Origin of the sequence: Neisseria sp. P0017.S009, assembly GCF_051957375.1 — a bacterium.
In the GTDB taxonomy this organism is placed as follows: domain Bacteria; phylum Pseudomonadota; class Gammaproteobacteria; order Burkholderiales; family Neisseriaceae; genus Neisseria; species Neisseria perflava.
Map to the genome: position 1 here is coordinate 56,897 of NZ_JBQCWL010000005.1, position 55,924 is coordinate 112,820.

Annotated in this window: 56 protein-coding genes, 3 tRNA genes and 1 riboswitch (2 of these 60 cut by a window edge); of the genes, 26 read left to right on the forward strand and 33 right to left on the reverse strand. The window is 47.9% G+C overall.

Annotated features, from left to right (window positions below; all coding sequences use genetic code 11):
* From ACTHTG_RS07220 to ACTHTG_RS07235, 4 genes are all read left to right on the forward strand, one after another.
* Positions 1–1,117, forward strand: the 3' portion of a protein-coding gene (locus ACTHTG_RS07220) for a deoxyguanosinetriphosphate triphosphohydrolase (RefSeq protein ID WP_049336415.1). The gene continues 242 nt to the left of window position 1, outside the view; the window shows 1,117 of its 1,359 coding nt (coding positions 243–1,359); its start codon lies off the left edge, out of view; its stop codon occupies positions 1,115–1,117.
* Between the two features lie 132 nt (positions 1,118–1,249).
* Positions 1,250–1,326 (forward strand) — tRNA-Arg (locus ACTHTG_RS07225).
* Positions 1,327–1,338: 12 nt separating this feature from the next.
* Positions 1,339–1,413: transfer RNA gene (locus ACTHTG_RS07230), tRNA-Glu, on the forward strand.
* A 394-nt stretch (positions 1,414–1,807) separates the two neighbouring features.
* Positions 1,808–2,365 carry a hypothetical protein gene (locus ACTHTG_RS07235; protein WP_039862107.1) on the forward strand — a complete coding sequence of 186 codons (558 nt, stop codon included), beginning with the start codon at positions 1,808–1,810 and terminating at the stop codon, positions 2,363–2,365.
* An 83-nt stretch (positions 2,366–2,448) separates the two neighbouring features.
* Here ACTHTG_RS07235 and ACTHTG_RS07240 read toward each other — a convergent pair whose 3' ends face one another.
* The 3 genes from ACTHTG_RS07240 to ACTHTG_RS07250 form a co-directional block, all read right to left on the reverse strand.
* Positions 2,449–3,759 carry an NCS2 family permease gene (locus tag ACTHTG_RS07240; protein ID WP_004519556.1) on the reverse strand — a complete coding sequence of 437 codons (1,311 nt, stop codon included), beginning with the start codon at positions 3,757–3,759 and terminating at the stop codon, positions 2,449–2,451.
* Positions 3,760–3,987: 228 nt separating this feature from the next.
* Positions 3,988–5,310: a tRNA (N6-isopentenyl adenosine(37)-C2)-methylthiotransferase MiaB gene (miaB, locus tag ACTHTG_RS07245; protein WP_440360603.1), complete on the reverse strand. Its 1,323-nt coding sequence runs from the start codon at positions 5,308–5,310 to the stop codon at positions 3,988–3,990.
* Positions 5,311–5,383: 73 nt separating this feature from the next.
* Complete coding sequence (locus tag ACTHTG_RS07250; protein ID WP_049333912.1) at positions 5,384–5,779, reverse strand: hypothetical protein; 396 nt, start codon at positions 5,777–5,779, stop codon at positions 5,384–5,386.
* Between the two features lie 198 nt (positions 5,780–5,977).
* Here ACTHTG_RS07250 and hemL point away from each other — a divergent pair, with 198 nt between their 5' ends.
* Complete coding sequence (gene hemL / locus ACTHTG_RS07255; protein WP_049336068.1) at positions 5,978–7,261, forward strand: glutamate-1-semialdehyde 2,1-aminomutase; 1,284 nt, start codon at positions 5,978–5,980, stop codon at positions 7,259–7,261.
* Positions 7,262–7,345: 84 nt separating this feature from the next.
* On the opposite strand, the gene ACTHTG_RS07260 is transcribed toward hemL, so the two are convergent.
* Positions 7,346–7,810, reverse strand: a complete 465-nt coding sequence (locus ACTHTG_RS07260; RefSeq protein WP_003680896.1) for a universal stress protein — start codon at positions 7,808–7,810, stop codon at positions 7,346–7,348.
* 186 nt (positions 7,811–7,996) lie between these two features.
* On the opposite strand from ACTHTG_RS07260, the gene ACTHTG_RS07265 reads away from it, so the two are divergent.
* From ACTHTG_RS07265 to rpmG, 6 genes are all read left to right on the forward strand, one after another.
* Positions 7,997–8,773, forward strand: a complete 777-nt coding sequence (locus ACTHTG_RS07265) for a tRNA threonylcarbamoyladenosine dehydratase (protein WP_003748819.1) — start codon at positions 7,997–7,999, stop codon at positions 8,771–8,773.
* A 10-nt stretch (positions 8,774–8,783) separates the two neighbouring features.
* Complete coding sequence (locus tag ACTHTG_RS07270) at positions 8,784–9,251, forward strand: hypothetical protein (protein WP_070625150.1); 468 nt, start codon at positions 8,784–8,786, stop codon at positions 9,249–9,251.
* A gap of 92 nt (positions 9,252–9,343) precedes the next feature.
* Positions 9,344–10,240: a segregation and condensation protein A gene (locus ACTHTG_RS07275; RefSeq protein ID WP_070625148.1), complete on the forward strand. Its 897-nt coding sequence runs from the start codon at positions 9,344–9,346 to the stop codon at positions 10,238–10,240.
* Between the two features lies 1 nt (position 10,241).
* Entirely contained in the window at positions 10,242–11,570 is a 1,329-nt protein-coding gene (gene brnQ / locus ACTHTG_RS07280; protein ID WP_083307456.1) for a branched-chain amino acid transport system II carrier protein, read from the forward strand.
* A gap of 250 nt (positions 11,571–11,820) precedes the next feature.
* Positions 11,821–12,054 carry a 50S ribosomal protein L28 gene (gene rpmB, locus ACTHTG_RS07285; protein WP_002216391.1) on the forward strand — a complete coding sequence of 78 codons (234 nt, stop codon included), beginning with the start codon at positions 11,821–11,823 and terminating at the stop codon, positions 12,052–12,054.
* A gap of 30 nt (positions 12,055–12,084) precedes the next feature.
* On the forward strand, positions 12,085–12,240 hold the full coding sequence (gene rpmG / locus ACTHTG_RS07290; protein ID WP_003684373.1) for a 50S ribosomal protein L33: 156 nt from the start codon (positions 12,085–12,087) through the stop codon (positions 12,238–12,240).
* Between the two features lie 222 nt (positions 12,241–12,462).
* On the opposite strand, the gene nqrM is transcribed toward rpmG, so the two are convergent.
* The 18 genes from nqrM to ACTHTG_RS07380 form a co-directional block, all read right to left on the reverse strand.
* The gene (gene nqrM / locus ACTHTG_RS07295; RefSeq protein ID WP_003680888.1) at positions 12,463–12,684 is read right to left on the reverse strand and encodes a (Na+)-NQR maturation NqrM; all 222 of its coding nucleotides are present in this window, start codon (positions 12,682–12,684) and stop codon (positions 12,463–12,465) included.
* 17 nt (positions 12,685–12,701) lie between these two features.
* The gene (locus ACTHTG_RS07300) at positions 12,702–13,769 is read right to left on the reverse strand and encodes an FAD:protein FMN transferase (protein ID WP_004519568.1); all 1,068 of its coding nucleotides are present in this window, start codon (positions 13,767–13,769) and stop codon (positions 12,702–12,704) included.
* Positions 13,770–13,901: 132 nt separating this feature from the next.
* Positions 13,902–15,119, reverse strand: coding sequence for an NADH:ubiquinone reductase (Na(+)-transporting) subunit F (gene nqrF / locus ACTHTG_RS07305; RefSeq protein ID WP_004519569.1), 1,218 nt, complete (start codon positions 15,117–15,119; stop codon positions 13,902–13,904).
* A gap of 13 nt (positions 15,120–15,132) precedes the next feature.
* Positions 15,133–15,726 (reverse strand): NADH:ubiquinone reductase (Na(+)-transporting) subunit E, encoded by a 594-nt coding sequence (gene nqrE / locus ACTHTG_RS07310; RefSeq protein ID WP_003684365.1) that lies wholly within the window; start codon positions 15,724–15,726, stop codon positions 15,133–15,135.
* A 3-nt stretch (positions 15,727–15,729) separates the two neighbouring features.
* Positions 15,730–16,356 carry an NADH:ubiquinone reductase (Na(+)-transporting) subunit D gene (locus ACTHTG_RS07315; protein ID WP_003684313.1) on the reverse strand — a complete coding sequence of 209 codons (627 nt, stop codon included), beginning with the start codon at positions 16,354–16,356 and terminating at the stop codon, positions 15,730–15,732.
* Positions 16,356–17,132 carry a Na(+)-translocating NADH-quinone reductase subunit C gene (locus ACTHTG_RS07320; RefSeq protein ID WP_004519571.1) on the reverse strand — a complete coding sequence of 259 codons (777 nt, stop codon included), beginning with the start codon at positions 17,130–17,132 and terminating at the stop codon, positions 16,356–16,358. The genes ACTHTG_RS07315 and ACTHTG_RS07320 overlap by 1 nt, the downstream gene beginning before the upstream one ends.
* Positions 17,125–18,357, reverse strand: a complete 1,233-nt coding sequence (locus ACTHTG_RS07325) for an NADH:ubiquinone reductase (Na(+)-transporting) subunit B (protein WP_070503747.1) — start codon at positions 18,355–18,357, stop codon at positions 17,125–17,127. Before ACTHTG_RS07325 ends, ACTHTG_RS07320 begins: the two co-directional genes overlap by 8 nt.
* A gap of 2 nt (positions 18,358–18,359) precedes the next feature.
* Positions 18,360–19,703, reverse strand: a complete 1,344-nt coding sequence (locus tag ACTHTG_RS07330; RefSeq protein ID WP_440360604.1) for a Na(+)-translocating NADH-quinone reductase subunit A — start codon at positions 19,701–19,703, stop codon at positions 18,360–18,362.
* A gap of 339 nt (positions 19,704–20,042) precedes the next feature.
* Positions 20,043–21,461, reverse strand: coding sequence for a sodium:proton antiporter (locus ACTHTG_RS07335; protein ID WP_070503741.1), 1,419 nt, complete (start codon positions 21,459–21,461; stop codon positions 20,043–20,045).
* Positions 21,462–21,903: 442 nt separating this feature from the next.
* Entirely contained in the window at positions 21,904–22,263 is a 360-nt protein-coding gene (locus tag ACTHTG_RS07340; protein WP_049336046.1) for a YbaN family protein, read from the reverse strand.
* 14 nt (positions 22,264–22,277) lie between these two features.
* The gene (locus ACTHTG_RS07345) at positions 22,278–22,874 is read right to left on the reverse strand and encodes a DUF1415 domain-containing protein (RefSeq protein WP_049329016.1); all 597 of its coding nucleotides are present in this window, start codon (positions 22,872–22,874) and stop codon (positions 22,278–22,280) included.
* A gap of 117 nt (positions 22,875–22,991) precedes the next feature.
* Positions 22,992–23,474, reverse strand: coding sequence for an Lrp/AsnC family transcriptional regulator (locus ACTHTG_RS07350; protein WP_003684427.1), 483 nt, complete (start codon positions 23,472–23,474; stop codon positions 22,992–22,994).
* Positions 23,475–23,867: 393 nt separating this feature from the next.
* The gene (locus tag ACTHTG_RS07355) at positions 23,868–24,326 is read right to left on the reverse strand and encodes a pilin (protein WP_440360605.1); all 459 of its coding nucleotides are present in this window, start codon (positions 24,324–24,326) and stop codon (positions 23,868–23,870) included.
* A gap of 104 nt (positions 24,327–24,430) precedes the next feature.
* Positions 24,431–24,907: a pilin gene (locus tag ACTHTG_RS07360; RefSeq protein ID WP_440360606.1), complete on the reverse strand. Its 477-nt coding sequence runs from the start codon at positions 24,905–24,907 to the stop codon at positions 24,431–24,433.
* A gap of 793 nt (positions 24,908–25,700) precedes the next feature.
* A complete protein-coding gene (glnD, locus tag ACTHTG_RS07365; protein ID WP_440360607.1) occupies positions 25,701–28,259 on the reverse strand; it encodes a [protein-PII] uridylyltransferase in 2,559 nt (852 codons plus the stop codon).
* 19 nt (positions 28,260–28,278) lie between these two features.
* Complete coding sequence (locus ACTHTG_RS07370) at positions 28,279–28,575, reverse strand: helix-turn-helix domain-containing protein (RefSeq protein ID WP_004519584.1); 297 nt, start codon at positions 28,573–28,575, stop codon at positions 28,279–28,281.
* Between the two features lie 423 nt (positions 28,576–28,998).
* Positions 28,999–29,439 (reverse strand): TIGR01244 family sulfur transferase, encoded by a 441-nt coding sequence (locus ACTHTG_RS07375; protein ID WP_049336036.1) that lies wholly within the window; start codon positions 29,437–29,439, stop codon positions 28,999–29,001.
* A 78-nt stretch (positions 29,440–29,517) separates the two neighbouring features.
* Positions 29,518–31,269 (reverse strand): M61 family metallopeptidase, encoded by a 1,752-nt coding sequence (locus ACTHTG_RS07380; RefSeq protein ID WP_049336034.1) that lies wholly within the window; start codon positions 31,267–31,269, stop codon positions 29,518–29,520.
* A gap of 332 nt (positions 31,270–31,601) precedes the next feature.
* Here ACTHTG_RS07380 and ccoN point away from each other — a divergent pair, with 332 nt between their 5' ends.
* The 4 genes from ccoN to ccoP are packed head-to-tail and all read left to right on the forward strand — an operon-like array spanning position 31,602 to position 35,219.
* Positions 31,602–33,035 carry a cytochrome-c oxidase, cbb3-type subunit I gene (gene ccoN, locus ACTHTG_RS07385; protein ID WP_003748780.1) on the forward strand — a complete coding sequence of 478 codons (1,434 nt, stop codon included), beginning with the start codon at positions 31,602–31,604 and terminating at the stop codon, positions 33,033–33,035.
* A gap of 24 nt (positions 33,036–33,059) precedes the next feature.
* Positions 33,060–33,671, forward strand: a complete 612-nt coding sequence (gene ccoO, locus ACTHTG_RS07390) for a cytochrome-c oxidase, cbb3-type subunit II (RefSeq protein WP_003748778.1) — start codon at positions 33,060–33,062, stop codon at positions 33,669–33,671.
* Between the two features lie 4 nt (positions 33,672–33,675).
* Positions 33,676–33,873: a cbb3-type cytochrome oxidase subunit 3 gene (locus ACTHTG_RS07395; protein ID WP_004519588.1), complete on the forward strand. Its 198-nt coding sequence runs from the start codon at positions 33,676–33,678 to the stop codon at positions 33,871–33,873.
* Positions 33,873–35,219, forward strand: a complete 1,347-nt coding sequence (ccoP, locus tag ACTHTG_RS07400) for a cytochrome-c oxidase, cbb3-type subunit III (RefSeq protein WP_004519589.1) — start codon at positions 33,873–33,875, stop codon at positions 35,217–35,219. Before ACTHTG_RS07395 ends, ccoP begins: the two co-directional genes overlap by 1 nt.
* 150 nt (positions 35,220–35,369) lie before the next feature.
* Here the strand turns inward: ccoP and ubiT are convergent, their stop codons facing one another.
* From ubiT to ACTHTG_RS07445, 9 genes are all read right to left on the reverse strand, one after another.
* Entirely contained in the window at positions 35,370–35,816 is a 447-nt protein-coding gene (gene ubiT, locus ACTHTG_RS07405; RefSeq protein WP_308538650.1) for a ubiquinone anaerobic biosynthesis accessory factor UbiT, read from the reverse strand.
* The gene (locus tag ACTHTG_RS07410; RefSeq protein WP_308538649.1) at positions 35,803–36,720 is read right to left on the reverse strand and encodes a U32 family peptidase; all 918 of its coding nucleotides are present in this window, start codon (positions 36,718–36,720) and stop codon (positions 35,803–35,805) included. The genes ubiT and ACTHTG_RS07410 overlap by 14 nt, the downstream gene beginning before the upstream one ends.
* Positions 36,721–36,730: 10 nt before the next feature.
* Positions 36,731–37,738 (reverse strand): ubiquinone anaerobic biosynthesis protein UbiU, encoded by a 1,008-nt coding sequence (ubiU, locus tag ACTHTG_RS07415; RefSeq protein WP_440360608.1) that lies wholly within the window; start codon positions 37,736–37,738, stop codon positions 36,731–36,733.
* Between the two features lie 334 nt (positions 37,739–38,072).
* Positions 38,073–38,693, reverse strand: coding sequence for a DUF2238 domain-containing protein (locus ACTHTG_RS07420; RefSeq protein WP_308538647.1), 621 nt, complete (start codon positions 38,691–38,693; stop codon positions 38,073–38,075).
* A gap of 108 nt (positions 38,694–38,801) precedes the next feature.
* Positions 38,802–39,791 (reverse strand): phosphatidate cytidylyltransferase, encoded by a 990-nt coding sequence (locus ACTHTG_RS07425; RefSeq protein WP_308538646.1) that lies wholly within the window; start codon positions 39,789–39,791, stop codon positions 38,802–38,804.
* Positions 39,788–40,495: a lysophospholipid acyltransferase family protein gene (locus tag ACTHTG_RS07430; protein ID WP_254343685.1), complete on the reverse strand. Its 708-nt coding sequence runs from the start codon at positions 40,493–40,495 to the stop codon at positions 39,788–39,790. Before ACTHTG_RS07430 ends, ACTHTG_RS07425 begins: the two co-directional genes overlap by 4 nt.
* A gap of 63 nt (positions 40,496–40,558) precedes the next feature.
* Positions 40,559–40,933: a hypothetical protein gene (locus ACTHTG_RS07435; protein ID WP_039862080.1), complete on the reverse strand. Its 375-nt coding sequence runs from the start codon at positions 40,931–40,933 to the stop codon at positions 40,559–40,561.
* A gap of 2 nt (positions 40,934–40,935) precedes the next feature.
* Positions 40,936–42,222: a dual specificity protein phosphatase family protein gene (locus ACTHTG_RS07440; RefSeq protein ID WP_232502743.1), complete on the reverse strand. Its 1,287-nt coding sequence runs from the start codon at positions 42,220–42,222 to the stop codon at positions 40,936–40,938.
* Between the two features lie 65 nt (positions 42,223–42,287).
* Entirely contained in the window at positions 42,288–44,030 is a 1,743-nt protein-coding gene (locus ACTHTG_RS07445; RefSeq protein WP_039862081.1) for a bifunctional alpha/beta hydrolase/class I SAM-dependent methyltransferase, read from the reverse strand.
* 431 nt (positions 44,031–44,461) lie between these two features.
* On the opposite strand from ACTHTG_RS07445, the gene ACTHTG_RS07450 reads away from it, so the two are divergent.
* Together ACTHTG_RS07450 and ACTHTG_RS07455 are read left to right on the forward strand one after the other, a co-directional pair.
* Positions 44,462–44,746, forward strand: coding sequence for a PepSY domain-containing protein (locus tag ACTHTG_RS07450; RefSeq protein WP_070460093.1), 285 nt, complete (start codon positions 44,462–44,464; stop codon positions 44,744–44,746).
* Between the two features lie 363 nt (positions 44,747–45,109).
* The gene (locus ACTHTG_RS07455; RefSeq protein WP_374042851.1) at positions 45,110–46,756 is read left to right on the forward strand and encodes a Pycsar system effector family protein; all 1,647 of its coding nucleotides are present in this window, start codon (positions 45,110–45,112) and stop codon (positions 46,754–46,756) included.
* A gap of 139 nt (positions 46,757–46,895) precedes the next feature.
* On the opposite strand, the gene ACTHTG_RS07460 is transcribed toward ACTHTG_RS07455, so the two are convergent.
* Positions 46,896–47,495 (reverse strand): CDP-alcohol phosphatidyltransferase family protein, encoded by a 600-nt coding sequence (locus ACTHTG_RS07460; protein WP_308538645.1) that lies wholly within the window; start codon positions 47,493–47,495, stop codon positions 46,896–46,898.
* A gap of 71 nt (positions 47,496–47,566) precedes the next feature.
* Positions 47,567–47,612: riboswitch (PreQ1 riboswitch) on the forward strand.
* 3 nt (positions 47,613–47,615) lie between these two features.
* Here ACTHTG_RS07460 and queC point away from each other — a divergent pair.
* Positions 47,616–48,275 carry a 7-cyano-7-deazaguanine synthase QueC gene (gene queC / locus ACTHTG_RS07465; protein WP_070606931.1) on the forward strand — a complete coding sequence of 220 codons (660 nt, stop codon included), beginning with the start codon at positions 47,616–47,618 and terminating at the stop codon, positions 48,273–48,275.
* A 94-nt stretch (positions 48,276–48,369) separates the two neighbouring features.
* Here the strand turns inward: queC and ACTHTG_RS07470 are convergent, their stop codons facing one another.
* Positions 48,370–49,431: a L,D-transpeptidase gene (locus ACTHTG_RS07470; protein ID WP_070607377.1), complete on the reverse strand. Its 1,062-nt coding sequence runs from the start codon at positions 49,429–49,431 to the stop codon at positions 48,370–48,372.
* Between the two features lie 140 nt (positions 49,432–49,571).
* On the opposite strand from ACTHTG_RS07470, the gene rlmD reads away from it, so the two are divergent.
* The 8 genes from rlmD to ACTHTG_RS07510 all read left to right on the forward strand — a co-directional run.
* A complete protein-coding gene (gene rlmD / locus ACTHTG_RS07475; RefSeq protein WP_039862086.1) occupies positions 49,572–50,897 on the forward strand; it encodes a 23S rRNA (uracil(1939)-C(5))-methyltransferase RlmD in 1,326 nt (441 codons plus the stop codon).
* A gap of 124 nt (positions 50,898–51,021) precedes the next feature.
* Entirely contained in the window at positions 51,022–52,497 is a 1,476-nt protein-coding gene (locus ACTHTG_RS07480; protein ID WP_049336025.1) for a hypothetical protein, read from the forward strand.
* 23 nt (positions 52,498–52,520) lie between these two features.
* The gene (locus ACTHTG_RS07485) at positions 52,521–53,624 is read left to right on the forward strand and encodes a response regulator transcription factor (protein WP_004519610.1); all 1,104 of its coding nucleotides are present in this window, start codon (positions 52,521–52,523) and stop codon (positions 53,622–53,624) included.
* A gap of 10 nt (positions 53,625–53,634) precedes the next feature.
* Positions 53,635–54,171, forward strand: a complete 537-nt coding sequence (locus ACTHTG_RS07490; RefSeq protein ID WP_003748733.1) for a GTP-binding protein — start codon at positions 53,635–53,637, stop codon at positions 54,169–54,171.
* 1 nt (position 54,172) lies between these two features.
* A complete protein-coding gene (locus tag ACTHTG_RS07495; protein ID WP_003679679.1) occupies positions 54,173–54,814 on the forward strand; it encodes a hypothetical protein in 642 nt (213 codons plus the stop codon).
* Positions 54,815–54,853: 39 nt separating this feature from the next.
* Positions 54,854–55,213, forward strand: a complete 360-nt coding sequence (locus tag ACTHTG_RS07500) for a roadblock/LC7 domain-containing protein (RefSeq protein WP_003679682.1) — start codon at positions 54,854–54,856, stop codon at positions 55,211–55,213.
* A gap of 98 nt (positions 55,214–55,311) precedes the next feature.
* Positions 55,312–55,387: transfer RNA gene (locus ACTHTG_RS07505), tRNA-Asn, on the forward strand.
* 271 nt (positions 55,388–55,658) lie between these two features.
* Positions 55,659–55,924 carry the 5' portion of a hypothetical protein gene (locus ACTHTG_RS07510; protein WP_004519611.1) on the forward strand. Its footprint extends 103 nt past the window's final position, so 266 of the gene's 369 nt are visible here — the first part of the coding sequence; the start codon lies at positions 55,659–55,661; its stop codon lies off the right edge, out of view.

A 55,924-nucleotide genomic window follows, 5' to 3' on the forward strand; every position in this document is an offset into this window, starting at 1 on the left:
TGAAGTTGCCAGCGTGGGCAGGAGCTTGGGCAACCGCGTGGGCGTGATGTTGCATAACGGCGGTTTTCTGCCGCAGGGCAATACGCCCAGCGATATTGGTGCCGTGGTGCAGGTTGCCTGTTTGGCTCATGATTTGGGCAATCCGCCGTTTGGCCATACCGGCGAAGATGCTTTGCGTGATTGGTTCAGACGGCCTGAACATCAAATTTATCTGAACACATTAAACGAAGCGGAACGCAACGATATTCAAACCTATGAAGGCAATGCGCATAGCCTGCGTATCGTCGCCAGCCTTGAAATGTATCCGGAGGCAGGCGGAATGCGCCTGACTGCGGCAGCCATCGGCGCATTGCTGAAGTATCCGTGGACAACGCAACATCCAAACGGCAGAAAGAAATTCAATATTTATCAAACCGAGTTGCCGTTTATCCGTCAAGTTGCCGACGAATTGGGGCTGGTTTCCGCGGGAGTAGACAGCTGGGCGCGCCATCCTTTGTCTTATTTGATGGAGGCTGCCGACGATATTTGCTATGCCTTGCTGGATTTGGAAGATGCCGTCGAATTGGATTTGCTCACGGATACGGAAGTAGAAAGTATTTTGTCCGAGCTGACCTTCGCCGAAAGCGCATGGCACGCCAGCTCCAGCCGTCAGCGTTGCGCCATGTTGCGCGGCATTGCGATCGGCAAGGCGATTGATGATGTCGCGCAAACCTTTATGCTGCATCAGTCCGACTTGTTGGACGGAACATTCAAAGGCAAAGACCTGCTTGCTCTGTGCAGCCCGCAAGTGCAAAACACTTTGGCAAAAGCGAAAGAATTGGCACAAACACGGATTTTCCGCCATCACACCAAGCTCTTGACCGAGATTGCCACGTTCCCATGCTTAGGCTCCATCTTAGATTTGCTCGTCCCTGCCGCCTATGCCCTGATTGCAGAAAAACAGTTAGCAACGCGTCAGTCTTTGGCGTTGGAATTATTGAAAAAGCACAATCCGATTCTTCCTGAAGACAGTCTGTATCAGGCCTATATGAAGATTTTGGATTTTGTCGGCGGCATGACCGATAACTCCGCCGCTAAAATGGCGCAGGATTTGTCAGGAGTAGGGATTTTACGTTAATTTTATATTGTTTAACTTCAATTGGTTAAATAAAAATATAAAAAGTTTCTGTGAAAAGAGTAGACAGGCTTTAGTAAAGCCTATATCATTCGGTCTTCTTGATTCACAACGCACTTGCGAAGTGATGAGGATGCACCCGTAGCTCAGTTGGATAGAGTATCTGGCTACGAACCAGAGGGTCGGGCGTTCGAATCGCTCCGGGTGCGCCACAAGATTTATCCGCGCCCATCGTCTAGCGGTTAGGACATCGCCCTTTCACGGCGGTAACCGGGGTTCGATTCCCCGTGGGCGTGCCAGTTTTCAAAAAAAACGCAATCTGTTTCAGATTGCGTTTTTTTATTGCATTTACTGTTTGTGTTCTAAGGCCGTCTGAAATGCTCAGCAACTCAAGAGACAGAAGTGTGTAAAATCAATTGCCCTGAATTTTGTCATCTCTATGCGCTTTTCAATCTCATTTTACCATTGTCAAAACCCGATTTATTGACAACAGTATTCATCTTAAGAGTTCCTAAACCTGAATTTACATGATTTCATATTTATAATTTCTTGATTTTAGAAAATAAAAATATTTATTTGAACTTTTCTTAAAAAATGCCGTCTGAGATAAAGACAAGACGGAATATCTCTGTTAATGTGTAAATGTCAGCCGGCGTTTGCCGGTTTTTTATTGAAACCATTTGGGAGTCAATTATGAATATGAATGTTAAATTAATCGTTCCTGCCGTTTTGGCGGCTGTTGCCCTGACTGCATGTAGCAGCGGTTCTAAAGCTAAACCTGAAGCTAAAGCTGCGCCTACTGCGCAACAACAAACTCAAGCTCAGGCTCAACAAGCTCAAGCTCCAGTACCTAATACTTTGAAAGTAGACTCTATCGACGGTACTAAAGAAGTTCACTACAAATGCGGTAAAGACGGCAAAGAGCCTCTGAGCGTAATGTATGGCTTCAAAGGCAACGAAGTTGTTGCTGCACAAGTAAAATACAAAGGCCAAGTAACTGAAAACCTGTTCCGTATTACTGACAGCAGCAAAGATGTAAACGCATTCTGGGGCGGCAATGTTGCTTGGATTGCTGAAGCAGCCACTGCAGCCAACGTGGACAAAGTTGATGGCAACATGCTGACTATCCGCGGTACTACCGAAGTAAATGGCAAACAAGAAGTGGTTGACCAAATCGCTACCCGTTTCTGCGCATTGGACAAAGGCGCGAAAGCTGCCGCTAAACCAGCTGCTAAAAAAGTGAAAAAATAATCTTTTACCGACAGCTTTAAACGCTGGGTAAAATAAAACAGGCCGTCTGAAAAGTTTTCAGACGGCCTGTTCTTTTGAGCAGTTTAACCCAAGAACCAGAATTTCAATGCCCACAACACGGCGACAATCCATACCATAGGCGGTACGTCTTGAGTGCGGTTGCACAAGAGTTTGATGAGTGCATAGCTGATAAAGCCAAACGCAATACCGTCGGCAATCGAGTAGGTAAACGGCATGAAGACGATGGTCAGGAATGCCGGTGCGGCTTCGGTCATGTCGTCCCAATCGATTTCACGCGCGCTGCGCAACATTTGCGCGCCAACATAGAGCAGGGCGGGTGCGGTAGCGAATGCAGGAATGCTTTGAACCAGCGGGGAGAAAATCAGACAGGCAAGCATCAGTACGCCGACGGTAACGGCAGTCAGGCCGGTACGGCCGCCGGCAGAAACGCCTGCCGCGCTTTCAACGTAAGGGGTGGTAGAAGAAGTACCCAAGGCGGCGCCTGCAACGATGGCGGTAGAGTCGGCAAGCAGGGCGCGTTTCAAACGCGGCAGTTTGCCGTCTTGCAACAGGCCTGCGCGGTGGGAAACGCCGACCAATGTGCCGGTAGAGTCAAACAGGTCAACCAGGAAGAATACAAAAATCACGCTGACCATGCTGACGGTGAATAAGCCTTTGAAGTCCATCTGCATGAATGTTGGTGCAATGCTCGGAACTTCGCCGACCACGCCTTTGAACTCGCTCAAGCCCAAGATGGTGGAGACGGCGGTCAGCGTTAGAATGGTAATGATGATAGAGCCTTTAACGCGGAAGTGGCCAAGTGCAACCACCATGACAAAGCCTGCCATCGCCAGCAGGGCGGTGGGCTGGTGGATGTCGCCCAAGCCGACCAATGTGGCAGGATTAGCCACAATCACGCCTGCGCCTTTGAGTGCAATCAATGCCAAGAAGAGGCCGATACCTGCGGCAATCGACATTTTCAAGCCCATAGGCAGGGCGTTGACCAGCATTTCGCGTACTTTAAAGAAGCTGAACAGGATGAAAATAATGCCTGAAATGAAAACGGCACCCAAAGCCACACGCCAGTCCACGCCCATGCCTTTGACGACGGCAAAGGTAAAGTAGGCGTTCAAACCCATGCCCGGAGCGAGGGCAATCGGGTAGTTGCCGACAAAGCCCATCACGAAACAGCCGATGGCGGAGGCGATACAGGTGGCCACAAATACTGCGCCCATATCCATGCCGGTTTCGCCCAAAATCAGGGGATTGACGATGATGATGTAGCACATGGCGAGGAAGGTTGTCACACCGGCCATAATTTCCGTGCGGACGTTGGTCTGATTGGCGTTGAGGTTGAATAATCTTTCCAAAACGCTTTGATTTGAAGAACTCATTTCGAGATATTCCTTTGGGGAAAGCCGTTTAAGGACGGTATCAGCGGGTTTAACTGCCGGAAGCTCGGATTTGCTCCTTAACTTCTCAACAGATAAGGGAATTTTCGGGCGGTATTATACTGAAAAGCCTTTTGTTCGGGTAATAAAAATACATGAATCAGATAATGCCGGGCCAAGCCAAGATAAAGGCCGTCTGAACAGTTTCAGACGGCCTTTGTTTGTGTGTGCTTATACCGGTTTGCCTTTCAGGGAGAAGGTGTAGGCTTCGGTGATTTCCAAATCGATCATTTGGTTGATCATGTCGGGTGTGCCGGTAAAGTTGACCACGCGGTTGTTGGCGGTACGGGCTTGCAGTTGGTCAGGGTCTTTTTTGGAGATACCTTCAACCAAGCAGCGTTGAACCGTGCCGATCATGGTTTGATTGATGCGCGCGGTTTCGGCTTCGATGGCTTCGTTCAAAGCTTCGAGGCGGCGCACTTTTTCTTCGTGCGGCGTGTCGTCGTGCAGGTTGGCGGCAGGCGTACCTGGGCGCGGACTGTAAATAAAGACGAAGCTCAAGTCGAAGGCAATGTCTTTCACCAGTTTCAAGGTTTGCTCGAACTCGCGCTCGGTCTCGCCCGGGAAGCCGACGATAAAGTCGGAGCTGAGGCACAAATCAGGACGGATGGCGCGCAGTTTGCGGATGATGGATTTGTATTCCAAGGCGGTGTAGCCGCGTTTCATTGCGCTCAATACGCGGTCGGAACCGCTTTGAATCGGCAGGTGCAGGTGGGAAACCAGCTTCGGCAGGTCGCGGTAGCACTCGATAATCGCGTCGGTAAATTCGCGCGGATGGCTGGTGGTAAAGCGCAGGCGTTCGATGCCGGGGATTTCGTGGACGATGCGCAACAAAGTGGCAAAGTCGCAGATTTCGCCGTTTTCCATTTCGCCGCGATAGGCATTGACGTTTTGGCCTAAGAGGTTGATTTCTTTAACGCCTTGTTGCGCCAAACCGGCAATTTCGGTCAATACGTCGTTGAGCGGGCGGGAGAATTCTTCGCCGCGGGTATAAGGGACGACGCAGTAAGAGCAGTATTTGGAACAGCCTTCCATAATGGAAATGAATGCCGAACCGCCTTCTACGCGCGCAGGCGGCAGGTGGTCGAATTTCTCGATTTCGGGGAAGGAAATGTCGATTTGAGACAGACCGGTGGTTTCTTTATCGACGATGAGTTTGGGCAGGCGGTGCAGCGTTTGCGGGCCGAAAACCACGTCCACATACGGAGCGCGTTTGACGATGTTCTCACCTTCTTGAGAGGCAACGCAGCCGGCAACGCCGATGATGAGGTCGGGATTTTTTTCTTTGAGCGGACGTACGCGGCCTAAGTCGGAGAAGACTTTCTCTTGCGCTTTTTCACGCACGGAGCAGGTGTTGAACAAGATGATGTCGGCGTCGTCAGGTTGGGTAACCTGCTCGATGCCGCCGTGTTCTTCGGCGAGGACGGACAGCATTTTTTCGCTGTCGTACTCGTTCATTTGGCACCCGAAGGTGCGGATAAATACTTTTTTCATGGTTTGTTTTGATTGACTTGCTTGTTGTAAAAGGGTTCAGACGGCCTGTGCAATACTCTGGTCGTCTGAAAAATTATTCTTCCGCCTTTTTCTGCTTTTTGGCGTGTTCGATGAACCTGTCGGCCTCGGCGTCGGTCAAAATCCAGATTTCGCGGACGAGGCGGCTTTCTTCGTTGTATTTGAACGCAACGGCTTTGCCGGTTTGATTCAGCAGGCGGCCCATGGGGATGAAACGGTCGTTTTCATCGTGGATTTTGGTGAAGCGGGTGATTTGCAGTTTGGCTGCGTTGCCGTCCACAATGCCCAAGGTCAGCAGGCGCGTCCAAGAAAAACCGCCTTTGCTGACTTTCAGATAAGGCAGATCGACGGTTTTTAAAACGGCCACATCCATATCGTCAGGCAGGCTGCGTTGTGCATGGACGAGGGAGGACGCCAAAAGGGCGAGGCTGAGTATGAATCCGCGTAACATGATGCTTTTCTTTTATTGTTTCAATAGGTCGCGGATTATAGCACAAGCAGGAAAAATATGGATAGAGTGTTTGTTTTTAAAGAATAATTTTGATTTTGCGCCCGATTCTTATTTTGAAGCCTGGGCCGTCTGAAAAGGATTTGGTGTTAAAATGGCATCGATTTGATTTTCAGACGACCTCTTACGAAAGAATTGACCATGAACCGTAATGAAAGCTTGTTCAACCGCGCCAAAGCCATTATTCCCGGCGGCGTGAACTCTCCTGTGCGCGCATTCGGCAGCGTCGGCGGCGTACCGCGCTTTATCAAAAAGGCAGAAGGCGCGTATGTTTGGGACGAAAACGGCACGCGTTATACCGACTATGTCGGCTCTTGGGGCCCTGCGATTGTCGGCCATGCCCATCCCGAAGTCATTGAAGCCGTGCGCGAAGCAGCATTGGGCGGTTTGTCGTTTGGTGCGCCGACTGAAGGCGAAATTGTCATTGCCGAAGAAATCGCTAAAATCATGCCGTCCGTCGAGCAGCTGCGCCTTGTCAGCTCCGGCACGGAAGCAACGATGACCGCCATCCGTCTGGCACGCGGTTTTACCGGACGCGACAAAATCATCAAGTTTGAAGGCTGCTACCACGGCCATTCCGACAGCCTGTTGGTGAAAGCAGGCAGCGGTCTGCTGACGTTTGGCAACCCTTCTTCCGCCGGTGTGCCTGCCGACTTTACCAAACACACTTTGGTACTCGAATACAACAATATCGCCCAACTGGAAGAAGCCTTTGCCCAAAGCGGCAATGACATTGCCTGTGTGATTTTGGAGCCTTTTGTCGGCAATATGAATCTGGTTAGGCCGTCTGAAGCCTTTGTCAAAGCCTTGCGCGAATTGACTGAAAAACACGGTGCCGTGTTGATTTACGACGAAGTGATGACCGGTTTCCGCGTGGCGCTGGGCGGTGCGCAATCTTTGCACGGCATCAAGCCTGATTTGACCACCATGGGCAAAGTGATCGGCGGCGGTATGCCTTTGGCGGCGTTCGGTGGCCGTAAAGACATTATGGAATGTATTTCCCCGTTGGGCGGCGTGTATCAGGCAGGCACATTGTCCGGTAATCCGATTGCGGTTGCGGCCGGTTTGAAAACGCTGGAAATCATTCAGCGCGAAGGCTTCTATGAAAACCTGACTGCCCTGACCCAACGCCTCGCCAACGGTATTGCCGACGCGGCTAAAGCGCATGGCGTTGAATTTACGGCGGACAGCGTGGGCGGTATGTTTGGTTTGTATTTTGCCAGCCATACGCCGCAAAACTATGCCGACATGGCGCGTTCCAATATCGACGGTTTCAAACATTTCTTCCACGGTATGCTCGACCGCAATGTCGCATTCGGCCCGTCAGCTTACGAAGCCGGTTTTGTTTCCGCCGCGCATACGCCTGAGCTGATTGACGAAACCATTGCTGTGGCACACGAAGTGTTCAAAGAAATGGCAAAATAAAAGCTGAAGTTGTCATGTGAAAATGAAAAAAGGCCGTCTGAAAAATATTCAGACGGCCTTTCGCTATTTTAAATAAATGCTTGATTATGCTTCTTCAGCTTTGCTGCGGATAATCAGCAGAGGCAGGTGGCTTTGACGCATTACGGTCTCGGCGAAGCTGCCCATCAGCAGGTGCATCAGGCCGGTGCGGCCGTGTGTGCCGAGTACCAACAGGTCTGCGCCGTTGTTGTCGGCGTAGTCAACCAAGTCTTGCGCCATTTCGCGCGCGCCTTTGTTGGCAACCAACAGGTGTTTCACGATGTTTTCAACGCCGCTTTCACGCGCTGTTTTTTCTGCGAAATCCAAAACTTCGTTACCTTGAGCCACTGCGGCGGCTTCGTAGCTTTCGTGTTGCAGGAATTCAGGAGCCAAAGCCATGTATTCTGCAGGGTTGGCAACGTGAACCAAAGTCAGTTGGGCTTTGTTGAGGCTTGCCAGTTCGGCGGCATGTTTCAATGCATTGAGGGAGGTCTCGCTACCGTCAACGGCTACAACCAGATGTTTGTACATATTCATTCTCCTTTTGCGCCGAGTAGCGGCACTTTCGTTTAATATGAAATCAGAACTTGTCTGAATGTGAAACGATTATAAACTCTTTCGGGCAGGTACAACAGCCCATCTGCTTTCAAGTATAATGTCTGTCCGAATCGCCTGTCGCGTTTTTCATTAATTTATTGATATATCACAAGGTTGCTTATGCAGGACGCTGCTTTTCTTTCTTCGCGCCGCTTTGGCGGTATTGCCAGACTTTACGGAGACGAAGCGCTGGCGCGCTTTTCGCGTGCGCATGTGTGCGTGGTCGGCGTCGGCGGCGTCGGCTCGTGGGCGGTGGAGGCGTTGGCGAGGAGCGGCATCGGTCGTTTAACGCTGATTGATTTGGACAATGTTGCCGAATCCAATGTCAACCGCCAGTTGCACGCTTTGACCGATGATTTCGGTAAGGCAAAAGTTACCGCTTTGCGCGAACGCATTGCCCAAATCAATCCGCAATGCGAAGTGACGGAAATCGAAGATTTTGTGACGGAAGATAATCTGGACGAGCTTTTCAGACGGCCTTTTGACTTCGTCATCGACGCCATCGACCAAATCCGTGTCAAAGCGGCGATGGCGGCGTATTTCGTGCAACATAAACAACCGTTTATTATCAGCGGCGGCGCGGGCGGACAGAAGAATCCGGCGTTGATTCAAACCGCCGATTTGAGCCGCGTTACCCACGATCCGCTGCTTTCCAACTTGCGCTACACCTTGCGCAAACGCTACGGCTTCAGCCGCGATACCAAAGAAAAAATGCGCGTGCCTTGCGTTTATTCAACCGAGAATATTACGCCGCCGCAATCCGGCGAAGCGTGTTCGACCGATGCCGCGCCGCAAGGTTTGTCCTGCGCGGGCTATGGCGCGAGTATGCTGGTGACGGCTTCGTTTGGGTTGTATTGTGCGCAGGCGGCGGTGGAGCATATCGCAGGGCGGAAGTGAGGGGTAGGAAATGGGTAAGAGCCGATTTTTTAAAGCCTACTTTATTGCCAGTCTGATTTATGCGGTATGGTTCGGCGTATTGATGTATGCCGTCGATCCGATGTTTCTCGATGTGATGGAATGCAATACGTTGCCCGGCGATTATTTGTGTGTGCAAAGCGGTTATACCCGTCCATTCACCACTTTTCTTTATCCGTGTCTGTCCGTCGTGATATTCAGCTTTTTGCACGCCGGTATCATGAAATGGCGCAAACGCCGTTCGGTTAAAATGATTTGGCTTTTGGTCGGCTGCGAAAGTTTGCTGCTGTTGGCTTTGATGGTGGCGATGCTTGCGAGGGATGGTTTTGTGTTGTCCCGAGATATCGGTTCGGTACTGACGGGTTCAGTTTTCGCCAGCCTGCCGCTGTTGGGTATGGCCTTGGCGCAGACCTTTGCCGTCGCCATTGTTTCTTTGCAAATCAATCGTAAAAACCGCTGATTTTTATATTAAAAACGGCTTGTCCTTGTTTCAGACGGCCTTTTATTGATGAAACTTCTTACTAAACTTAAAAAGAAAAAGACCCTTTAACCATGTCTTCAGAACACCTTATTTCTTCTACTGCTGCAACGCCGTCTGAACATACCGTTGCGTGGGTGTTCGGTCAGCCTGTTACCGATGTGCCGCAGGATTTGTTTATTCCGCCTGATGCGTTGAAGGTGGTATTGAGCAGCTTCCAAGGGCCGTTGGATTTGCTGCTGTACCTTATTCGCAAGCAAAATATCGATGTCCTCGATATTCCTATGGTGAAGATTACCGAGCAGTATCTGCACTATATTGCCCAAATGGAAGCATATCAGTTTGATTTGGCAGCGGAATACCTGCTGATGGCGGCGATGCTGATTGAAATTAAATCGCGCCTGCTTCTGCCGCGTCCTGAAGAAGTTGAGGATGAAGAGGCGGATCCGCGTGCCGAATTGGTGCGCCGTCTGTTGGCTTACGAACAGATGAAGCTGGCGGCTCAGGGCTTGGACGCGTTGCCGCGTGCCGGACGTGATTTTGCTTGGGCGTATTTGCCGCTGGAAATTGCGGTCGAAGCGAAGTTGCCGGAAGTGTACGTTGCCGATTTGACGCAGGCTTGGTTGGGTATTTTGTCGCGTGCCAAGCATACGCGCAGTCATGAAGTGGTGCGGGAAACCATTTCCGTGCGCGCGCAGATGACGGCAATTTTGCGCCGTTTGAATGAAAGCGGTATCAGCAAGTTCAGCGATTTGTTTAAGCCGGAGCAGGGCGCGACATATGTGGTAGTCAATTTTATTGCATTGCTGGAATTGGCTAAAGAAGGCTTGGTGCGTATCGTGCAGCCTGAAAATTATGGTGAAATCGAAATCAGCCTGAAAGACGGTTTGGAAACAAACGAAGCTGAAATGCTTTCAGACGGCCTTGAAGCCGATGAAACCGATAATGAGAATTTGAAAAAAGAGAACTAAAATGGATTCGACGACAAGTCACAACAAAGCTTCTTTATGGGCAGTGGGCTTAATGTTGTTTGCCCTGTTTTTTGGGGCGGGGAATCTGATTTTTCCTGCTTTTTTAGGGCAGCAGGCCGGTGAAAACTGGCTTTCGGCCATGTTTGGCTTTTTGCTGACGGGCGCAGGTTTGCCATTATTGGGCGTGATTGCCGTCGGCTATTCCGGCTCGCGCGATGTGGAGGCATTGGCTTCCCGTGTTGCGCCTTGGCACGGCGTGACTTTTGCCACCGCGCTCTATCTGGCAATCGGCCCTCTGTTTGCCATGCCGCGTACGGCGACAGTGTCTTTTGAAACCGCGATTTCCCCTTTCATTGATGAATCTTGGAAAAACATCGCATTGGCCGTGTTCAGCCTGGTGTTTTTCGGCATGACTTATTGGCTGTCGATTTCCCCGGGGAAGCTGGTTGACCGTATCGGTAAAATCCTCACGCCTGTTTTGTTGCTGTCAATTGCGATATTGGTCGGCTATGCCGCCATTAATCCAATGGGCGTGCCGCAGGCGGCGCAAGGCGATTTTGCCACTCATCCGTTGGTTAAAGGCATTTTGGAAGGCTATGGCACCATGGACGCGCTAGCTTCGCTGGTGTTTGCCATTATCGTCATCGATGCCGTTCGCGCCATGGGCGTGGACAACCGTGCGGACTTGCTGAAGACCACGACGATTTCCGGTGTGTTGGCGGCTTCTTGTTTGGCAGTGGTTTACCTGTTTATCGGCTATATGGGTGCGACAGGTGTGGCCGGTATCGGTTTGCAGGAAAACGGCGCGTCGGTTTTGTCTAAAACCGCACAGCACTATTTCGGTACGGCCGGTATTGTGTTGCTTGGTGTCATGGTGCTGCTTGCCTGTCTGAGTACGGCGGTTGGCTTGATTACTTCATGCGCCGAATATTTCAACCGTCTTTGCCCGGGTATTTCTTATAAAGTTTTTGTGATACTGAATACAGTGGTGTCTATCCTGTTGGCCAACAAAGGCCTGTCAGCGATTTTGCAGTTTTCCATCCCTATGTTGATGCTGTTGTATCCGCTGACTATCGTCATCATTTTGCTGGCTTTGACAGATAAACTGTTTGGTGGCGGCCGTATTGTCTATTTCTGTACCATGATGGCGGCCCTTATGGTCGGCTTGCTCGATGCCTATAAGGCCGCGTTTGGATTTGATGCCGATACCGCAGCTGCCATCGAGCGCGCATTGCCGTTTTACAATATCGGTTTAGGGTGGGTTGTTCCCTCTTTAGCCTGCTTTATACTCGGCTGTATTTTGAATGCGGCGTTGAAGAAAAAAGCATGATGATAAACAGGCCGTCTGAAATGTTCAGACGGCCTGTTTATTTCGCCGACCACGCAAACGACAGATGATTTTTTTAAAGAAATCCGTTATAATTGAAAAGTTAAGGCTTTGCGGAATACCGTTTCGCAGATGCAACATATTGAGAAGATTTATTTCCACAAATCCCGTTTTTTCAGCAAACGACTTGAACTGAAGGCGGATTTCGTGGTATAAATCGCGTTTTACTATTTTAGAAGTTTGGAGACTAACCATGGCACGAGTTTGCAAAGTGACCGGTAAGCGCCCGATGTCTGGCAATAACGTATCACACGCCAACAACAAAACCAAACGTCGTTTTTTGCCTAACTTGCAATCACGTCGTTTCTGGGTAGAAAGTGAAAACCGCTGGGTTCGCCTGCGCGTTTCTAACGCTGCATTGCGCACCATCGATAAAGTAGGCATTGATGTCGTATTGGCTGATTTGCGTGCTCGCGGCGAAGCTTAATTTAAACACCATTAATTAAGGATTACTGCAATGCGCGATAAAATCAAACTGGAGTCCAGTGCTGGTACTGGTCACTTCTACACAACTACTAAAAACAAACGTACGATGCCTGGCAAACTGGAAATCAAAAAATTTGACCCAGTAGCCCGTAAACACGTTATTTACAAAGAAACTAAATTGAAATAATCCGGTTTCTTCCAAGAAAAAGCTCCTGTTTTTCAGGAGCTTTTCTTTTTTCTCGATTGGTTTGGAGTGTTTTGTTTTAAACGGGTGTGCAAGATGGTTGGATTGCTTTGGAAGAGGCAAAATAAAAGAGCGTGTATCCATTGGGATTACGCTCTTTTATTTTTCAGACGGCCTGATAGGGGATAAGCATCCTTACATCACTAATAAACATTCAACAACGACTTAATGATCGACCTTGATGCCTTGGTTGTCGGAATGTTGTTTTTTATCCAGCTCTTTTTGCAAGGTATCGCATGGCGTGTCGCAATCACACATTTTCTTCATGCCGAGAGAGGAAATGCCGCCGCAGCTGCCTTTAATGGTGCGTTTGGAGAAGATATAGCCGACTGCCATACCGAGGATGACAATGATAAAAATGCCGAAAGTAAGGAGGAGGGTTTTCATGTGTGTATTCCTGAAGATTAGTTTAATAATTTCTTGAATGCGCTGGACATTTTAGTATGGTAGCCGCCTTGCGGGGTCCGGATGATAAGGAAAACGGCGAGATTTTCTTGCTCGGCAAGTTTAAGTGCTTCAGTTTCTCCGAGAACGAACAATCCGGTGGAAAGGCCGTCTGCAAGTGTGGCGTTTTCTGCTACTACGCTGATGGAAGCAAGGTTGTGGCTGATGGGTTGTTTGGTTTTAGGGTTGATGATATGGGAAAGGCGGCGGCCTGACTTATCGACATGGAAAATGCGGTAGTCGCCGGATGTGGCCAGTGATTTATTGTCCAATGGAATGGTGATTTGTGTGGCGCCGCCTTGAACGATATTGGGCTGCTCGATGCCGATACGCCAAGGGTTGCCTTGCGCATTGTGGCCTTTGCCATGTAACTCGCCTCCGATTTCTACCAAATAATTGCCGATATTGAGTTTTTCAAGTTCGGCGGCAGTTTTATCCACGCCAAAGCCTTTGGCGATGGAGGATAGGTCTAAATAGACTTCGGGATGGGTTTTCGCCAGTGTAGGCTGCTGTCCGTTTTGGGAAAGTTTGAGTTTGTCCGTACCGACCATTTCTGAAGCATGTTGGATTTCTTGTGCAGTCGGTTCGTGTGTAATTTCTTTTTGCGGGCCGAATCCCCAAAGGTTGACCAAAGGACCGACGGTTACGTCCAGTGCGCCGTGCGTCAGTTTGTTTAAACGCAAGGCTTCGCCGGTTACATAGGCAAAGTCTTGGGAAATGGGCATGGCCTGATTGACGGTACGCAGCTGGTTGAATTGGCTGATTTCGGAATCAGTCTGGTAAGTAGACATTTGCCGATTGACTTCTTTAAGCGCGTCATCAATGCGTTTTTGTATTTCGGCAGGGGAGGGGAGTTTGTCTTGGCCGTCTGAAAGATATTTGACGGTATAGGTCGTGCCCATGGTCTCGCCTTGCAGGGTGATGGTTTGTTGTTTTTCAGGTTGGCAGGCAGAGAGCGTGAGTGCGGAAACGATGGCAACGGTACAACCGATTATCGGACGGTAAAACGAATTGGAAAGAAACAGCATAAGGGATTTGCGGATTATTTTTTGAAGCCTTTATTGTATCGTAAAAGAAAGGTTCAGGCCGTCTGAAAGTATGGTTTTCAGACGGCCTGGCAATAAAAAAGGAAGAAACCGAAGTTTCTTCCTTTTTGTCTGTTAACCACCGAAATCGTCCAAGAGGATGTTTTCGTCTTCCACGCCCAAATCTTTGAGCATTTTGATCACGGACTGGTTCATGATCGGAGGGCCGCACATGTAGAATTCGCAGTCTTCAGGTGCTTCATGGTTTTTCAGGTGGTTTTCGTAAACCACGTTGTGAATGAAGCCTGTGTAACCGTCCCAGTTGTCTTCAGGCAATGGGTCGGACAGGGCGACGTGCCATGTGAAGTTCGGGAATTCTGCTGCGAGTTGGTCGAAGTCTTCAACATAGAACATCTCGCGTTTAGAACGTGCACCATACCAGAAGGTAATCTTACGTTTGGAGTTCAAACGTTTCAGCTGGTCGAAAATGTGGGAACGCATCGGAGCCATACCCGCACCACCGCCGATAAATACCATTTCGGCATCGGTGTCTTTGGCGAAGAATTCGCCAAACGGGCCGGAGATGGTTACTTTGTCGCCGGGTTTAAGCGACCAGATGTAGGACGACATTTGTCCCGGAGGCGCATCGGGTACGCGCGGAGGCGGCGTGGCGATACGCACGTTCAGCATGATGATGCCTTTTTCTTCTGGATATGAAGCCATGGAGTAAGCGCGCAAAATCGGCTCGTCCACTTTGGAAACATATTGCCACAGATTGTATTTGTCCCAGTCTTCGTGGTATTCCTTAGGAATGTCGAAGTCTTTGTAGGCGACAGTATGAGGAGGAGCTTCAATTTGGATGTAGCCGCCGGCGCGGAAAGGAACTTCTTCACCTTCAGGAATGGCAAGCTTGAGTTCTTTAATGAACGTTGCTTTGTTGTCATTGGAGATGACGGTGCATTCCCATTTTTTCACACCGAACACTTCTTCCGGTACTTCGATGTCCATGTCGGTTTTAACGTTGACCTGACAAGACAGGCGGCAGCCTTCGCGCGCTTCGCGTTTGCTGATGTGGGACAACTCAGTTGGCAGAATGTCGCCACCGCCGCTTTTCACGACAACGCGGCACTGACCGCATGAGCCGCCGCCACCGCAGGCGGAAGGAACGAAGATGCCTTGGCTGGCAAGCGCACCCAGCAGTTTGCCGCCGGCAGGCATCGTCAGCTCTTTTTCGTTATTGACTTTGATGGTGATGTCGCCTTCGCTCACCAACTTGGATTTGGCAAACAGAATCATCAGTGCCAACACCAAGACGATGAGGGTGAACATCACGATACCTAAAATAATCTCCATGCCGATTCCTTTCTTATAACTGGATGCCGGAGAACGACATAAACGCCATTGCCATCAGGCCAGCAGCGATAAAGGTAATGCCCAAGCCTTTGAGGCCTTTAGGGACATCCGAATATTTCATTTTTTCGGTAATGCCCGCCAAAGCGACAATAGCCAAAAGCCAGCCCAGACCTGCACCGAAACCATATACAACGGACTCGCCGAAGTTGTATTCGCGTTGCGCCATAAATGATACGGCACCGAAAATCGCGCAGTTTACGGTAATCAGAGGCAGGTAGATACCCAATGCGTTGTAGAGGGCAGGGACGAATTTATCCAAGAACATTTCCAAAATCTGCACCAAAGCAGCAATCACGCCGATGAAGGTGATGAATTTCAGGAAGGTCAGGTCTACGCCTTCAACCAGCGCACCGTCTTTCAACAGCGAGTAAACAAGTTGGTTGGCTGGGACGGACAGGCCGAGTACGAAAGTTACGGCAACGCCCAAACCGAATGCAGTGGATACTTTTTTAGATACCGCCAAAAACGTACACATCCCCAAGAAGAAGGAAAGTGCCATGTTTTCCAGAAAGACGGATTTTACAAAGAGGCTTAAGTAATGTTCCATGTGTTATTTCTCCGCCTGTTCAGGTTTCCAAGTGCGCAGACCCCATACCAAGAAGCCGATGATGAAGAACGCGCTAGGGGCGAGCAGGAACAAGCCGTTGGTTTGATACCAGCCGCCATCTTGTACGGTTTGGAAAATGGTGTAGCCAAAGAGCTTGCCAGAGCCGATCAGTTCGCGGATGGTTGCGATGATGATCAACATCATGCCGTAACCTGCGCCGTTGCCGATACCGTCAACCAAGCTTTCCAGCGGCGGCTCTTTCATTGCGAATGCTTCGGCACGGCCCATTACGATACAGTTGGTAATAATTAGGCCGACGAATACGGACAGCTGTTTGGACAGCTCATAAGCAAAGGCTTGGAGCAGTTGGTCAACCAGCGTTACCAAGGAAGCAACAATCGCCATTTGCACAATAATACGGATGCTGTTAGGGATATAGTTGCGTACCAAAGAAATGAAGAAGCTGGAAAAACCGGTTACCAAAGCTACGGAAATACCCATTACGATGGCCGTCTGAAGTTTGGTGGTAACCGCCAAAGCCGAACAAATACCCAAAACCTGCAAGGCAATCGGGTTGTTGTCGATAAAGGGTGAAAACATCAAATATTTCAAGCGTTTCATGTCAGCCATTATTGTGCTCCTGCTGATTTCAATTTGTTCAGGTAGGGGATATAGCCGTTTTCGCCGAACCAGTAGGCGAACGAACCTTGCACGCCTTTAGATGTCAGCGATGCGCCGGAGAGGGCATCTACGCCGTGTTCTTTGTCCGAACTTGCGCCTTTGCCAACATGCAGGGCGAGTTTGCCTTGTTCGTCAAACAGTTTTTTGCCGACGAATTTTTGTTGCCACAACGGATTGCCGATTTCGCCGCCCAAACCCGGAGTTTCACCTTGGTCGTAGTAGGTGATGCCGTTGATGGTATTGCCGTCGGGTTGAATGGCGACAAAACCGTACATGACAGACCACAAGCCGTTACCGTGCATAGGCAGGATGATTTGGCTGACTTTGCCGTCTTCGCCTTTTACCAAGTAAACCTCAGTGTATTTGGCACGGCTTTTGATGCCGGCCAAATCGTCTTCGGGTTTGATTTGGATGCTTTGGGCAGGGTCTTTGCCTGCGATGCGCGCGCTGAAGTCTTTCGGCGCGTCTTTCACGTATTCGCCTGTTGCCAAATCGACAACGCGTTGCTCGATACGTTCGGCAAAGGTTTTGCTGATGTCGGTGTTTTTATCCATCAAACCGGCTACGCTTAAGATATAGCCTTGTTTGTCTTGGAGCTTTTGTTTCTCTTGGATAGGTTTCAAGCCGACGACCGCACCAGCAACGATGATGGAACAAATCAGGCTGACAACCAATACCACAATCAGCGTGCCACTGAAGCTGTCTTTATCGAATTTCTTAGCCATTGCTGCGCGCCTTTCTGCGTTTGATGTTCGCTTGTGCGACGAAATAGTCGAAAATTGGGGCAAACAGGTTGGCAAACAGAATCGCCAACATCATGCCTTCGGGGTAAGCAGGGTTGACCACGCGGATCAACACGCACATCACACCGATAAGCGCGCCGTACCACCATTTGCCAACATTGGTAAAGGAAGCGGAAACAGGGTCGGTCGCCATAAACAGCATACCGATGGCGAAGCCGCCGACCACCAAGTGCCAATACCAAGGCATGGAGAACATGGCGTTGGTGTCCGAACCGATGAAGTTAAACAGAGAAGACATGGCAATCATACCGATCATCACGCCGGCGATAATGCGCCAAGAGGCAATACGGGTGAACACGATAAAAGCGCCGCCGATTAAAAGCGCCAAAGTGGATACTTCGCCGATTGAGCCGGGTACGTTACCGATAAACGCATCCATCCAAGAAATGGTTTGACCGGTTACAGCGTTTTTCAGGCCGTCTGCACCGTGTGCCGCCCATTGCGCCAAAGCAGTGGCACCTGAATAGCCGTCAACCGCAGTCCAAATGGTATCGCCGGTAATGTTGGCAGGGTAGGCGAAGAACAGGAACGCACGACCTGCAAGAGCAGGGTTCATGAAGTTTTTACCTGTACCGCCGAATACTTCTTTCGCAACCACAACGCCGAAAGAAATACCCAAAGCCGCTTGCCACAAAGGCAGGGTAGGGGGAACGATCAAAGCAAACAGAATCGAAGTCACGAAGAAACCTTCGTTGATTTCGTGTTTGCGTACGGATGCGAACAAAACTTCCCAGAAGCCGCCCACAACAAATACAGTCGCGTAAATCGGCAGGAAGAAAATCGCGCCGAACAGCATTTTGCCCAACACACCCGCTTCAGACGACATATTGATGCCCAAAGCGTTGGCAAGGGCGTAGTGCCAGTTGTTGGCGATATTTTGTTGCAGCAAATCAGGCGTTAACGCACCGAATGCCTGTGCGCCGACGTTGTACATACCGTAGAACATGGCAGGGAACAAAGCCAGCCACACCAAAATCATCATGCGCTTGGAGTCGAGTGCATCGCGGACGTGCGCCGCTTTGCGCGTTACCGCGCCGGATGTATAGAAAATCGTCGCTGCAGCTTCGTAGAGGGCATACCATTTTTCATGTTTGCCGCCCGGCAGGAAGTGCGGTTCGATTTTTTCAAGAAAATGTTTCAAGCCCATAATCAGCCTTCCTTCTCAATGGTTTCCAGCACCTTGCGCAACAGCGGGCCGTATTCGTATTTGCCCGGGCAGACGAAGCTGCACAAAGCGAGGTCTTCTTCGTCCAATTCCAAGCAACCCAGTGCCTGAGCGCTGTCAGTATCGCCGACGATTAAATCGCGCAGGAGCAGGGTAGGCAGGATATCCAAGGGCATTACGCGCTCGTAAGTGCCGATCGGTACCATGGCGCGGTCGCCGCCGTTGACGGCTGTGTTGAACTTGAAGAGTTTGTTTTTCAGGAAATGGCCGAGGGTTGTGCGCGTGATGGAGTATTTGTCCGGTTGTGGCGCAACCCAGCCGAACAGCTCTTTGCTGCGGCCTTCTTCGATAACGGAAATCTGATTGTGGTAGCGGCCGAGGTAATCGTGCGCGCCTTGTGCAATCGCGCCGTTCAATACCGAGCCGGAAATCATGCGGTTGTCTGCGTCAACCAATTCGCCCGCAGTAATTTGTGATACTTTCGCACCCAAAACGGTACGCAAGAGACGCGGTTTGTTGACTTGAGAGCCACCCAAGGCAATCACGCACTCGGTGTTCAGACGGCCTGTTGCAAACAAACGGCCAATGGCAATCACATCTTGATAATTGATGGTCCAAACGGTTTTGTTCGCACCGACTGGCTCGATGAAATGAATGTGCGTGCCACTCAAACCGGCAGGGTGCGGACCGCCAAATTCATGTGTTTCGATGTTGGCAGCGTTTTCAGACGGCACATCTGCGCCGGCTGCTTTACACACATGGATTTTACGCTCGGTCAGGCGGCTTAATACCAACAGGCCGCGTTTGAAATCTTCGGCGGCTTCTTTGATAATGACCGTAGGGTCGGCAGCCAGCGGATTGGTGTCCATCGCATTGACGAAGATGGCGAACGGCTCGGCATCGACGGCAGGGATTTTGCTGAACGGACGGGTGCGCAGCGCAGTCCACAAACCGGATTGAATCAGGTTGCGGCGTACTTCTTCGCTGCTCAATTTTGCCAGCGCTTCAGGTGCATAGCGTTCGAACTCGATTTCGTCGTTGCCTTCAACGGCAATCACGACTGACTGAAGTACGCGCTTTTCGCCACGGTGAATCGCGGCGATTTTGCCTGAAGCCGGAGCGGTAAATACTACGCCCGGATTCTTTTTGTCTTCAAACAGCACTTGGCCTTTTTTGACGGCTTCGCCTTCCTTGATTTTCATCGAGGGGCGCATGCCGACATATTCTTCGCCAAGCAACGCGACTTCGGTAATGGCCGGGCCGTCATAAATGACTTGCTCCGGTCTGCCTGCGATAGGCAGGTCTAAGCCTTTTTTTATCTTAATCATAAGGATGCGTTACTTTTTGGTGGGTTGAGATTCGGATGTCGGATTGTTTTTTCAGACGGCATGTAATGCTTTGAAACAAAGGATGGGCCGTCTGAAAAAAGCAGAGGTTTGCTATAAAAACAACGAATAAACGCAAACAACAAAGCTTTAGATTTTATCAGGTATAGGCTGTTTTATGTCAGTTTTACGCTTATTTTTACGGGAAAAGTGGGAAAAAAGTAGGAATGTGTAATCGAATGTTAAGGGAAATAATTTTTAACTGTTTGATATTTAAACGCTATATTTGATGATATAGCTGAAAATAAAAAAGGCCGTCTGAGTTTCAGACGGCCTTTAAGTTTAAAAGAGCTGCCAAACGAAGAAAATCATCGTATGCAGGGCAAACAGCGGTACCAATACAATTACCGACCATGCCATATAGCCGAAGAAGGAAGGCATCGGTACGCCGCGTTGTTCGGCAATGGCTTTGACCATGAAGTTCGGCGCATTACCGATATAAGTGAGCGCGCCCATAAATACGGAACCCATGGATACTGCCAGCAATGAATGGAATAGGTGGCCTGTCATCAAGGCTTGGGCATCGCCACCGGCCATATTGAAGAACACCAAATAAGTCGGCGCGTTATCCAAGAATGCCGACAAAATGCCGCTCATCCAGAAATACATCACATTAATCGGATTGCCTGCTGCGTCGTGAACCAAAGAAACAACGGAAGCCAATGCACCTGTTTCGCCGGCTTTCAAAATCGCCAAAACAGGCGAAATGGTAATGAAAATACCCAAAAACAGTTTGCCCACTTCGGCAATCGGCTCGAAGTTGAACTCATTGCCTGCGCGTACCTGTTTGGGCGTGATAATCCAAGATACGGCGGTCAAAGCCAGCAAAATGCCATCGCGCATCAGGTTTTGCAAAGCGTAATGGCTGCCCAAGATTTCAAAGCCCGGATGATTTGGTTTCCACAAACCGGACAGCAAAACCGCACCGACTACGCCGGCCAGTAACAGGAAATTCCATTTGCCGTAAATTTTGATTTTTTCTTCTTTATCGGAAGGAGCGGGAGCAAGGTGCTCGCTTTGTTCACGGTTGAAGTGTTGGCTGTCGATGATGTAGAAAACGGCTAGCAAAATCACAGAACTGATTAATACAGGCATCAGCATGTGTTTGACCGTCCACATGAAATCTACGCCTTTCAGGAATCCTAAGAACAGCGGAGGATCACCTAAAGGAGTCAGACCGCCGCCGATATTTGCTACCAAGAAAATGAAGAAAATCACGATGTGAACGCGGTAGTGGCGTTTATGGTTGGCTTTCAAAAGCGGACGAATCATCAACATCGCCGCGCCTGTTGTCCCCATGATGGAAGACAAAGCCGTGCCGACTGCCAACAGGGTTGTATTCAATTTAGGTGAGCCGTGCAAATCGCCGCTGACAAAAATACCGCCTGAAATGGTATAGAGCGCTAAAAGCAGCAGGATAAAGGGGATATATTCTTCAACCAACGCATGGGCAACGGTATGTACGCCGGCTCCGAAACCAAAGGTGATGATAAACGGCGTTAAAAACAGCAGCGTCCAAAACGCTGTAATTTTGCCGAAGTGGTGGTGCCAAATATGGGAGAAAAACAGAGGTCCGAGTGCAATGGACAAGAGAATCAGTGCAAACGGCAGACCCCAAAGCAGGCTTGCGGATGAGCCGTCAAAATCGGATGCCGCAGCAGGAAAGGCGGCAAGAAGCAGTAAAAATGAGAGAGAGCGCATAGTATTTCCTTTTTATTCTGTTGCACCGTGAGGAACTTCGTTGAGAAAGCACGGCGGTGAAATATTCAGGCCGTCTGAAAATATCCAGACGAACTGCGCGGTTGTGTCAGGGGAAAGTATAACGCAAAGCAAGTGTTAAGGGACGGTTTAGAGTGTTGGAATCAAAAGAAATGTTGATACAAATAAAGGAATCAAAATGAGTAGAATAGTTGGAGGTAGTAAAAAAATGGTTTTGAAACAGGAGTTTGAAATATCGGAAATAATGCTATCGAAAAAATACTTTGAATTAATTTTAGCTAAAATTTACATTTAATTGAATAAATGGAGGCCGTCTGAAAAATGAGGGTCGAATAGGGTGTTTTGGTTCTTACTGATTGTTTTGATGGATAAATTGGGTATGAAAATAAAAAACAGGTAAGCGAAAATGCCCACCTGTTTTATTTTATGCCTCCGGCCGTAACCACATCCACACTGCCACGCAGCTACAGAAGATTGATGAAACGGCACCAATCCACCAGCGTTCTGGAAATTGCCAAAACATAAAAAGGCAAGAAATGGCCATCATGCCGATAGCGAAGAACTTTGCCTTGCGTGGCACAGCGCCGTTGTTTTCCCAGTTTTGTATGATCGGACCAAAGTGGCGGTGATGATACAGCCAATTGTGAAAGCGCGGAGAAGCTTTTGCCCAGCAGGCGGCGGTCAATAAAATGAAAGGCGTAGTCGGCAGTAATGGCAGGAAAATGCCGATAATGCCCAAGACGAGCGACAATGCGCCGCAAAAAATCAATAAATAGCGAACCATCTTCCCATCACCAATTATTTGTTTTCAGATGGCTTGTGATGTGGAAATGGACAACGTGGAATGTCTAACTTATCCCAGCCCTCATGCCCCATTTTTTCCAGCAGTGCGATATTGCGGTCGAAAATTGCCGAGGCATCGGGAAATGCTTCAGCCGCTTTGGCAATACTGTCTTCACGAATCAGATGCAAGGTCGGGTAGGGCGAGCGGTTGGTGTAGTTGCTGATGTCGTCGGCTTCTGTGCCTTCAAATTGAAAATCGGGATGGAACGGCGCAATTTGGACAATGCCTTCCAATTCGTTTTCTACAACCGCATCGTCGGCAATTTCCAGCATTTGGTTGAAGGTTTCAAAATCAGGGAATAGCGTTGGATGAACCAGTAAAGTGGTTTCCAATTCTGAAGCGGGCGTATTGCCCAGAAGCTGCAATTCACGATCCAAGTCCTCAAGGAAGCCGTCTAAATGACGGGCTTCGCTGACAACGATGCGAACCAGGTTTTTAACGTGCGGCGCTTTGGCAAACGGGCAAAGATTCAGCCCGATAACGGCTTTTTCCAGCCATTGTTTGGTATGTTCTGAAACAGTATTGGTATCGAGATGGGCGGTGTCAGTCATAGTAAAAGCTTATGTGAATTATTCTTAAAAAGTATACAAGTGTATGGGCGTGAAAGCAAACCATTGGAATTTAAAAGGCCGTCTGAACAACAGACGGCCTTTATCAGTTTCAAATCATTAATCCTGAACCAAATGAACCAAAGGCAGAGCGGTCGTGTTTTTAATTTCTTTCAACACAAAACTCGATTGCGCATCTTGTACGCCGTGGTGTGAAAGCAGCGTGTCCAAAACAAAATGGGAAAACGCGTTCATATCGGTAAAAAAGGCATGGAGCAGATAGTCGGTTTCGCCCGTTAAAGCAAAGCAGCTCAATACTTCCGGCCAAGCGCGGACAGATTCGGAAAAATCCTCGCGCGCATCTTTTGCCTTGCTAATCGATACACGGATAAAAGCCTGCAAACCCAAGCCCAAAGATACGGGAGAAAGCTGGGCCGCGTATTTTTGAATAATGCCCGCATCTTCAAGCTGTTTGAGACGGCGCAGACAGGGGGAAGGGGAGAGCGCCACCTTTTCAGAAAGCTCAACATTGCTCAACCGCCCGTTTTCCTGCAAAACCTGCAGAATCTTTAAATCCGTTTTATCCAAGTTTAGATGAGGCATGATAGTTCTCCCAATGTAGACAATGTATGTTTTAAAAATGAAAAATGCTTAAAAATAAAGACTTGTATGGTTAAATTATATATTGAGTTCAGATAGGCGACAAATTGTCTTATAAGGAGTGTTGCGAATTTGTATTATGTAGTTGTGAAAAGATGAAGGCCGTCTGAAACTAATCAAGATCAAAGTTTTATGTCATATTGTGATTAGGTATAAAGAGGCCGTCTGAAAATGAATTTCAGACGGCATTTATTTTCGTAATGTGATGATTCAGGCTCTTAATGACCTTGTTTTGGAGAGTTTTGTTCTTTTGATTTGTTCGTTTTCCGCGTTTGTATTTGGCTTTGTTTGGGGGGGGGTTCTTCGCAATGTATTTTTGTGTTTTGGGAAATAAGCTTACAAGCTTTGTTTGCAGGATACAGGAAGGAAGTATGTATCCATGGTGCCACCGCAAGACCAAACTGTTGTACCTTTGGTATTACCTGTTTGTGCAAAACTTGGTGTCAGGTGGATTTCGGTATTCTTCACAGGTACAGCGGCTTGATTACCGATGGCGGCAACAATGGTGCCGTTATCCTCAATACGGACAATCTTTACATAGTTACCGACTTTATTGTCGTCTGAAGCGAGTTGCTTGATATTGAGGTTAAGCGGCAAGCTGCCTTTATCCGCATAGGCTTCTTCGACGTAGCTTTTCATGCTGCCTGCCAGCATGATGCCTTCTGCTACTTGTGCTCTAGCAACATAGTTTTGGTATGCAGGAAGAGCTGCTACTGCCAATATGCCGATAATGCCGATAACAATCATCAACTCAATCAGGCTAAAGCCGGTTTGGGCTTTGCGTAGTTTTTTCATTTTTTGAGTATGTCGTTTTCTTATTTTTATTTTATAAAGCAAATCCCATAATTATATTTATGGGATTTGCTCTTTAAGCTTTTAAATTTGTTGGTAACAAATTATTAACGGCAAGAAGAAGGTAAGAATTTGCTCTCAATACCGCCATTTTTGCTATCTGATGTACAAGTCCAAGTAAAGGAGCCGTTAGCAGTTGCAGCAGCGTTACCAGTACCAGCAGTAGTAGCATGAGGAGTAAGAGATACGGTTTTGCCTTTAATTTCGTTATTTACGTCAGCAGTTTTCATTTTGGCAGTAATAACACCATTAGCTCCGACATCTACTTGTGCAACATATTTACCTTGAATGCTTGTGTTTGTTGCGATACCTGCTTGCTCATTATTTGCAGGCCATGCACCTTTGTCGGCATAGTATTCAACAACAGCAGACTTTTGACCTTCCATCAAAGAGATAGCTTCAGAAACTTGGGCGCGTGCAGTGTAGTCTTGGTATGCAGGCAGGGCGATAACTGCCAAGATGCCGATAATCGCGATGACGATCATCAATTCGATCAGGGTGAAACCTTTTTGGATTGCTTTCATTGTTTAAAACTCCAGTTTGAAAGTGTGAATAATTATGTTTAAGTAAAAAGTCCGTAATGTGCTTGGCACTATGTATTATGAGTAAACCATAAGTAAGAAGGAATATACAGCTTCCGTCGGGCTTGCTGCTTTGAGGCTTGGGCCTTGTCGGACGTGTTGTTACAAGCATTCGGTGTGCCAAGTGCGCAAAACTGATTAAAAAATTTATTTTTTATTTTTTTGTTTTTTGTTTTTATTGGGATTATTTTTTAATTTTTAAATTTTGTGAGGTTTTGTTTGAAAGTTTCAGGATTTTAGGGAATTTGGATGGTTGACGTTTTTTGTCAGTTTTGTGTTTTTTGTGACAGAGAGTGTGTGCAAGTTTGGTCATGTGACGTTTTTTGTCAGAAATTAAGCTTGGTTTAATAATATGTTAATTGATTTGGATGGACGGTATTTTTATGGATTAATCGGTGAGTTTAATATTTTATGATTTTATTTTTTTGTTTTTTATAGGTTTTATTTTGTATGCGTATTTTGTTTGAATACGGATAAGGAGAAAATTTAGAAGGAAGGATTTTTGAAGAGGGTTTGGAGTAATAGGTGAATGAAATTTTGTTATTGGGCTTATATTCATATGGGTTATGATTTTTGAATGTAGTTTTATGTCAGAGAAATGGTCTGGTTTTGAATTTTAAAGTTTTAGATTTATTGAGTGTTTTAAAAGGGTATATTCAAGATGTTTATATTTTTGGGTGCGATTAGGGCGAGCAAAAAATGCTCACCCTATGTTTTTAAGATGTTCAGACGGCCTTTATGGGGTCAAGACTTCGATCAATGCCTGTTTTAGGGTGTTTTGGGTTTGCGGGTCTTGTAGGGATGGGCTGTAGGTGATGAAGCTGTCCTCAATGCGCTGATCCAAGGTGGTGATTTTGGCGTAGCGCAGGCTGATGTTGTGTGCGAAGAAGGTCTCGGCGATGTCGGCGAGGAGGTGGGGGCGGTTGACGGCGGTGATGTCTATGGTGTGCCAGCCAGGATAATCTTCTTCGGGGGTGATGATTACGGTAGGCGGAATGGGGATGTGGCGGATGCGGCGGCTGATGTGCGGGCGGCCGCTTTGTTTTTGGATGGTGGTGTTGCCGTGGATGAAGCTGTTGAGTTCGGCTTCGAGTGCGCTTTGACGGTCGGGATATTCTTCGGGTGGGAGATTGTCGGGAAGTTGTAGGATAAAGGTGTCGAGGATGTAGTCGTGCTCGGTAATGAAGGCACGGGCGGCTTGGATGTCAAAGCGGTGGCTGCTGAAGATGCGGCAGAGGCGTGCGAAGAGGCGGTTGCCATTGGGCATGAACACCATGACTTGAAGGCTGTTGCTTTGGGGAAGGATACGGCTGCGGACGGCCGGACTTTGGGTATCGTAGGCGAGGTTTGCGGTGTGCCAGAGGATTTCCCGTGATTGATGGCGGACGTAGTATGCGCTGCCGAGAATGCGGCGGAGTTTTTGTTGGTTTTTGAGGGGAACGGCTGCGCGCGTGAGCTGGTCGGTCGAGGCTTGTTCGCGTCGGTTGGGGAGGCGTTCGGGATCGTGGTGTTTGCTGTTTAAAACGGCCGCGGTGCTGTGGTAGAGGGTTTGGAGCAGGCTGGCGCGCCATGTGTTCCAAAGTTTGGGGTTGGTGCCGCGGATGTCGGCAATGGTAAGCAGGTAGAGTGCGTCGAGGTATTCGCGTGTGGGAATACGGCGGCAGAAGGCTTGGAGGACATGGGGATCTTGGATGTCTTCTTTTTGGGCAACGGTGGACATGAGCAGGTGGTTTTCAACCAGCCATGCGAGGAGGTGGCTTTCTTCTTCGGTGTAGTAGTGGTTGGCGGCGAATTGTTGTGCGTCTTTGATGCCTTCTTTGGCGTGATCGCCGCCACGGCCTTTGGCAATGTCGTGCAGCAGGGCGGCGGTGTAGAGGACATGCGGTCGTGGGTAGGCCTGCATGATGGCGCTGGCCTCGGGCATTTCGTGGCTGTGGGTTTCGATGGCGAGACGGCGCATATTGCGGACGACGGTCAGGATGTGGTCGTCTACGGGGTAAATATGGAAGAGGTCGTGTTGGAGCAGTCCGGTGATTTTTTCCCATGCGGGGAGATAGCGGCCAAGTACGCCGTAGAGGTTGAGAAAACGGAGAGTTTGGGTAAGGCCGGTGCCGTGTTTGAAGAATTGGATAAAGCGGCGGCGGTTTTCTGGATTTTGGGTGAAACGGGTATTGATTTTTCGTGTAGCCGCCCACCATGCGCGCAGGGTTTGCGGCTCGATGGTGGTGATGTTTTGCTCCTGCATGGTTTGGATAATGGTGAAGATGTGTTCGGGATTTTGCTCGAACAGGGCAAGGTCGTTGGCGGCGATTTGGTGGCCGATGCGTTTGTAGCGGCTGTCGATGGGATGGATATGTTGGGGACGGCTGGAGGTTTGATGGTTTTTGAGAACCGGAATGAGGATGCCGTTGAGTTGTTTGATGGCTTTGGTGGCGCGGTAGAAGGTGTGCATCAGGGCTTCGCTTCTGCCGCGGATGTCGGGTTGGGTATAGCCTAAGCTTTCGGCAACTTGGGACTGGTAGTCGAAAAGCAGCCTGTCTTCGGGGCGGTCGGCGGTAAGGTGGAGGTGAATGCGGATGTTGGCGAGGCGGCGGTAGCCATGGGCCAGCATGCCGGCTTCGGTGCGAGTGAGGACACCGGCTGTAACGAGGGCGGTGGGGTTGCTGTCTATGCCTTGTGCTTTGGCTGTCCAGATAAGGGTGTGGATGTCGCGCAGGCCGCCGGGGCAAGTTTTGATGTTGGGTTCGAGTTGTGCGCCTGTGCCTTGGGATTTTGTATGGCGTTGCTCCATTTCGAGGAGTTTGGCTTCGATAAAGGCGGCTGTGTCGCGACGTGTGTTGAGTTTGTTTAGAAGTTGGGCGGTAAGTTTGGCATCGCCTTGTAGGTGGCGTGCTTCAAGAAAGGCGGTTTCGCCGGTAATGTCGTTTTGGGTACTTTGGAGGATTTCTTCTATGCTGCCGCTTTTGATGGCCGGATTGAGGCGTGCGTCCCAAAGGGTTTGGATAAATTGGGCGGTTTGTTGTTGCAGGCCGTCTGAAAATGGGGCCGAGGAAATAATCGCTAAGTCCCAGTCAGAATGGGGGTAGAGTTCACAACGTCCGAAGCCGCCGATGGCAATCAGACTGATGTCGTTGCTGTCGGGAAAGTGGATTTGCCAGAGGGTTTGCAGTAGGGTTTCAGCAGCGGCGATATGGTCGCGGAAGTAAGCGGTAGGGCGGTTGTTTTGGCGGTAGGCAGTTTCTGCTGCGGCTTTTTGCTGCTGGTAGATTTGGATGGCTTGTTGGGCGGCGGGCATGATGGTGTCTGGCTGTGAATTAGGCTTGGGTATCGGTAGGCTCGGTCATTTGGCGGAGCATTTCTTGCGGCGGAAGGAGGAGTTTGTAAGGGGCGATTTTAAGCGCGGATGCGATTTTTTCGATGTTGGAAAGGGCGATGTTCCAGCGTTTGCGTTCGACGGCGGAAACGTAGGTGCGGTCAAGTCCGCATTGGCGTGCCAGTTCTTCTTGCGACCAGCCGTGATTAACGCGGTAGAGGCGCATGTTGTAAGCGATAATGGCGCGGAGGTCTTGCGGATCGGGCAGGCTTGGAGGGGGAGTGAGTTTGTTGACCATGGTGTTTTGAGTTTGTGGTTTGAACGATAAGGGGATTTTATACTATTTTTGTGAGAGGAAAGGAAAGGCCGTCTGAAAGTTTTCAGACGGCCTGAAAGGGGGTAGGTATAAAAAAAAGGGGGTGGCTTTCGGCCACACCCAAACACACACACATCAAGAGGAAAGAAAAATCATTTAATAAGAGAGCTGGCTCTTATCGAGGAAACTGGAGGATTCGGGCTTGGCCCTGAATCATTGAAAGGCATTATAAATGAAAATAGGGTCAGGGTATTGATACAGGTCAATTCGGGCTTGATTTAGAAAATATATTTTTAGGATAGTGGAAATAAATTAAAAATAAGCTAAGGCAATCAGGCCGTCTGAATAATCGGTTTCAGACGGCCTGATTGGTTTGAAGGCTACTACTTATATATAAATAAAGTATTAAGCCAAACCTTTATCTTTGGCTTCTTGCAGGCGGGTTTCAAAGTTGCTGAGGTTGACGCCAGCCTGTTCGGCTGCGGCAACTACTTCGGCTACGGATGCGCCGTGTTGCACTTGATGATAACCCCAAAGCAGGGAGCAGCGAGTACCGGTGCGGCAGAAAGCAAGAATAGGAGCCGGAGATTGTTGCAACAGATTTTGGAAGGCTGCGACATCGGCTGCGTTGATTTGAGGCGCGACAACGGGCTGGGATGAGAATTGGTTGATGCCAGCCTCTTTAAACCAGTTTTGCACTTCGGCAAAAGCCGGTTGGTTTTCTTCTTCACCGTCCGGGCGGTTGCAGATGATGGTTTTGATGCCGAGACGTACGGCTTCTTGGACATCTGCTTCGGTCAGTTGGGGGGCGATATAGAGGGTGTCGGTCAGTTTACGGATGGGCATAGTTTTTCCTTTCTTTATATTAAATGGATATGTTGATTTCAGACGGCCTAGGAAGTGGCAGGCCGTTTGAAGTTTTATTTAATGATTGTACAACCAGTTTTCGAGTTTTTGGCGATCGGTAATGTGCAGCAGGGCAGTATTGGCTTCTGCCGCTTGAACTGTGATGCTGGTTTCACGCAATAGGCCTTGACGGAAGAAATGGATGGTGGTGCGCGTGCCGATAGGCAGTTTGCTCCACTGTGCCGCAAGGTCGTTGCAGGCATAGCCGCCTAGGGCGATGATTTTGTCTTGCGGGCAGAGTCCGGCATTTTCTGCACTGCCGCCATTAAATACATGAGTCAGGACGGCATGATCGCTGCTTTGTTTGAAACGTGCGCCCAAATCGTTGGCGGGGGCAACCGATTGGGGTTCGCTTGCAAATGCTCCGCCATGTTGGCGAGGTAGGGGAATAAAGTCGAGTTTGACACCTACGCTTTGTAGGCATTCTGCGAGCGGAAGGTCTTCGGTGCTGTATAAGGCCGTCTGAAAGAAGGTTTCTAAATCTAAACTGGTCATTTCTTGGCAACGGATTTGCCAGTGTTTTTCGGGTATGCCTTGATGGGTGTTGCACCAGTCGCGATAGTGTTGCTGCATCACGCTGTCGATGGTGTATTTGCCTTGGCTTTTTTCACGGATGATAAGGTCGAGGCAAAGTGCGGCCAGTGCGCCTTTTTGATAGTAGCTGACGATGGCGTTTGGGCTGTTTTCGTCTTGTTTGTAGAACTTGTCCCACGCGCTGAAACTGGATTGGGCAAGTGTTTGTTTCAGGCGGCCTTGTGTCTGCTGTACACGTGTGATGCTTTGTGCAAGCAGGGTAAGGTAGGCTTCGGGGCTGATGGTTTTGCTTCGGGCTAGAAAGAGGTCGTCGTAGTAGGAAGTAATGCCTTCGAATGCCCAAAGTTGCTCGGTATAGTTTTCTTGGTCGAGGTTGTAAGGTGCGAATACGGCCGGTTTGATGGATTTGACGTTCCATGCGTGGAAGTATTCATGGGAGAAGAGGCCGAGCAGTTCGGTATAGGCTTTGTCGGCTTCACCCATATCGTAAGATGGCAGACTGTGGCGGTCGGCGAGTAGGGCGGTGCTGCTGATGTGTTCCAGTCCGCCATAAAGGTTGTCGCCCAGATGTAATAGGAAAAGGTATTCGGAAAACGGGGCAGGGGAGGGGAACATCGCTAACTCGGTTTCGCAGATTTTTTGAATATCGGCGAGGAAGCGGGTGCGGTCGAAATCAGGATAGATGCCGCTTAATGCAATACGGTGGGGGATGCCTTGTGCTTCAAAGTCGAGGAATTCGATGATGCCTGTTTCAACAGGATGATCAATAAGCTCGGCATATGAGGCCGTCTGAAAAGTGGTCGCCGAAATTTGGGGTAGGGTGGTGGCTATCTGCCATGTGTGTGGCAGGGTAGGAAATTCGACTTGGTGTGGTTGTTCCTCTTGTCCGTGCACTTTTAAGAATAGGCACGCGCCATCAAAAAAGCCGCGCTCGGTACTGAGGAATGAGCCGCGAACAGACAAGTCGAATGCGTAGACGGTGTAGTAAATTTCCCACGCTCCATTGAGGGCAGGGGTTTGCCAATAGTTTTTGCTGGTTTGTGTCAGTGGCTGGGCTTTGCCGTTGCAGCACGCGTTGATGTGTGTGATGTGGCGGGCAAAGTCACGGATGAGATAGCTGCCGGGAACCCAGTTTGGCAGGCTGATTTCTGTTTCAGAATCATCAGTTTGAGTGAATGATAAGGTGATGTGCCATTCATGAGACAGAAAGTTGGGGGTAATTTTGTAATTAATCATGGCTATTGGTTAATTTGCTAAAGTTTATTAAGAGGAAGGGGTTTTAAAGGGTAGGCTTAATCTATATCAATAAAACTGTACGAAAAAGGGGGCTTGAAAAAATGCTGTGTCCGATTTATTGAACATGTTTAAATAATTTATTGATTATAAAAGAAATGAGATTATGTCTCACTAAAGTTTTTATGCAATATGGAATGTAATTTTGCTTGGCATGTTGTGGTGTCTATGTTAAATTTAGAAAAATTTGAGCCTTGGCCGTATTGCGCTTTTCGTAAATGCAGGGGCTGGGGTGAGATAAAAATTTTTTATACCCATAATTTATGGAGACTTCCATGGACACACAAACTTATAACTACAAAGTGGTGCGCCAGTTCGCCATCATGACTGTAGTTTGGGGTATTGTGGGCATGTTGGTTGGCGTTATCGTCGCTGCCCAGCTTTTTGCTCCGGCCCTAGATTTATCCAATATCGGACCTTGGTTCCACTTTGGCCGCCTGCGTCCTCTGCACACCAATGCGGTTATTTTTGCATTCGGTGGTTGTGGTTTGATCGGTACATCATACTACGTTGTTCAACGTACATGTAATACCCGTCTGTTTGGCGGTTGGCTGCCTGCATTTACCTTCTGGGGTTGGCAGGCCGTTATCGTGGCTGCTGCCATCAGCTTGCCTATGGGTTACACCCAAGGTAAAGAATACGCCGAGTTGGAATGGCCTATCGACATTTTGATTACGCTGGTGTGGGTTGCCTACGCTATCGTATTCTTCGGTACGATTGCCAAACGTAAAATCAAACATATTTACGTTGCCAACTGGTTCTACGGCGGCTTTATCTTGGCCGTTGCACTGTTGCACATCGTCAACAATATCAGCATCCCTGCCGGTTTGATGAAATCTTATCCGGTTTACGCAGGTGCGATTGATGCGATGGTTCAATGGTGGTATGGCCACAATGCGGTGGGCTTTTTCCTGACAGCCGGCTTCTTGGGTATGATGTACTATTTCGTACCTAAACAAGCGGGCCGTCCGATTTACTCTTACCGCTTGTCCGTCGTTCACTTCTGGGCTTTGATTTTCACTTATATGTGGGCTGGTTCACACCACTTGCACTACACCGCATTGCCTGACTGGACTCAATCTTTGGGTATGGTATTGTCTTTGATCCTGTTTGCGCCTTCTTGGGGCGGTATGATCAACGGTATCATGACTCTGTCCGGCGCATGGGACAAACTGCGTACCGACCCGATTTTGAAATTCTTGATCGTTTCTCTGTCTTTCTACGGTATGTCTACCTTCGAAGGCCCGATGATGTCTATCAAAACCGTTAACGCTCTGAGCCACTACACCGACTGGACTGTTGCACACGTTCACGCCGGCGCATTGGGCTGGGTGGGCTTTGTAACCATCGGTTCCGTTTACTATATGATTCCCCGCTTGTTCGGCAAAAATGAAATGTACAGCACCAAATTGGTTGAGGCGCATTTCTGGATCGCGACAATCGGCGTGGTTCTGTATATCGCTGCAATGTGGATTGCCGGCGTAATGCAAGGTCTGATGTGGGGTTCTTTGAATGACGACGGCACGCTGACTTATTCCTTCGTTGAATCCGTAAAACGTACCATGCCTTACTACATGATTCGTTTCACCGGCGGTCTTCTGTACCTGAGCGGTATGTGCATCATGGCATATAACGTTTACCGTACTGCTATCAGTGGTAAAGCAGTTGATGCTGAGATTCCTGCGGTTTCTCAAACTCAACACCACTAATGACAAGAAAGATAGGCTACCAAAATGAAATTACAACAATTAGCTGAAGAAAAAGTCGGTGTACTGATTGTATTCACCCTGCTTGTAGTCAGCGTCGGCCTTCTGATTGAGGCTGTTCCGCTGTTCTTCACCAAGGCAGTTACCGAACCTGCGCCCGGCGTGAAACCATATAACGCTCTGCAAGTGGCCGGTCGCGATATTTATGTGCGCGAAGGCTGCTACAACTGCCACTCTCAAATGATTCGTCCATTCCGTGCAGAAACTGAACGTTACGGTCATTATTCCGTTGCCGGTGAGTCTGTTTATGACCATCCGTTCCAATGGGGTTCTAAACGTACCGGTCCGGATTTGGCTCGTGTCGGCGGCCGTTATTCCGATGAATGGCACCGCATCCACCTGCTGAACCCGCGCGACGTTGTGCCGGAGTCCAATATGCCTGCATTCCCATGGCTCGCACGCAATAAAGTCGATGCCGAGGCAACTGTGGCGCATATGAAAGCCCTGCGTAAAGTGGGTACACCTTACAGCGATGAAGAAATTGCCAAAGCACCTGAAATGCTGGCTAACAAATCAGAGCTGGACGCTGTTATCGCCTATCTGCAAGGCTTGGGCTTGGCATTGAAAAACGTAAGGTAACATCATGGACGCTAACTGGGCTCGCTCGCTCTTTACTGTTTGGGTATTTATCAGCTTTATTTTAGTCCTCTATATTGTGTTCAATAGACGCAATAAGAAAAACTATGACGATGCTGCCAGCAGTATTTTCGATAATGACGAACGAAGGCCGTCTGAAAAGGACGATCAAGCTCAGTCAGTCCGTGATCACGGAGCAAAATAATGAACACAACATCCCAATTTACCAGTAGTTTCTGGAGTATATATATTGCCGTTATCGTCGTGCTCAGCTTCATCGGCCTGGCTTGGCTTCTGCTTTCGCAAAACGTTGTGAAACGCCCTAAAAAAGGCGAAGAAGTAAAAACCACAGGTCATGAGTGGGACGGCATTTCGGAGTACAACAACCCTCTGCCACGTTGGTGGTTTTGGCTTTATGTCTGCACATGGCTGTTTGGCGTCGGCTACCTGATTATGTATCCAGGTATTGGCGATTACAAAGGCCTGTGGGGCTGGAGCAGCCATGGTCAATATGAAGAAGAAGTTGCCAAAGCCAATCAGCAATACGGTAAAGTGTATGCTAAATTTTCCAATATGCCGATTGAGAAAGTGGCTAAAGACCCTGAAGCCCGTGCTATTGCACAAAACCTTTTCAATACCTACTGTATCCAATGTCACGGCTCAGATGCCAAAGGCTCCAAAGGCTTCCCGAATTTGACCGACGACGACTGGTTGTGGGGTGGCGAACCTGAAAAAATTCAGGAAACCATTGAAAAAGGCCGTACTGCCTCTATGCCGGCATGGGGGCCTGCTTTGGGTGAAGAAGGAGTGAAAAACGTAACACAGTATGTTATGTCTCTTTCTAAACCTAAAGGTCAATACGACGAAGAACGTGCAGAACGCGGTAAAGCCCTGTTTAGCGGCCCACCTGCCAACTGTTTCACTTGTCACGGCGACAAAGGTCAAGGTATCCAAGGCCTCGGCCCGAATCTGACCGACGATGTATGGTTGTGGGGCGGTACTCAAAAAGCGATTACCGAAACCATTACCAACGGCCGCAGCAGCCAAATGCCTGCTTGGGGTCACTTCCTTGACAAAGACAAGCTGCACATCATGACCGCTTATGTTTGGGGTTTGTCCAACAAAGACGGTAAAAAAGCTCCTGCTAAAAAAGCCGAGCCTGCTCCGGTAGCTCAACCTGCCGATGTTTCTGCTCCGGCGGCTGCTTCTGCTCCTGCTGCCGATAAAGCTGCTTCAGATGCTAAAGCTGCTCCGGCTGCTGAAGCCAAACCTGCTGAAAAAGCAGAAGCAGCTCCGGTTAAGGTAGACGGCAAAGCTGTTTTTGAAGCCAACTGTAAAACATGTCATGGCGGTATGATTCCGGGCGCACCTGTTGTCGGTAAAAAAGACGACTGGGCTCCTCGAATTAAGCAAGGTAAAGATACTTTGCACAAACACGCGCTTGAAGGTTTTAATTCAATGCCTGCCAAAGGCGGCAACAGCAGCTTGAGTGACGATGAGGTTAAAGCGGCTGTAGACTTTATGGCAAATGAGTCCGGTGCAAAATTCTAATTTTGAGTCGGATTGAAAAAAGCGTACCTAACAAGGTACGCTTTTTTATATTTGATAAAACCAATAAGAGAAGACATATCAAAGAGGTGAAATATATAAGGCCGTCTGAAACATTCAGACGGCCTTTGTTCTTGGTTCAACCAAAATTAATCAATCCAAAGTGGACGTGCTGCGTTTCAGGAACCATTCGCTGAAAGGCCACTCAACACTGTCGAGTAAGTTTTTGGTAATTAGCCCCAGTTCCGTATCGCCTTCGATTTGCAATTTACGGTTGAAAAATAAGGTATCGGGATCTTCCTCGCGCATCATCATGCGCATGAAGTCTATACCGTTGGCCGCCAGCCTCAGATCGGGGACGCCACTGAAGTTGTCGTCCAGGAATTTTTCCGTATTGGCACTAAACCGCACTTTGATACCGGCATCCAAAACTTCGATTTCGAATTTTCTTCCGGCAAAAAGTTCCATATCGGCAGGCAGTAAACCTTTTCTCAGCATGGTATTCAATACGGAGACCAAAACAAAGCGTGGAGGTTTGCCGGGAAGTTTGGTACCGATTTTTGCCATCCATTTGGGTAATATGATTTCAGGCAGCGCCATAATATGCCTCCTTCACGGTTTCAATACCGGGCTGACCGCGCCAATAGCCGTCAACCAGTGTTCCGGTAGTCAGTCGTTCCAACTCGGGGCGGACATCTTCCCATGTGGCTTTTCCGTCCAATACATCGCGGTGAATTTGGATAATTTCAGCCATGCTGTGCATTTGTGGCGACAGTCTGAGCATATTCACGCCGATTTTATTCAAGTCTTCATGGTGGGGCAGTAGGTTTTGGCAGCCGTAAGACATGGTTTGGATGCCGTTGATGGTGAGAAACGGCTGGCCTTCTCGCGTATTCATGGCCATACCGTGCTCGTGGTCGAGGCAGCGGAACTCGCAACTGTCTTTATTCAGATTGTAATGGCGGGCGGTAAAGCAACGTGATGAATAGGCGAGCGGCATTTTACCCCAAGCGAAGAGTTCGGTTTCAATGCCGTCTGAAGCCTTGATGATTTCGGCAACCTTATTGCGGCTCAGCTCGGACGGTGCAATCCAGCGGAATGCCCCTAATTTTCGGAATACGTCCAAAGTGGTTTCGTTGTAGATATTCAGGCTTGCACCGGCAACAAAAGGAATGCCGTGTTCGCGTGCCAATTTGACCGCACCCATGTCGTTGGCTTCAACTTTAAACTTTCCCTGCTCTGTAATTTTGCGCAGGCGTTTCAGATCGGATTCGCTTTCGAGCAGGACTTGTGAAGAAAGAATAATCTCCTTACCGCTTTCCGCCAAGTCTTCAGCCAGTCCGAACCAATCGGCAAATCGCATTTTCTGACGGCGTGAGCAGACTACTTCGCCCAAATAGACCGTGTCCAACGGCGTATCCAGCATGGAAACGTAAAATTCTAGCAGGGCTTCTTTTTGCCAGAAAAATAAAATAGGGCCCAGCGACAATTTCAATGAATTCATTTTCTTCCCCTTATTTCCATGGGCGGTTGTATGCGCCCAAAGTTGTCTGATGACCTTCCGAAACTTTGCTCAAGGCATTGTTCCAGGACGGATTGACTTTGAAATGCGACGGGTCGGCTGCGGCTGCATCCAGTGCTTGGCGCAGGGATTTGGTTACTTGCGCCGTATACATCGGACTGCGTTGGCGTCCCTCGATTTTGATGGCGGATACACCGATTTTGATGAGTTCGGGCAACATTTCCAAAACATTCAGGCTGGTCGGCTCTTCCAAAGCATAGTAAGTTTCATCATTGACTTCAAAGCGGCCTTTGCACAAGGTTGGATAACCTGCCGGTTCATTGGGTTTGTATTGGTCTATCAATACCTGGTTTAGACGTACGTCCATGCGGTCGGGCAGTTGTTCCCAGCGGACGGATTTTGCCGGAGAGCAGACACCTTGCATATTGGGCGATTCGCCTGTTGCATAGCTCGATAAGATACAACGGCCTTCCGCCATCACACACAAACTGCCGAAGCCAAAGACTTCAATTTCCACATCAGTATTGTCAATTACATGTTTGACCTGATCGATGGTCAGCACGCGCGGCAAAACGGCACGACGGATGCCGAACAGCTCTTTCATCATATTGATGGCTTCGTAATTGGTGGCCGAACCTTGTACCGACATATGCAGGCGTAAATTCGGATGTTTGTCTGCCGCATACGCCATGATGGCGGGGTCGGCAACAATAATCGCATCGGCACCCAATTCCGCCGCCGTATCCACAGCGGCGTGCCAACGCTCCACTTGGCCGGCTTGTGCGAATGTATTGATGGCCATCAGTACATTGCGCCCGCGCGCATGGGCGTAAGCTACGCCTTCCCGCGCAGATTTCATATCGAAATTCAGTCCCGGAAAGTTTCGTGCATTGGTCGCATCTTTCAAACCCATGTAAACCGTGTCCGCACCGTTGTCCACAGCGGTTTTCAGTGCAGGCAGGTTGCCGGCGGGGCAGACCAATTCTGGAATTTTCTGCATTTTGTGTTCCTCGTCTTGATGATAACCTCTATCGGGTTAATCAATATTTTGTAGAATTCCGGATATTTTATGGATTAATGACACAAGATATGCTGATTTAAATCAAATCGAAAAAATCAGATTGACGTAGGCATATTGTTTACAAAATCTTAACAGACGTTGTTTTTTATATATTTCATGTGCTTAAAAATTTTGATGACGAATTTTGTTTCAAAATCGGCTTATGTTTTTAACTATCGCATTTATTAATTTTTACAATAATTGCGATAGGAAAATGAAAAAAGGCCGTCTGAAAATCTGGTTTCAGACGGCCTTTCGCTTTAAAGGGATATATTTAAGAGAAGCCCAAGCGTTTATCGGGTCGGGTAAACACAAAAATAAACAGGGAAGTTAACGCGCCTAAAGTATCGGCAAGCATGTCTTTTTGCGCATCCCAAATATCGCCTTGTGAACCCAAGAACTCCAGTCCGGCTTCTCCACCGTCGATGACGGCATATTGCCATTCGATGATTTCATAGGCGGCAGCCACACTCATAATGAAGAACAGTGAGAAAAATAAGGCCAACGGCAGGTTGCACAGCTTGCGGCGCAGCAGCCATTCAGCCATTGGATAGGCGTAGAAGCCGATGATGTAATGGGCAATACGGTCGTAATGATTGCGGTTTTCGCCCAAAATCGGTTCAAAAAAGCGGTTGATGGATTCAAATGGCACATCGGCAAAAGTATAGTATGCACCGATGGAATGCATAATCAGCCAAAAGCTCATGAATAAGTAGGCCAAGTTGCTGAAGCGGAAAATGCGGTAGGTAGCAACCAGAAGGCAGAATACGGATGCTACGGGGATAATTTCGGCGTACCAGACCGCGCGGTCATGAGGATTAATGCCTGACCAAACAATAAGGGAGAAGATAATCGTAGCAAGAAAAATGGGAAAGATTGGAGAGGGTTTATTCATGTTGTGTGTATGTAGTAATAATGGTTGCGTATTGTATAACGAATTGGCAGGGCAGGCAGTTTTAGACATTCAAGGCCGTCTGAAAACAGCTTTCAGACGGCCTGAAGTTTAGCCGTTCCAGAAATAACGGGTGATGTGGAAAAACACGGGTGCGGCAAAACAAATCGAATCTACACGGTCAAGCATGCCGCCGTGGCCGCGTATCATATTGCCCCAGTCTTTGACACCGTAATCGCGTTTGATGGCAGACATAACCAGGCCGCCAAAGAAACCCATCAGGCAGACGATAAAGCCGATAACGGCCGCTTGGCCGTGGGAGAACGGCGTAATCGGCGCCATCAGCGCGGCAATGGCTGTGGCCGATAAAATACCGCCGACAGTGCCGGAAATGGTTTTTGACGGGGAAAGCGAAGGCATGATTTTTGCACCGCCAATCAGTTTGCCCCAAACGTATTGCAACACATCTGATACTTGCACTACGCCAATCAGGAAGATCAGCAACAGGATATTGTTGCTATTATCGAAGCCGTCCAAGTCCAGAAACATCAGCGCCGGAACATGGGACAGACAGAAGATGCAAATTATCGCCATCCATTGCGTTTTGGCGGCGCGTTCCAAAAAATGCGCGGTTTGGCCGCTGAGGCTGGCAATAATCGGCAGTATCAAAAAGCCGTAAACCGGAATAAAAATGCTGAACATACCGTACCAGCCGTCATAGACGAAATAGTATTGCACCGGCAGAAGCAGGTAAAAGCAGACCACCATGCTGTAATAGTCGCTGCGCCGGCGATAGACGAGGGTCATAAACTCGCGCAGTGCGGCAAATGAGATCAGGAAAAACAGTACAACCGTCCCGATTTTGCCGAACCAAAATGCACCCAGCAACACCAACGTCATCAGCCACCATGCGTAAATACGGGCGTTGAGGTTGGCAATGGTGGCATTATCTGCGCCGTTTTTGCGCTTGAGCCATTGTCCGATGATGCTGGCAAAACACAATACGGCAAATACGCCGACAAAAATATAGCTGGCTTGAGGAGTCAGATGAGCGGCGGCTTGTTCGACAATGATTTGTTGGGAAGTCGTAGAAAGGCTCATGCTTGTCCTCCTTTGTTTTGATGAACTTCAGGTTCATTTTGGCGAAGCTCGCTGCGGTCGTTTTCAGACGGCCTGAGTGCCAGTAGCGCCTCACGGCTGCGTGTCAAAAAGCTGTCTTTGTCTTCGTTTTCCTGCAAAGTAAGCGGCTGTCCGATATGGACTTCACACAAAAGCGGGATAGGCAGGATTTTGCCTTTGGGCAGTACGCGGCTGATGTTGTCTATCCAAATCGGCACAAATTCGGTATTGGGTTTGCTTTTCGCCAGATGATAAATGCCGGACTTGAACGGCAGCAGGATGGTGTTGTCGTCAGTATTACGCGTGCCTTCAGGGAAAATAATCAAAGAGTCGCCTGCGTTCAGCGCGTCTTTCATCTGTTCGGTAATTGCTTGCGGATTATCACTATGGCGCGGAATCAGCAAGGCATTGAAAACGTTTTGAATGATGAAGCGTTTGAGTTTGCTTGTCAGCCAGTAATCCGAACCGGCGACTGGGCGCGTGGACAAGCGCCAGCGGCGGGGCAGGGAAATCCACACCAATACAAAATCGCCATGGCTGCCGTGATTGGCGTAATAGACTTTTTGGTGCTGATTGAATGTCAGCTCGCGCGGACTTTTGGGGCGTACGCCCGTAAGAAAAGAGACCGACAGACATAAGGCTTGGTCAGTTAGCCAGGCAAGTTGTTTTTTGAGGAAGTTTTTCATTGTTTCTGCCTTTGGGAGTGAGATACCGCTCTAGATCTGGTTTGGGTAAATTAGCCAAAATAATCAAATGCTTTGGATAAGCAAAATTAAAAATTGTGCGGCGGTCAGGTATAAGCTTTTGCGCCATAAGGAAAGTGCGCCGTTTATCCGTTGGGTCAACGTACGGCTGCCTGAAATTTGGCGTAAACCGTTTTGCTGTAAGGTGTGGTCGAAGTCTTCAGGAGAGTAGCGGTTGTCGGCAAAGTCTTGGAACACGCGACGGTCGAAGTGAATGCGGATATGGCAGTACAGCAAAACTGCTGCCAAGACAAGTTGCACCGCAAACCATGCGCCGCCATATTTTGCCGACAAGGCGAGCAGCAAGGCATTGCAGGCGGCAACATAATGTGCGGTAGAGAGCAGGTGGGCAGTAATACGGCTGTCGGTTGCGTTGTCCATCATTATCCTTGTTTTAAACGGTTGGCCGCAGCTTCAACTGCTTGGGCGGTGGCCGGCGATAATACCATTTGCGGCCGAGCCTGTTTGAGTTCGGCCTTCGCTTGCGCCAAGTTTTTGCAGCCACCATAGACCAGCAGCCACGTCAGCACCACTGCGGCACTTCTTCCATAACCCAAAGCGCAACATACCAGCGCTTTGCCGTGTTTTTGGCGCAAGGTTTCCAATATCAAGGCCGTCTGAACCAAATCGTTTTCAGACGGCGTTACCATATCCAGTAAAGGCAGAGCGCGATATGCTCCCTGATAGCTACGGCAGGGATATTCGGCGCATACATCCAATACGACAGGCAAATGGTTTGAAATCCCTAAAACGCTGCCAATTAATACATCATTGCGGACTGGTGCCGTTTTCGCTTTACCGCGTAACCAATACGCCATGTTTAGCCGTACGCTCACCAGATAAGGCAATAGTAAAACCGTCGCTGCCACCGATAATTTACCGTTAGCCTGTTTTTGGAATATGTTTGCATTTCCAGTCAAATAGGCAAAGGATACCATCAGTAAAGACACGCTAATCCATATCAACCACAGCCACACACCACCCAGCAGCGCAGGCAAAGCCGTCAAACACGCGCCAAGTAAATACAGCAACGCAATCCTTCTTGAGCGTACATCACTCAAGCCCAGTCTTAACGGCGAAGTCATCTGACGCGGGAAAGCCCACAACACCAGCCAGCCAAGCAATGCTCCTGTCGGCACGTCAATAAAATGATGTTGATAAGTTGTCAGTACCGACAGGGCAATCAGGCTTTGCCATAAGAAAAGAGGCAGGCGGATTTTGGGAAAGCGCGTCCAATAAAATGCACCCACGATAATTGCCAACGCAATATGCAAAGATGGCGCTTGGTTGTACGGCAAATCAAATGCAGCCAATGAATCAAACAGCCAGCCTGACAGTCCATCGGCAGGCGGTTTAGGCCACCCGAAACGCAGCGGAAACAGCACAAAGCAAGCAGTCGCAATCAGTTGGGCGGCTACAAGGTGCGCTACATATCGGTTTTGTTCATGTGTATCACGGCAAAGAAAAAATGCCGCGGCATACATCAGGTTCAGCGACCAATAAGGCACAATCGTCCATGCCCAAAACGGAATATTGCGCTCCCATGCAAAAGCGATTTCAGGTACATAGTCCAGCGATGCCGCGTAATGGTTGGAGAGGCCGTAGCTGGTGTAGAACAGGATACCGACTGAAATCAGCTTGAGTAGGGAGGTTTTGAGGGTAGGTTTCATGGATAGGTACATGGTTTAAATAAGGCCGTCTGAAAGTTAAAAAATTGTTCAGACGGCCTTTATTTTTATTTCTTCACTGCCAAGCTCACGGTGAAAATACCGTCTTCGTCTATCCATTGATGGATTTTTTCAAAACCGGCTTTTTCAACCAACTGATCCATTTCCTGCTGACTGCGGCGGCGCATTACCCAGTTTGGGCTGCCTGCTTTGTGGCTGGTCAGGGCGCGGGCAATCATTTCCAGTTGCGGATGCCACGGCTGGCCGGTGTAAATCAGGTAGCCGCCGGTTTCAATGGCTTCTCCAAAGCCGTAGAGCGAGTTTAAAATCAAATCGTTGTCGGCAAACAATTCGTGCAAGCCGGAGACGATGCCTAGGGTAGGGCGCGGCTGTAAATCATGATAATTGGCGCGGTCGTAAGCATTGACTTCATTGAAGGTTACCGTGTTTTGCAAGCCGCGTTCTGCAATCAGTTTGCGGCCGGCTTCGACATTAATCGGGCTGTAATCGCGCAAGCGTACGGAATCAGGCAATGTGTCGGCAGTCAGGGCATCCAATACATAGCGGCCATGACCGGACGCGATATCCAAAACGTGTACAGGTTTGCCTGCTTCACGCAATTTAGCTGAGGCCGTCTGAATGGCTTTGCCGATATTGACTTTGCGTTGGCGAATGCCGCGCCAGCCGATGGCGTTGAGATAGTATTTGTCCACCCATACACCGAAAGCGTTGCTGCCTTGCGGTTGATTGCGGTAGACATAATCCAGCGTGCTACCCGAATCAAAACCTGTTTCTTGACCGATTCTCAAGCCTTCACTCCAGCGTGAACCCAGTTTGAGCGAGGCGCGATATGTTGCCCAAAATGCGCCGCGAGGCGTACAAACAGGCAAAGGCGTAGCCAGTTCGTCGGCTTCGCGACGGCTGTCTCCAAACAAGTGCGCTTGAGTCAGATCGACTTGTTGCAAAGGCTGATTGAAACGCTCGCGGATAAAACGGCGCATTTCGACAAATGCGATTTCACGGTCTTGCTCGCCTAACGTATCGTGGTAGAAACCGGGCAGGATATGGCGCTCTTTAATATGGCTGCCTAAGCGGTTGTAGAAATCGTGTTGCGGTTTGTGATGAACAACCCAATCGCTGCCTGAAATCAACAGTTGTATAGGCGTAGTAATCGCTTGTGCATCGGCAACGACGCGCTCGGCCGCCTCATATAAACCCAGCAGGATGCGCACAGAAATAGCGCGGGCAATCAGCGGATCATTGTCGTAGCTTTTTTGACGTTCGACATTGTGGGTCAGATAGTGGGCTTTGACGTAGCTGTTGACAAAGAAATTGCCACGCCATTTTTGCATAATTTTCAAACCGGTACGGGCAAACGGAACATAGAGTTTGACTTTGAACGCAGGCGAAGCCAATACGGCGCAACGGATTTTCGGCGCGTAATCGTGCAACCAAGTAGAAACCAATACCGCACCAACACTTTGTGCAATCACGCAGATGTTTTCAGGTTTGATGCCGTATTCGCTTTGAATGTGTCGGATAAAATCATCTACATCAGCAACCGAAGTACCGATACTCGGACTATCGCCGCGTTCACCAGGGCTGTAACCATGACCGCGCGCGTCCCAAGCAAAATAGGCAAAATCATCAAAACCTAGCTCATCTGCCACAAACATCATCCGGCCGGAGTGCTCATGCCCGCGATGGAACAGCACAATGGCTTTGTCGGAAGAACCATCAGCAGCAGGGCGATAGCGGTAGAAAAGCGAAGTACCGTCTTGGGTAGAAAAGAATTTTTGCTGTTCGGACATGAGAAACTCCTAATAGTCATATTTTTTGAACAGTATCATGACATATCGAATAAATGCAATGACTATCCGATAGACGGACGAATGCAATGATGGAGAGAAATGGTAAAAGATGGTTTCAAATTTCACTTAAAACGGATGACAGTGATTGTTAAAAGGTTGGATAGAGGGTGTTTGGATAACCTTACAAATTACTACCGACATATCATCATAAACTCTTTGTTTCGCCATTAATTTACGAAATATAGTCAGACGAGACTTATCGTTATCATATTGTTGCCAAATTTTTTCTCTTATTTCTTCTGAAATAGAATCGCTTAGGCCGTCTAAACAGGCCTTTACTACGTTTAACCAATCACTAATTAACTGCTAATTTTGTCATGTTTTAATACATCCATCGAAACCCGAATACACATTTTAAAAGGAAATCAAACATGAAAAAATTCTTATTGACCGCCATCGTTGCTTTGTCTGCTGCTACTGCCGGTGCCAGCGATTATATCGAACATAAAATCTACAGCGACAAAAACTTCGAGCAAAACCGTGCTAAAGCCGTAAGAATGTTGGAACAACGCGGCTATCAAGTTCACGATGTTGATGCCGATAGCCGTCGAGGTCAGCCTGTGTTGGAGGTTGAGGCTTTTAAAAATGGCCGTGAGTACGACATTGTTTTGTCGTATCCTGATTTGCAAATTATCAAAGAGCGCATCGATTATTAATATTTCGATATAAAGTGGATTGTCGCAGGGCTTTTAGTTCTGCGACAGTTTGTTATTTGGGAATTTAAAGAATGTAAACAGCATGTAAATTACCTAAAACAAATGAACTAAATATGTTTTTTATTTTCCATGTAGTTCAAAGTGTTTGATGTCGGGAGTCATGATATGAGTTTGAATGATTGGAAGGAAGATGGTCAGCCGAAGCAGATGGGCGACCAAGAAAAACCTTTAAACGACGGCACATCTGCAGAATCCCAACAGGATGTTGATTTGTGGGATCACAAGCAAAACGGCGTTGTTGAAAACGAAGTTGAGGTTGTGGCTGAAGCGGTAGAAATTCAGGAAGTGGTTGAACATCCTGAGATGCCGTCTGAAAAAAACGAGAAAAAAGTCAAACGTAAAAAAGACAAGGCGAAAAAGAAAAAAAATAAAGCCGAGGATTTGAATGCGCCTGATTTGTTGGGTACGAATAAGGGCGTGGAAACCATGTTCCGCAACGCCGTACGCTCGGAGATGGAATTGTTGGCGCTGGCGGCAACCAAAGCCAATATTATGATTTCGCTGAATGGTTTTATTGTTTCTGCTCTGATGATCTCGGGTGCATTTATTTTTTCATCGTCGCCCGAATTTTTGATTCCGGCCAGTACGTTTATGATTACTGCTGCCGCCTCTATCGTGTTTGCATTGCTTTCTGCTTCGCCGGAACGTATCGGCAAAATGCAGGCGGCGCGGACATGGTTTAAGGATTTTATCCGCGGCCGTTCTAGGCTGAAGGATTTGAAAACCCGCCTCAGTAGTACCGAAACGCGCTTTTTTGGCGGCAGCCAACCCAATATTTTGATTTATGAAGACCGTGTGAAGCTGCAAAAAGATCAATATTGGGAAATGATGCAGGAAATTATGGGCGACCGTAAACAAATCTATGAAAAGATGAGCGACCATCTTTACTGGCTTGGTTTGTTGGCGGATAAGCAGTTCAAATACATTAACTTATCTTACGCGGTATTCCGCTGGGGCTTACTGGCTTCGTTGGCGGCATTTATCGGCGTGAAAACATTGCCGTCATTACTGATGCCTCCGGCCAACAACGCGGCAGAGTTGCGTTCGCTGGGTATCAATATGTTTAACGGCGTATTTGAACCTTCTGCCGTACAACAGCTTCCGGATGGTAAGTTGCTGATTGCGGAAGACGAACCTAACCATGCGTTCAGTATCATCAGTATTGATAAAACCGGTAGGTTTGTGGAAGACGAGGCATTGGATACGCGCGTGATTACCGGTTTCAAACGCCGTCTCAGCGACTTGGAGGCTTTGGCTCGCGACGAGGAAGGTTTTATCTACGCGCTGACTTCACACTCGCGCACCCGTAAAGGCAACCGCTCGCCTGACCGCGAACACTTGATGCGCTTTAAAATTCAAGACGGCAACGTGTTGGGGCTGACCAGCTACGACAATCTGACGCAGGTTTTGGAAACCGATCACAAGTTGCATGATTTGATTCGCGAGCGAACCAAGGCAGAAGTTTCTTTTGACGAAATCAATATTGAGGGCATGGCGTTTGATCCGGTGAAAAAACGTCTTGTTTTGGGGTTCCGTGATCCTGAGTTCAACAACATGGCTTTGGTTGCGTTTATCAGCAATCCGAAAGATGTGTTTGAGCGCAATGCCAAACCTGAGTTTGATGAAGTAGCTGTGATTGATATTGATGGCGGCGGTATCCGTTCCCTCAACTATGATCCTGTGTTGAAAACCTACGTGATTGCCAATGAAGTGAAGGATGAGAATGGACAGAAATTCTCACAACTGTGGACTTGGAGCGGTAATCCGACCGATGAACCGCAAAAAATCTCCCTGCCTAATCTGCAACACATCACCAACGTTGAAGCCGTCGATTCGATTACCGTTAACGGCAAGCCGCAGATGATTCTGATGGGTGACGAAGGTAATGCTTCGCAGAAAATTACTGCCAAGTATATGTTGGTAGATTACAGTCAGTTGGGCAAACAGTAAGTTATCTTGGTTGATGGATAAAAGGCCGTCTGAAACCGATAGTTTATGGTTTCAGACGGCCTTTTTGTTTTCAGTAAAACGGGGTGATGGGTTTAAATATTCTAATCAATGATGATTAACCCAAGAACGTGGATAAGTTTCAGACGGCCTTCAAGCCATTGATGACACGTTTGTAGCAGGTGTAAACCAGTGCCGCGCAGGCCAGCCACATAAGGATATAGAAAAGAGAATGGAAGCTGCCGGCGATTGCATACCATACTGCCAATGCGCCGATAAAGAATGCACGGTCGCTTTTGCCGAATGGCCCGTCATAACGACGGCCGTTGCCATGAACTTGTCCCAAAACGCCGCAAAATTCAGTCATTGCCGCCAGCCAAATAAACAGGGCAATTTGCACGCCGCCGAAGGGCGCGATAAAGGCAAAAGGCAGATACAAAGCAGCATCGGCGACAATATCGGTGATTTCATTCAAATAACCGCCTAATGCCGATTGCTGGCCGAACTCCCGTGCCAGCATACCGTCCATCGCATTCAGCGCCATACGGATGAACAACCAGATCGGTAAAAGCCAGAATAATGTGGATATACCTGCAAACAATGCTAAAAGCAAACCGATCAAAATGGAAACGGCGCAGGCAAACAGGGTAACCTGATTGGCAGTAATGCCTTTTTGATACAGTCGCTTAACAATGGGGCGCAACAGGTTTTGGAATTTTGGTTTCAGGGCGTAGATGCTCATAATTATGCTATATAAAAGAAAATGAAGTGCCGTGATTATAGACGAAATCCGTTATAATCCGTCAATCTTCGAATCACGCGGTTCGCAAACCTCCCGCGTTAACAAAACTAGGAATTTACTATGGAAAAACAGCAGGCACTCGTTATTTTTTCGGGCGGGCAGGATTCAACAACCTGCCTGATTCAAGCAATTCAAACATATGGCCGTGAAAATGTGCAGGCCATCACTTTTCAATATGGGCAACGCCACGCCATCGAATTGGAGCGCGCGCGTTGGATTGCCCAAGATTTAGGCGTGAAGCAGACCGTACTCGATTTGAGCCTGATGCAACAGATTACGCATAACGCATTGATGGATGATACAGCGTCCATTGAAACAGCTTCAGACGGCCTGCCCAATACATTTGTAGATGGACGCAATGCTTTGTTTTTGCTTTACGCCGCTATTTACGCCAAAGGGCAGGGAATACGCCATATCATTGCCGGCGTGTGCGAAACCGATTTTTCCGGTTATCCCGACTGCCGCGATGTGTTCGTCAAGTCGATGAATGTTACGTTGAACTTGGCCATGGATTACGCTTTTCAAATCCACACGCCCTTGATGTATTTAACCAAAGCGCAAACTTGGGCATTGGCGGATGAAATGGGTGTGTTGGATTATATTCGCGAGCATACGCATACCTGTTATAACGGCGTGGTTGGTGGTTGTCATGAATGTCCGAGCTGTATTTTGCGCGAGCGTGGTTTGTCGGAATATTCGGAAAGTAAAAAGGCCGTCTGAATTAAGAGGGGCATTTTTTCCAATATCCAGTTGTACGAAAAGGCCGTCTGAAAAATTCATTTCAGACGGCCTTTGGCTATGTATTTTATTCTGCTTAGAACAGCAAATCTGCCGGTTCGCTGCTTGCCGGAGCATCTTTCACAGGAGCAGAGGCAGGGGCAGTAGCCGGTTCGGAAGCGGCTTTAGGCGCAGAAGCAGGAGTATCGGCAGGAGTAGTTGCCGGTTTGGCAGCAGGTTTTGCCGGTTTCACCGGAGTCGGACGAACGCTTTGTTTCGGTTCGGATGCTGCCTTGTTTGTATCGTCGGTAGCATCGACTTCGATTTCAGTGCCTTGAGGCAATACCACATCTTTAGCAGGAGCCGGTTTTGGCATGACTTTTGGTTTGCTGTAAGCATCCGTGCCGCTGGTCCATGCCAAAGATTTTAAAGGCGATTTGAGTTTTACGCCTTTGGCGCAGGTCAGACAGTTTGCCGCTCCGGTGCGTCCTTTCAGGATTGCATCCACACGCGCGGCTGGAATGGTTTTACCGTGCGCTTTTGCCCAAGCGGCAATGCTTTTTTTCAGGGCAGCCGTATCAAGGTTTTTCTTGTCGTATGGGTCACGATAGGCAGCCAGCCACAAGTTTTGGTTGGCATCTTCGTTCAGGCTCGCCATTTGGTAGATAACGGAGGCAGGAGAACCTGTTGCGATGGTTTTGGCGAATTCTAATGCATCAGGCGATTTCATGCGCACGCAACCATGGCTGCGGACGCCGGGTACGCTGGCAGGGGCATTGGTGCCGTGAATGCCAAGGCTTAATTTAGGGTCGCCAAGGCGGACAAATACCGGGCCCAGCGGGTTATTTGGGCCGGCCGGTACGCTTTTAACGCCGTCATTGCGTTCTTTTTGGATAGATTTAGGGATGTGCCAAACCGGGTTGTAGGCTTTTGCACCGATTTTATGTTCGCCCAGATTGGTTTGGGTCATGGCTTTGCCGACGGCAACAGGATAAATTTTGCTCAGTTTACCGTTGTCGTAGAGGAACAAACGCTGTTGCGTAATATTGATAACGACGTGTTGTCCGGAAGAGGCGGGGGAGACGTCTGGAATAAGTGTGTTTGCAGCAGTGGCCGAGGTCAGAAGGGCGGCTGTCAGGCCAAGGAATAATTTTTTCATGTCGTCTTTTTTTTGTAGGGATTGAAATGAAAGTTTTTGGCGCATGATACCTGAAACTCTGTGTTTTTGTGAGAAAATATGCGCTTTCGGTATTGGAAGACAGTCAGACGGCCGGTAAGCGGCTGTCTGACGGAAACGGTATGAGTGTGAAAGAACGGTATCAAGAGGCGGAAGTTTTTTCTTTGGATTATGAGGGCAGGGGTGTTGCCAGAGTCGATGGAAAGACTGTATTCATCGGCGGTGCGCTGCCCGGAGAGCGTGTAACGTTTGCCATTCATAAAGAAAAAAAGCAGTTTGCAGAAGCTCAGGTCGAAACGGTTTTAAAACCTTCTTCCGAACGCATTGAGCCAGCTTGTTGCTATTTTGATACATGTGGCGGCTGTTCGCTTCAACATGTTTCTTTCGGAGCGCAAGTTGCGTTAAAGCAACGGATTTTGGAAGAGCAGTTGGAACGGATAGGTAAGGTCAAGCCGGAAATAATTTTACCTCCTTTATATGGTTACTCCTGGTATTATCGCGATAGAGCGCGTTTAAGTGTTTCGGTGGATAAACAAGGCCGTCTGAACCTCGGTTTTCAGGCCAAAAAAAGCCATGATGTCGTCAATATCCGCCATTGCCATATTTTGCCTAAGCATGTGTCCGATAGATTGCCTGATGTCCGCAATTTGCTGCAAAAGCTGCATGATGACGGTGTAAAAGTGAAATTTGTTGAGTTTTATTGCGGGAAAAATGTGACAGCGCTCAACATTCGTTTCATAAATCAACCGTTTGGACAAATATTAAGCGAATTGCGTAATTGGTTTGATAATATATTGTCGGGTGCTGAAAAGGCATGGCAAATATGGTTGCAGGATCATGCCGAGTCCTTGCCGTTTTATCCCGAGAATGCTCCTGCTCTGAACTATAATTTTGCTCAATTTGATGTAGAAATGCCTTACAAACCCGGTGATTTTACGCAGATTAATGCGCAGCTGAACGAAGTGATGGTGGCAAGGGCGGTCAGACTTTTAAACCCTCAAAAAGGGGAGCGGATTGCCGATCTGTTTTGCGGTTTGGGCAATTTTAGTTTGCCGCTGGCGAAAAGTGGCGCATCGGTTGTCGGTATTGAAGGCGCTTATTATTTGGTAGATAGGGCAAGGGAAAATGCCCGCCTGAATCGTTGTGCCGAGAATATGACGTTTTCTGTTGCCGACTTGTTCGATACCGATGAAAAAACTGTTGAGTCATGGGGAAAATTTGACAAGATGCTACTGGATCCGCCGAGAAGTGGGGCTTATGCTGTTGTCAAATCGCTACATAAGCCATTTTTACCTCAGAAGATAGTGTATGTTTCGTGTAATCCATCAACATTTGCACGAGATGCCGGTGTCTTGGTTGATAAGGGTTATAAGTTTAAGGCAGCGGGAATCATGAATATGTTTGCACAAACCTCGCATGTTGAATCCATTGGTGTGTTTGAGTTGTAAATTGGTATCAAGTCCTTTATGTGAGTAGGGTTTTTAATGTAAAAATGAGTGCATTCATGTTATCATCATTCGTTTGGGGAATTAATAACGTTGAAGTTGCGTGTAAAGCAACAGATGTTAATAAATGCAGCTTGCAGCACAAGACCGGGAGGTGTTCTTGAACTATCAACTTTTAACTATTTTTTTGCTGGTGCTTTTTTTGCTGGTGTTGTTTTTTGTTCGTCATAAACAAAGTAACAATTCAGACAAACAAAGCGCACATGCATCAAAAAGCGGCCGTACATCTGCTGCTCATACAGCCTCCTCTGAGGATGGAAACGACTGGATTGAGAAAGTCAACCAGACAGTTTCCAATGCGGATAATCAAGACTGGGAATGGGGCGGAAGCGGCTCAAACGATGCAACGGCTTCTGTTTCCGCACAAGAAGTCGATCCGCTGACCGAATATCAGGTTTATAAACAGTTCGGCTATGAAAGTAAAGCAGCGGAGTCTTTGGCCGGTTATCTCAATACCTTGGAAGACGGCGCTCCAGAAAAACTGGTTCATGAATTGATTGGTTTGAATCTGCGAGTTGGCAATATCGACATGCTGGCGGATACGCTTGAGCGTCATAGTACTTCCCTTTCTGAAGACAGCGTAGCCGAATACCTGAAAGCCGGTCTGGCTTTGGATTCTACTAACCTGCGCCTGCGTGTTTTCGCCGAGCATCATCTTGGTTGGAATATGCAGGAAGTGGACCGTCAAATTGGCGAACAAAGCGGTTTGGAAGTTGCTTCCGACGAGCATATTGCCTTTGAGAACGACTCGATTGAACGCATTGTCGTTCCAGGTATGGGTAAACGTGCGCCTATCGTATTAGGCAAGAAAGATTTTGGTGAAATTAGCCCTGAAGAGATGGGTGCGGTTATTGGTTTTGCCAAACCGGAACGTAGTGCAAAAATCCTGAAAGATAAGATCAGCTACGAGACTGCTTTGCATCAATACAATAAAGCAATCCAAACTTCTGCGAAGCCTGCTGGTCTCATTATCGATGCCTTGCGTCTGGATTATCAGAATGAAGAAGTAGGGCAGTTTGCCAAGCATCTGTGGAAGCTTTACCACTCTTTGGGTCAATATGGCCGTCAAGTAAAAGAACGTATGCTTGGCTGGGGTTATAGCCTTGGTTATCACGAAATTTTTGATGATTTGGAAAAAGGGCCGTCTGAACAGCAAATTAAAGAGATTGGCTTAAAGCGCGGTTATATTCAGCCAAGTTCTTTGCAGATGAAAGCCAAATATCGTGAGTTGGTTCAAAAAGACTCTTCAGTTATCAGTGCCAGCTCTTCACCTGCTGATGAAGCTCTGAAAGAAGTGGAATCTTTGTTGGCCTACGGTCAGTTGGATTTGGCCATCGGTACTTTGGAACAGGCTGTTTTGCAGTATCCTCAAGAATCGCAGTTGTACATTATCTTGTTTGATTTGTACGAACGCGTTGAAGATTGGGGACGTTTGGAACAATTTCTGCGCTTGTTGCGTGAACGTGTTGTCAGCCTGCCTGAAGAGGTTGTCTTGGCAATGAGCCGTCTCTTGCAACGAATGAACCAATATTCAAAAAAATAAGATAATCGTAGAAAGTACGAGTGATGAATAATCATTTACCAAAAATTAAAACCATACGGGTTATGTTACAGGAGATGGGTGAGCAACAGCAGGCGGTATTCCGTATGGCATTTAAAATGCACAATACGACGAATTACGTCATCGTTTCCCCTGATTCTGATGAAAAACCGGATTTGGTATTGGTTGATACCGATACTCCGGCAGGTGTAGAAGCTTGGAAAGAGTCGAAGAAAACTTATCCGGAAGTGCCTGTGGCGATGTTTTCTTCCGAGTTGCCGACAGTAACGACTCCTTATTTGGCTAAGCCGGTCAAATTTGATACCTTGTTTCCTGTTTTGCGCAGCCTGGCTCAAGGCGGCAATGTTTTTGAGCCGTCTGAGCAACAAGCGGCCGAAGAGAATAAAAGACAATCAAATTCCGATGGCACAAGAAAAGCAACCATTCGCCGATTTAATCCAAATAAAGGCTTGTTGGGTGCGCTGAAATTTGCCAGTCAAGGACACCAAGATCTTGCCGTCCTGCATGAAGGTAAGCCGATATTAATCGTGTTTCCTAGTATCCAGCGAGTACTGTTGACAGTTAGTGCCAATGAGTTGGAGAAATTGTGTAAGAACGATAACTTGGCTGTCGTGTGTAAGGCTGTTCCTGATAATCCTCAATGGAAAGAAAAAGCCAAAGTCACCATTATGTCATGCTTGTGGCAAATGGCTATTTGGACTGCATCAGGCCGTCTGATTTATCCGATGACGCCGCAAACTGTCTTTACACTCAAGCGTTGGCCAAATTTAACCCGTTTGGCACATGTTCCGGAATCTATGCGTCTGTCGGCATTTCTGACGAAAACATCTGTTAATCTGAATGTTCTCTATAAAGTCATGCCTTTGGAGATGCCTGATATTTTGAATTATTTATCGGCAACATATATGACAGGCTTTTTGGCGACAGATACAGAGTTTGCAACTGATGCGCACAATGCGCCTTCGTTGAACGAACAGATTGATGTGAATAGCAAAGACGTACCTGAAACAGCAATGAGCAAAGAGGCTCAAAAAATTGCCGGTCCGTCTAAAGAACAACCTCGTGGCCTGTTGCAACGCCTGATGCGTAAGTTGCTGGGCAAATCGTAAAGGACACGTCATGAAAGAAAATAAAATTATCTTTACCGGTCCTGTCGGCGTAGGTAAAACCACTGCAATTTCAGCTTTATCTGATGAACCACCGGTTCAAACCGATGCATCTGCATCTGATATGACACTTGTCCGCAAGGGGTACACAACTGTAGCAATGGACTACGGTGTCATTCATTTGGATGAGGAAACTAAGGTTCACCTTTATGGTACGCCTGGTCAGGAGCGTTTTAATTTCATGTGGGAAATTCTGAGCCAAGGCAGTATGGGCTTAGTGCTTCTTTTGGATAATACAAGAAGCAATCCATTGAAAGACTTGCAATTCTTCTTGGATGCATTCCGGGAGTTGCTGAAAAAAGCACCTCTGGTTGTAGGGGTAACGAAGATGGATATCCGATCTTTACCAAGCGTGGATGTTTATCAAAAATATTTAGCACAGAATAATTTTAATGTACCGGTTTTTGAGATTGATGCGCGTCGAGAAGACGATGTAAAACAATTGGTTACTGCCATGTTGTTCTCAATTGACCCCGGATTAGAGGTATAAGATGGAAGCGACACTCTCTTTACAAGCAAATTTATATCCTAAGATTACACCGGCGGGTGCGTATTATGCTGTTTCAAGTGATACGCCCAGTGCCAGCAGAACTTTATTGTATGGTCTGTTGCGTGCAGAGCCGTCTGAAACCATCAGCAGCGAAAAAATCTTGGCGTGGGCGGATACCAGCGACATCAATACCGCTTTGAACCTGCTATACCGCCTCCAACGCTTAGAATTTTTGTATGGTGATGAAGAAATCAGCACAGACGATATCCATTTGACTGACGAGCAATTGCCTACATTATTGGAACAGTTGTCCAATTCTGGCAAAGCTTTATTGGCTGATGAAAACGGTTTGTATTTTGCCAATGCCAATTTCCATCACGAGGCTGCGGAAGAGTTGGGTCTTTTGGCGAGCGAAGTGGCCAAAATGGAAGACAATCACCGTCTTTTGATTCGCAATAACCTGCATATCAATAATAGCGCATGGGGTATTTGTGATCCTTCAGGCCAAAGTGAATTGACCTTTTTCCCGCTGTATATTGGCATGACCAAGCTGATTTTGGTAATTGGCGGAATGCCTGACTTAAATAAAGAGGCTTTTGTTACTTTGGTTAAAGTGCTGTACCACCGATACGGCAGCCGTTGATTTTTGCCTGACCGATATTTATTTTAGAATGGAGCGACTATGCAACAACTATTAATCTCTGTATTAAGCGATTTGAACAATACCTCTGCTGATATCACTGCTTCTGCAGTTATTTCTACGGACGGCCTGCCGATCGCAACCATGCTGCCTTCCCACTTGAATGCAGATCGTGTAGGTGCGATGTCGGCAACGCTTCTGGCATTGGGCAATCGTTCCGTACATGAGTTGGCTTGCGGTGAGTTGGATCAGGTAATGGTTAAAGGTAAAAATGGCTATATTCTGTTGAGTCAAGCAGGTGAAAATGCAGTGTTGGCATTGATGGCAAAAGAAAGCGGTAAATTGGGCTTGATTTTGTTGGATGCGAAACGTGCGGCCAAACAAATTGCTGAAATCTTATAAAAGTTTTATAAATTAAAAAGATATAAAAATATTTTTGTTTTTATATAGATTGTTGCTTGACAGGTTTCTGATATTTTCTATATAATTTCATCTTTAATTCCCCGATAGCTCAGTCGGTAGAGCGACGGACTGTTAATCCGCAGGTCCCTGGTTCGAGCCCAGGTCGGGGAGCCAGATTTGAAAACCACCATCTTGTATGGTGGTTTTTATTTTATCTATTGGTTAATATTTTAAGATATTTTGATGATAATTGATTAAATGATTACACTTAATTCATCAGCCTTTATAGGAACAAATTATTAAAGTGCCATCACAACCATCCATGTGAAAAGTGGAAAAGAGTTTTGGAAAGCTATAAATCGTAGCAATCCAAAAGATAAAACAATTTATGAAGTAAAATAATTTATGAAAGGTTAAAAATGATTTACTCAGCAAAGCTAAAAAAATGGATGAAACAATTGAGGAATTTGCATATTTTTCTATAGAAAATAACGATCTATATTGTTTCCTTAATTGTTGTCCAATGGCTATTGAAGTGAATAAAGTTTACAATGTGGAACTTGACTATTTCATTATTGATGAGTTTATATTGGAAGAGGTTAATACAGATGAATCTGTTATTATTCCTTTTGAAAGAATAGGTGATAGTACACAATATAAGATAACAGGTAGGCTAGATGGCAATACATTTACAGCTGGAAATATTTGCTT

What these genes read in the sequence shown, in the direction of transcription:
- ACTHTG_RS07380 (WP_049336034.1), bottom strand. Translation starts at nt 31,269, where the DNA reads ATGATTAATTACAAAATTACCCCCAACTTTCTGTCTCATGAATGGCAC.
- ACTHTG_RS07425 (WP_308538646.1), bottom strand. Translation starts at nt 39,791, where the DNA reads ATGAGCCTTTCTACGACTTCCCAACAAATCATTGTCGAACAAGCCGCC.
- ACTHTG_RS07370 (WP_004519584.1), bottom strand. Translation starts at nt 28,575, where the DNA reads ATGGTCAACAAACTCACTCCCCCTCCAAGCCTGCCCGATCCGCAAGAC.
- brnQ (WP_083307456.1), top strand. Translation starts at nt 10,242, where the DNA reads ATGGATTCGACGACAAGTCACAACAAAGCTTCTTTATGGGCAGTGGGC.
- ACTHTG_RS07435 (WP_039862080.1), bottom strand. Translation starts at nt 40,933, where the DNA reads ATGGACAACGCAACCGACAGCCGTATTACTGCCCACCTGCTCTCTACC.
- ACTHTG_RS07500 (WP_003679682.1), top strand. Translation starts at nt 54,854, where the DNA reads ATGCAACAACTATTAATCTCTGTATTAAGCGATTTGAACAATACCTCT.
- ACTHTG_RS07345 (WP_049329016.1), bottom strand. Translation starts at nt 22,874, where the DNA reads ATGACTGACACCGCCCATCTCGATACCAATACTGTTTCAGAACATACC.
- nqrF (WP_004519569.1), bottom strand. Translation starts at nt 15,119, where the DNA reads ATGGAGATTATTTTAGGTATCGTGATGTTCACCCTCATCGTCTTGGTG.
- rpmG (WP_003684373.1), top strand. Translation starts at nt 12,085, where the DNA reads ATGCGCGATAAAATCAAACTGGAGTCCAGTGCTGGTACTGGTCACTTC.
- ACTHTG_RS07420 (WP_308538647.1), bottom strand. Translation starts at nt 38,693, where the DNA reads ATGAATAAACCCTCTCCAATCTTTCCCATTTTTCTTGCTACGATTATC.
- ACTHTG_RS07260 (WP_003680896.1), bottom strand. Translation starts at nt 7,810, where the DNA reads ATGTACAAACATCTGGTTGTAGCCGTTGACGGTAGCGAGACCTCCCTC.
- ACTHTG_RS07495 (WP_003679679.1), top strand. Translation starts at nt 54,173, where the DNA reads ATGGAAGCGACACTCTCTTTACAAGCAAATTTATATCCTAAGATTACA.
- glnD (WP_440360607.1), bottom strand. Translation starts at nt 28,259, where the DNA reads ATGCCCGCCGCCCAACAAGCCATCCAAATCTACCAGCAGCAAAAAGCC.
- ubiU (WP_440360608.1), bottom strand. Translation starts at nt 37,738, where the DNA reads ATGCAGAAAATTCCAGAATTGGTCTGCCCCGCCGGCAACCTGCCTGCA.
- ubiT (WP_308538650.1), bottom strand. Translation starts at nt 35,816, where the DNA reads ATGGCGCTGCCTGAAATCATATTACCCAAATGGATGGCAAAAATCGGT.
- ACTHTG_RS07330 (WP_440360604.1), bottom strand. Translation starts at nt 19,703, where the DNA reads ATGATTAAGATAAAAAAAGGCTTAGACCTGCCTATCGCAGGCAGACCG.
- ACTHTG_RS07440 (WP_232502743.1), bottom strand. Translation starts at nt 42,222, where the DNA reads ATGAAACCTACCCTCAAAACCTCCCTACTCAAGCTGATTTCAGTCGGT.
- ccoP (WP_004519589.1), top strand. Translation starts at nt 33,873, where the DNA reads ATGAACACAACATCCCAATTTACCAGTAGTTTCTGGAGTATATATATT.
- ACTHTG_RS07335 (WP_070503741.1), bottom strand. Translation starts at nt 21,461, where the DNA reads ATGCGCTCTCTCTCATTTTTACTGCTTCTTGCCGCCTTTCCTGCTGCG.
- ACTHTG_RS07430 (WP_254343685.1), bottom strand. Translation starts at nt 40,495, where the DNA reads ATGAAAAACTTCCTCAAAAAACAACTTGCCTGGCTAACTGACCAAGCC.
- ACTHTG_RS07240 (WP_004519556.1), bottom strand. Translation starts at nt 3,759, where the DNA reads ATGAGTTCTTCAAATCAAAGCGTTTTGGAAAGATTATTCAACCTCAAC.
- ACTHTG_RS07275 (WP_070625148.1), top strand. Translation starts at nt 9,344, where the DNA reads ATGTCTTCAGAACACCTTATTTCTTCTACTGCTGCAACGCCGTCTGAA.
- ACTHTG_RS07455 (WP_374042851.1), top strand. Translation starts at nt 45,110, where the DNA reads ATGCCGTCTGAAAAAAACGAGAAAAAAGTCAAACGTAAAAAAGACAAG.
- ACTHTG_RS07320 (WP_004519571.1), bottom strand. Translation starts at nt 17,132, where the DNA reads ATGGCTAAGAAATTCGATAAAGACAGCTTCAGTGGCACGCTGATTGTG.
- ACTHTG_RS07265 (WP_003748819.1), top strand. Translation starts at nt 7,997, where the DNA reads ATGCAGGACGCTGCTTTTCTTTCTTCGCGCCGCTTTGGCGGTATTGCC.
- queC (WP_070606931.1), top strand. Translation starts at nt 47,616, where the DNA reads ATGGAAAAACAGCAGGCACTCGTTATTTTTTCGGGCGGGCAGGATTCA.
- nqrM (WP_003680888.1), bottom strand. Translation starts at nt 12,684, where the DNA reads ATGAAAACCCTCCTCCTTACTTTCGGCATTTTTATCATTGTCATCCTC.
- ACTHTG_RS07460 (WP_308538645.1), bottom strand. Translation starts at nt 47,495, where the DNA reads ATGAGCATCTACGCCCTGAAACCAAAATTCCAAAACCTGTTGCGCCCC.
- ACTHTG_RS07485 (WP_004519610.1), top strand. Translation starts at nt 52,521, where the DNA reads ATGAATAATCATTTACCAAAAATTAAAACCATACGGGTTATGTTACAG.
- ACTHTG_RS07375 (WP_049336036.1), bottom strand. Translation starts at nt 29,439, where the DNA reads ATGCCCATCCGTAAACTGACCGACACCCTCTATATCGCCCCCCAACTG.
- miaB (WP_440360603.1), bottom strand. Translation starts at nt 5,310, where the DNA reads ATGAAAAAAGTATTTATCCGCACCTTCGGGTGCCAAATGAACGAGTAC.
- ccoO (WP_003748778.1), top strand. Translation starts at nt 33,060, where the DNA reads ATGAAATTACAACAATTAGCTGAAGAAAAAGTCGGTGTACTGATTGTA.
- ACTHTG_RS07480 (WP_049336025.1), top strand. Translation starts at nt 51,022, where the DNA reads ATGCAGCTTGCAGCACAAGACCGGGAGGTGTTCTTGAACTATCAACTT.
- rlmD (WP_039862086.1), top strand. Translation starts at nt 49,572, where the DNA reads ATGAGTGTGAAAGAACGGTATCAAGAGGCGGAAGTTTTTTCTTTGGAT.
- rpmB (WP_002216391.1), top strand. Translation starts at nt 11,821, where the DNA reads ATGGCACGAGTTTGCAAAGTGACCGGTAAGCGCCCGATGTCTGGCAAT.
- ccoN (WP_003748780.1), top strand. Translation starts at nt 31,602, where the DNA reads ATGGACACACAAACTTATAACTACAAAGTGGTGCGCCAGTTCGCCATC.
- ACTHTG_RS07270 (WP_070625150.1), top strand. Translation starts at nt 8,784, where the DNA reads ATGGGTAAGAGCCGATTTTTTAAAGCCTACTTTATTGCCAGTCTGATT.
- ACTHTG_RS07300 (WP_004519568.1), bottom strand. Translation starts at nt 13,769, where the DNA reads ATGCTGTTTCTTTCCAATTCGTTTTACCGTCCGATAATCGGTTGTACC.
- ACTHTG_RS07325 (WP_070503747.1), bottom strand. Translation starts at nt 18,357, where the DNA reads ATGGGCTTGAAACATTTTCTTGAAAAAATCGAACCGCACTTCCTGCCG.
- hemL (WP_049336068.1), top strand. Translation starts at nt 5,978, where the DNA reads ATGAACCGTAATGAAAGCTTGTTCAACCGCGCCAAAGCCATTATTCCC.
- nqrE (WP_003684365.1), bottom strand. Translation starts at nt 15,726, where the DNA reads ATGGAACATTACTTAAGCCTCTTTGTAAAATCCGTCTTTCTGGAAAAC.
- ACTHTG_RS07250 (WP_049333912.1), bottom strand. Translation starts at nt 5,779, where the DNA reads ATGTTACGCGGATTCATACTCAGCCTCGCCCTTTTGGCGTCCTCCCTC.
- ACTHTG_RS07490 (WP_003748733.1), top strand. Translation starts at nt 53,635, where the DNA reads ATGAAAGAAAATAAAATTATCTTTACCGGTCCTGTCGGCGTAGGTAAA.
- ACTHTG_RS07315 (WP_003684313.1), bottom strand. Translation starts at nt 16,356, where the DNA reads ATGGCTGACATGAAACGCTTGAAATATTTGATGTTTTCACCCTTTATC.
- ACTHTG_RS07355 (WP_440360605.1), bottom strand. Translation starts at nt 24,326, where the DNA reads ATGAAAAAACTACGCAAAGCCCAAACCGGCTTTAGCCTGATTGAGTTG.
- ACTHTG_RS07360 (WP_440360606.1), bottom strand. Translation starts at nt 24,907, where the DNA reads ATGAAAGCAATCCAAAAAGGTTTCACCCTGATCGAATTGATGATCGTC.
- ACTHTG_RS07340 (WP_049336046.1), bottom strand. Translation starts at nt 22,263, where the DNA reads ATGGTTCGCTATTTATTGATTTTTTGCGGCGCATTGTCGCTCGTCTTG.
- ACTHTG_RS07350 (WP_003684427.1), bottom strand. Translation starts at nt 23,474, where the DNA reads ATGCCTCATCTAAACTTGGATAAAACGGATTTAAAGATTCTGCAGGTT.
- ACTHTG_RS07450 (WP_070460093.1), top strand. Translation starts at nt 44,462, where the DNA reads ATGAAAAAATTCTTATTGACCGCCATCGTTGCTTTGTCTGCTGCTACT.
- ACTHTG_RS07395 (WP_004519588.1), top strand. Translation starts at nt 33,676, where the DNA reads ATGGACGCTAACTGGGCTCGCTCGCTCTTTACTGTTTGGGTATTTATC.
- ACTHTG_RS07235 (WP_039862107.1), top strand. Translation starts at nt 1,808, where the DNA reads ATGAATATGAATGTTAAATTAATCGTTCCTGCCGTTTTGGCGGCTGTT.
- ACTHTG_RS07445 (WP_039862081.1), bottom strand. Translation starts at nt 44,030, where the DNA reads ATGTCCGAACAGCAAAAATTCTTTTCTACCCAAGACGGTACTTCGCTT.
- ACTHTG_RS07410 (WP_308538649.1), bottom strand. Translation starts at nt 36,720, where the DNA reads ATGAATTCATTGAAATTGTCGCTGGGCCCTATTTTATTTTTCTGGCAA.
- ACTHTG_RS07470 (WP_070607377.1), bottom strand. Translation starts at nt 49,431, where the DNA reads ATGAAAAAATTATTCCTTGGCCTGACAGCCGCCCTTCTGACCTCGGCC.